The 55880-nt window shown below is 68.3% G+C and carries 56 protein-coding genes and 1 tRNA gene (2 of these 57 only partly in view); 14 read left to right on the top strand and 43 right to left on the bottom strand.

What is annotated here, in order from left to right; all coding sequences use genetic code 11:
* From ACFX59_RS04125 to ACFX59_RS04115, 3 genes are all read right to left on the bottom strand, one after another.
* Positions 1 to 211, bottom strand: the 5' portion of a protein-coding gene (locus tag ACFX59_RS04125; protein WP_309698642.1) for a hypothetical protein. The gene continues 65 nt to the left of window position 1, outside the view; only the first 211 of its 276 coding nucleotides appear in the window; the start codon lies at positions 209 to 211; its stop codon lies beyond the left edge, outside the window.
* Between the two features lie 63 nt (positions 212 to 274).
* The gene (locus ACFX59_RS04120; RefSeq protein WP_387429931.1) at positions 275 to 1054 is read right to left on the bottom strand and encodes a transglutaminase family protein; all 780 of its coding nucleotides are present in this window, start codon (positions 1052 to 1054) and stop codon (positions 275 to 277) included.
* 74 nt (positions 1055 to 1128) lie between these two features.
* Positions 1129 to 1875, bottom strand: a complete 747-nt coding sequence (locus ACFX59_RS04115; protein ID WP_309693618.1) for a Bax inhibitor-1/YccA family protein — start codon at positions 1873 to 1875, stop codon at positions 1129 to 1131.
* 122 nt (positions 1876 to 1997) lie between these two features.
* Between ACFX59_RS04115 and thpR the strand changes: the two genes are divergently transcribed.
* From thpR to ACFX59_RS04100, 3 genes are read left to right on the top strand one after another with little or no spacing between them, the layout of a single operon-like run.
* Positions 1998 to 2549 (top strand): RNA 2',3'-cyclic phosphodiesterase, encoded by a 552-nt coding sequence (gene thpR / locus ACFX59_RS04110; protein WP_354294370.1) that lies wholly within the window; start codon positions 1998 to 2000, stop codon positions 2547 to 2549.
* A 47-nt stretch (positions 2550 to 2596) separates the two neighbouring features.
* Positions 2597 to 3133: a superoxide dismutase family protein gene (locus tag ACFX59_RS04105; RefSeq protein ID WP_307103917.1), complete on the top strand. Its 537-nt coding sequence runs from the start codon at positions 2597 to 2599 to the stop codon at positions 3131 to 3133.
* Between the two features lie 10 nt (positions 3134 to 3143).
* The gene (locus ACFX59_RS04100) at positions 3144 to 3806 is read left to right on the top strand and encodes an HAD-IA family hydrolase (protein ID WP_309693611.1); all 663 of its coding nucleotides are present in this window, start codon (positions 3144 to 3146) and stop codon (positions 3804 to 3806) included.
* A gap of 276 nt (positions 3807 to 4082) precedes the next feature.
* Here the strand turns inward: ACFX59_RS04100 and ACFX59_RS04095 are convergent, their stop codons facing one another.
* From ACFX59_RS04095 to ACFX59_RS03990, 22 genes are all read right to left on the bottom strand, one after another.
* Complete coding sequence (locus ACFX59_RS04095; RefSeq protein WP_387429927.1) at positions 4083 to 4436, bottom strand: HesB/IscA family protein; 354 nt, start codon at positions 4434 to 4436, stop codon at positions 4083 to 4085.
* 2 nt (positions 4437 to 4438) lie between these two features.
* On the bottom strand, positions 4439 to 4897 hold the full coding sequence (locus ACFX59_RS04090) for an SUF system Fe-S cluster assembly protein (RefSeq protein WP_307103911.1): 459 nt from the start codon (positions 4895 to 4897) through the stop codon (positions 4439 to 4441).
* Positions 4894 to 6099 (bottom strand): aminotransferase class V-fold PLP-dependent enzyme, encoded by a 1206-nt coding sequence (locus ACFX59_RS04085; RefSeq protein WP_387429924.1) that lies wholly within the window; start codon positions 6097 to 6099, stop codon positions 4894 to 4896. Before ACFX59_RS04085 ends, ACFX59_RS04090 begins: the two co-directional genes overlap by 4 nt.
* The gene (locus tag ACFX59_RS04080; protein ID WP_387429922.1) at positions 6096 to 7175 is read right to left on the bottom strand and encodes a SufD family Fe-S cluster assembly protein; all 1080 of its coding nucleotides are present in this window, start codon (positions 7173 to 7175) and stop codon (positions 6096 to 6098) included. Before ACFX59_RS04080 ends, ACFX59_RS04085 begins: the two co-directional genes overlap by 4 nt.
* A complete protein-coding gene (gene sufC, locus ACFX59_RS04075) occupies positions 7172 to 7924 on the bottom strand; it encodes a Fe-S cluster assembly ATPase SufC (protein WP_387429919.1) in 753 nt (250 codons plus the stop codon). Before sufC ends, ACFX59_RS04080 begins: the two co-directional genes overlap by 4 nt.
* Positions 7925 to 7926: 2 nt before the next feature.
* A complete protein-coding gene (locus tag ACFX59_RS04070; protein ID WP_387429916.1) occupies positions 7927 to 8337 on the bottom strand; it encodes an endonuclease domain-containing protein in 411 nt (136 codons plus the stop codon).
* 71 nt (positions 8338 to 8408) lie between these two features.
* Complete coding sequence (gene sufB, locus ACFX59_RS04065) at positions 8409 to 9872, bottom strand: Fe-S cluster assembly protein SufB (protein WP_387429913.1); 1464 nt, start codon at positions 9870 to 9872, stop codon at positions 8409 to 8411.
* Complete coding sequence (locus ACFX59_RS04060; protein WP_309698661.1) at positions 9872 to 10327, bottom strand: SUF system Fe-S cluster assembly regulator; 456 nt, start codon at positions 10325 to 10327, stop codon at positions 9872 to 9874. Before ACFX59_RS04060 ends, sufB begins: the two co-directional genes overlap by 1 nt.
* A gap of 227 nt (positions 10328 to 10554) precedes the next feature.
* Entirely contained in the window at positions 10555 to 11601 is a 1047-nt protein-coding gene (locus ACFX59_RS04055; protein ID WP_387429909.1) for a Glu/Leu/Phe/Val dehydrogenase dimerization domain-containing protein, read from the bottom strand.
* A gap of 132 nt (positions 11602 to 11733) precedes the next feature.
* Positions 11734 to 11810, bottom strand: a tRNA-His gene (locus ACFX59_RS04050).
* Between the two features lie 81 nt (positions 11811 to 11891).
* On the bottom strand, positions 11892 to 12614 hold the full coding sequence (locus ACFX59_RS04045; protein ID WP_387429906.1) for a type II secretion system protein N: 723 nt from the start codon (positions 12612 to 12614) through the stop codon (positions 11892 to 11894).
* Positions 12614 to 13084, bottom strand: coding sequence for a type II secretion system protein GspM (gene gspM / locus ACFX59_RS04040; protein ID WP_387429903.1), 471 nt, complete (start codon positions 13082 to 13084; stop codon positions 12614 to 12616). The genes ACFX59_RS04045 and gspM overlap by 1 nt, the downstream gene beginning before the upstream one ends.
* Positions 13081 to 14163: a type II secretion system protein GspL gene (gene gspL, locus ACFX59_RS04035; protein ID WP_387429900.1), complete on the bottom strand. Its 1083-nt coding sequence runs from the start codon at positions 14161 to 14163 to the stop codon at positions 13081 to 13083. Before gspL ends, gspM begins: the two co-directional genes overlap by 4 nt.
* Positions 14163 to 15152, bottom strand: coding sequence for a type II secretion system minor pseudopilin GspK (gene gspK / locus ACFX59_RS04030; protein WP_387429897.1), 990 nt, complete (start codon positions 15150 to 15152; stop codon positions 14163 to 14165). Before gspK ends, gspL begins: the two co-directional genes overlap by 1 nt.
* Positions 15145 to 15858, bottom strand: a complete 714-nt coding sequence (gene gspJ, locus ACFX59_RS04025) for a type II secretion system minor pseudopilin GspJ (protein WP_387429894.1) — start codon at positions 15856 to 15858, stop codon at positions 15145 to 15147. Before gspJ ends, gspK begins: the two co-directional genes overlap by 8 nt.
* On the bottom strand, positions 15822 to 16277 hold the full coding sequence (gspI, locus tag ACFX59_RS04020; protein ID WP_387430272.1) for a type II secretion system minor pseudopilin GspI: 456 nt from the start codon (positions 16275 to 16277) through the stop codon (positions 15822 to 15824). The genes gspJ and gspI overlap by 37 nt, the downstream gene beginning before the upstream one ends.
* Positions 16278 to 16350: 73 nt before the next feature.
* Positions 16351 to 16854, bottom strand: a complete 504-nt coding sequence (locus ACFX59_RS04015; protein WP_387429892.1) for a GspH/FimT family pseudopilin — start codon at positions 16852 to 16854, stop codon at positions 16351 to 16353.
* A 113-nt stretch (positions 16855 to 16967) separates the two neighbouring features.
* A complete protein-coding gene (gene gspG / locus ACFX59_RS04010) occupies positions 16968 to 17423 on the bottom strand; it encodes a type II secretion system major pseudopilin GspG (protein WP_387429890.1) in 456 nt (151 codons plus the stop codon).
* Positions 17424 to 17440: 17 nt separating this feature from the next.
* Positions 17441 to 18664 carry a type II secretion system inner membrane protein GspF gene (gene gspF, locus ACFX59_RS04005; protein ID WP_309693568.1) on the bottom strand — a complete coding sequence of 408 codons (1224 nt, stop codon included), beginning with the start codon at positions 18662 to 18664 and terminating at the stop codon, positions 17441 to 17443.
* A gap of 420 nt (positions 18665 to 19084) precedes the next feature.
* Complete coding sequence (gspE, locus tag ACFX59_RS04000; RefSeq protein ID WP_309737025.1) at positions 19085 to 20653, bottom strand: type II secretion system ATPase GspE; 1569 nt, start codon at positions 20651 to 20653, stop codon at positions 19085 to 19087.
* 28 nt (positions 20654 to 20681) lie between these two features.
* On the bottom strand, positions 20682 to 22904 hold the full coding sequence (gene gspD / locus ACFX59_RS03995; protein WP_387429887.1) for a type II secretion system secretin GspD: 2223 nt from the start codon (positions 22902 to 22904) through the stop codon (positions 20682 to 20684).
* Entirely contained in the window at positions 22901 to 23731 is an 831-nt protein-coding gene (locus ACFX59_RS03990; RefSeq protein ID WP_387429885.1) for a type II secretion system protein N, read from the bottom strand. The genes gspD and ACFX59_RS03990 overlap by 4 nt, the downstream gene beginning before the upstream one ends.
* A gap of 106 nt (positions 23732 to 23837) precedes the next feature.
* On the opposite strand from ACFX59_RS03990, the gene ACFX59_RS03985 reads away from it, so the two are divergent.
* Positions 23838 to 24509 (top strand): prolyl hydroxylase family protein, encoded by a 672-nt coding sequence (locus ACFX59_RS03985; RefSeq protein ID WP_387429882.1) that lies wholly within the window; start codon positions 23838 to 23840, stop codon positions 24507 to 24509.
* A 189-nt stretch (positions 24510 to 24698) separates the two neighbouring features.
* On the opposite strand, the gene ACFX59_RS03980 is transcribed toward ACFX59_RS03985, so the two are convergent.
* The 6 genes from ACFX59_RS03980 to ACFX59_RS03955 form a co-directional block, all read right to left on the bottom strand.
* Positions 24699 to 27527: a TonB-dependent receptor domain-containing protein gene (locus ACFX59_RS03980; RefSeq protein ID WP_387429879.1), complete on the bottom strand. Its 2829-nt coding sequence runs from the start codon at positions 27525 to 27527 to the stop codon at positions 24699 to 24701.
* 110 nt (positions 27528 to 27637) lie between these two features.
* Positions 27638 to 29287, bottom strand: a complete 1650-nt coding sequence (locus tag ACFX59_RS03975; protein ID WP_387429877.1) for a hypothetical protein — start codon at positions 29285 to 29287, stop codon at positions 27638 to 27640.
* 176 nt (positions 29288 to 29463) lie between these two features.
* A complete protein-coding gene (locus ACFX59_RS03970; RefSeq protein ID WP_387429874.1) occupies positions 29464 to 30933 on the bottom strand; it encodes a sensor histidine kinase in 1470 nt (489 codons plus the stop codon).
* 72 nt (positions 30934 to 31005) lie between these two features.
* Positions 31006 to 31392: a DoxX family protein gene (locus ACFX59_RS03965; protein WP_373424693.1), complete on the bottom strand. Its 387-nt coding sequence runs from the start codon at positions 31390 to 31392 to the stop codon at positions 31006 to 31008.
* 57 nt (positions 31393 to 31449) lie between these two features.
* Positions 31450 to 32295 (bottom strand): SDR family oxidoreductase, encoded by an 846-nt coding sequence (locus tag ACFX59_RS03960; protein WP_387429871.1) that lies wholly within the window; start codon positions 32293 to 32295, stop codon positions 31450 to 31452.
* Positions 32296 to 32317: 22 nt separating this feature from the next.
* Positions 32318 to 33103, bottom strand: coding sequence for a DODA-type extradiol aromatic ring-opening family dioxygenase (locus ACFX59_RS03955; RefSeq protein WP_387429868.1), 786 nt, complete (start codon positions 33101 to 33103; stop codon positions 32318 to 32320).
* An 89-nt stretch (positions 33104 to 33192) separates the two neighbouring features.
* Here ACFX59_RS03955 and ACFX59_RS03950 point away from each other — a divergent pair, with 89 nt between their 5' ends.
* The gene (locus ACFX59_RS03950) at positions 33193 to 34101 is read left to right on the top strand and encodes a LysR family transcriptional regulator (RefSeq protein WP_387429865.1); all 909 of its coding nucleotides are present in this window, start codon (positions 33193 to 33195) and stop codon (positions 34099 to 34101) included.
* 6 nt (positions 34102 to 34107) lie between these two features.
* Here the strand turns inward: ACFX59_RS03950 and ACFX59_RS03945 are convergent, their stop codons facing one another.
* Both ACFX59_RS03945 and ACFX59_RS03940 read right to left on the bottom strand, forming a co-directional pair.
* On the bottom strand, positions 34108 to 36444 hold the full coding sequence (locus ACFX59_RS03945; protein ID WP_387429862.1) for an EAL domain-containing protein: 2337 nt from the start codon (positions 36442 to 36444) through the stop codon (positions 34108 to 34110).
* Between the two features lie 185 nt (positions 36445 to 36629).
* Positions 36630 to 37010, bottom strand: coding sequence for a helix-turn-helix domain-containing protein (locus ACFX59_RS03940; protein WP_309698701.1), 381 nt, complete (start codon positions 37008 to 37010; stop codon positions 36630 to 36632).
* Positions 37011 to 37102: 92 nt separating this feature from the next.
* Here ACFX59_RS03940 and ACFX59_RS03935 point away from each other — a divergent pair, with 92 nt between their 5' ends.
* Positions 37103 to 38164: an SDR family oxidoreductase gene (locus tag ACFX59_RS03935; protein ID WP_387429858.1), complete on the top strand. Its 1062-nt coding sequence runs from the start codon at positions 37103 to 37105 to the stop codon at positions 38162 to 38164.
* A 76-nt stretch (positions 38165 to 38240) separates the two neighbouring features.
* On the top strand, positions 38241 to 39179 hold the full coding sequence (locus ACFX59_RS03930) for a LysR family transcriptional regulator (RefSeq protein ID WP_309693523.1): 939 nt from the start codon (positions 38241 to 38243) through the stop codon (positions 39177 to 39179).
* On the opposite strand, the gene ACFX59_RS03925 is transcribed toward ACFX59_RS03930, so the two are convergent.
* Complete coding sequence (locus ACFX59_RS03925; protein ID WP_387429854.1) at positions 39087 to 40358, bottom strand: cation:dicarboxylate symporter family transporter; 1272 nt, start codon at positions 40356 to 40358, stop codon at positions 39087 to 39089. The genes ACFX59_RS03930 and ACFX59_RS03925 overlap by 93 nt on opposite strands.
* A 199-nt stretch (positions 40359 to 40557) precedes the next feature.
* Here ACFX59_RS03925 and ACFX59_RS03920 point away from each other — a divergent pair, with 199 nt between their 5' ends.
* The 4 genes from ACFX59_RS03920 (at position 40558) to ACFX59_RS03905 (ending at position 45057) form a co-directional block, all read left to right on the top strand.
* The gene (locus tag ACFX59_RS03920; RefSeq protein WP_387429852.1) at positions 40558 to 41370 is read left to right on the top strand and encodes a substrate-binding domain-containing protein; all 813 of its coding nucleotides are present in this window, start codon (positions 40558 to 40560) and stop codon (positions 41368 to 41370) included.
* The gene (locus ACFX59_RS03915; protein ID WP_387429849.1) at positions 41367 to 42707 is read left to right on the top strand and encodes an MFS transporter; all 1341 of its coding nucleotides are present in this window, start codon (positions 41367 to 41369) and stop codon (positions 42705 to 42707) included. The genes ACFX59_RS03920 and ACFX59_RS03915 overlap by 4 nt, the downstream gene beginning before the upstream one ends.
* Positions 42708 to 42811: 104 nt before the next feature.
* Positions 42812 to 44377 (top strand): OprO/OprP family phosphate-selective porin, encoded by a 1566-nt coding sequence (locus ACFX59_RS03910; protein ID WP_387429846.1) that lies wholly within the window; start codon positions 42812 to 42814, stop codon positions 44375 to 44377.
* An 80-nt stretch (positions 44378 to 44457) separates the two neighbouring features.
* On the top strand, positions 44458 to 45057 hold the full coding sequence (locus tag ACFX59_RS03905) for a phosphatase PAP2 family protein (RefSeq protein WP_387429843.1): 600 nt from the start codon (positions 44458 to 44460) through the stop codon (positions 45055 to 45057).
* 58 nt (positions 45058 to 45115) lie between these two features.
* Here ACFX59_RS03905 and ACFX59_RS03900 read toward each other — a convergent pair whose 3' ends face one another.
* The 3 genes from ACFX59_RS03900 to ACFX59_RS03890 all read right to left on the bottom strand — a co-directional run bounded on the left by ACFX59_RS03900 (position 45116) and on the right by ACFX59_RS03890 (position 46070).
* The gene (locus tag ACFX59_RS03900) at positions 45116 to 45484 is read right to left on the bottom strand and encodes a DUF4440 domain-containing protein (protein WP_387429840.1); all 369 of its coding nucleotides are present in this window, start codon (positions 45482 to 45484) and stop codon (positions 45116 to 45118) included.
* Positions 45485 to 45536: 52 nt separating this feature from the next.
* Complete coding sequence (locus ACFX59_RS03895; protein ID WP_387429837.1) at positions 45537 to 45701, bottom strand: hypothetical protein; 165 nt, start codon at positions 45699 to 45701, stop codon at positions 45537 to 45539.
* Between the two features lie 123 nt (positions 45702 to 45824).
* Positions 45825 to 46070: a hypothetical protein gene (locus tag ACFX59_RS03890; protein WP_387429835.1), complete on the bottom strand. Its 246-nt coding sequence runs from the start codon at positions 46068 to 46070 to the stop codon at positions 45825 to 45827.
* Positions 46071 to 46184: 114 nt separating this feature from the next.
* Between ACFX59_RS03890 and ACFX59_RS03885 the strand changes: the two genes are divergently transcribed.
* Together ACFX59_RS03885 and ACFX59_RS03880 are read left to right on the top strand one after the other, a co-directional pair.
* Entirely contained in the window at positions 46185 to 46583 is a 399-nt protein-coding gene (locus ACFX59_RS03885) for a hypothetical protein (protein ID WP_387429832.1), read from the top strand.
* Complete coding sequence (locus ACFX59_RS03880) at positions 46580 to 46846, top strand: hypothetical protein (RefSeq protein WP_387429829.1); 267 nt, start codon at positions 46580 to 46582, stop codon at positions 46844 to 46846. The genes ACFX59_RS03885 and ACFX59_RS03880 overlap by 4 nt, the downstream gene beginning before the upstream one ends.
* A gap of 557 nt (positions 46847 to 47403) precedes the next feature.
* Here the strand turns inward: ACFX59_RS03880 and ACFX59_RS03875 are convergent.
* Genes ACFX59_RS03875 through ACFX59_RS03865 form a run of 3 tightly spaced genes read right to left on the bottom strand, consistent with a single transcriptional unit; the run spans position 47404 to position 53334 of the window.
* The gene (locus ACFX59_RS03875; RefSeq protein ID WP_387429827.1) at positions 47404 to 48924 is read right to left on the bottom strand and encodes an efflux transporter outer membrane subunit; all 1521 of its coding nucleotides are present in this window, start codon (positions 48922 to 48924) and stop codon (positions 47404 to 47406) included.
* Between the two features lie 3 nt (positions 48925 to 48927).
* Positions 48928 to 52131 carry an efflux RND transporter permease subunit gene (locus tag ACFX59_RS03870; protein WP_354296539.1) on the bottom strand — a complete coding sequence of 1068 codons (3204 nt, stop codon included), beginning with the start codon at positions 52129 to 52131 and terminating at the stop codon, positions 48928 to 48930.
* Positions 52132 to 52137: 6 nt separating this feature from the next.
* The gene (locus tag ACFX59_RS03865; protein ID WP_307103829.1) at positions 52138 to 53334 is read right to left on the bottom strand and encodes an efflux RND transporter periplasmic adaptor subunit; all 1197 of its coding nucleotides are present in this window, start codon (positions 53332 to 53334) and stop codon (positions 52138 to 52140) included.
* A 101-nt stretch (positions 53335 to 53435) separates the two neighbouring features.
* Here ACFX59_RS03865 and ACFX59_RS03860 point away from each other — a divergent pair, with 101 nt between their 5' ends.
* Positions 53436 to 54029 (top strand): TetR/AcrR family transcriptional regulator, encoded by a 594-nt coding sequence (locus ACFX59_RS03860; RefSeq protein WP_307103827.1) that lies wholly within the window; start codon positions 53436 to 53438, stop codon positions 54027 to 54029.
* 39 nt (positions 54030 to 54068) lie between these two features.
* On the opposite strand, the gene ACFX59_RS03855 is transcribed toward ACFX59_RS03860, so the two are convergent.
* From ACFX59_RS03855 to ACFX59_RS03845, 3 genes are all read right to left on the bottom strand, one after another.
* Complete coding sequence (locus ACFX59_RS03855) at positions 54069 to 54875, bottom strand: transporter (RefSeq protein ID WP_387429821.1); 807 nt, start codon at positions 54873 to 54875, stop codon at positions 54069 to 54071.
* Between the two features lie 535 nt (positions 54876 to 55410).
* Positions 55411 to 55761: a hypothetical protein gene (locus ACFX59_RS03850; RefSeq protein WP_387429818.1), complete on the bottom strand. Its 351-nt coding sequence runs from the start codon at positions 55759 to 55761 to the stop codon at positions 55411 to 55413.
* 1 nt (position 55762) lies between these two features.
* A protein-coding gene (locus ACFX59_RS03845; protein ID WP_058752077.1) for a hypothetical protein crosses the window boundary here: on the bottom strand, positions 55763 to 55880 show its 3' portion. The gene runs 347 nt beyond the window's last position; 118 of the gene's 465 nt are visible here — the last part of the coding sequence; the start codon falls outside the window, past its right edge — the gene reads right to left on this strand; its stop codon occupies positions 55763 to 55765.

The raw sequence follows: 55880 nt of genomic DNA, 5'->3' as shown, positions 1-55880 counted from the left end.
AGGGCGGATCGCTGGCATCCATCGATTCGTCGAGGCTCTCGTCGAGCTGGGCGTCGACATCCTCGGGGTTCTTGGCCAGATTCCCGGTGATGTCGGGGTCCTGTCCCGCATCCTGCTCGGGCGGGCGCGGACGGTTGCCCTGCTCGGCCTGGTCGCCGCCCGGCGCGACGGAAACGCTGTCGAGCGCGCGATCGTCGATGCTGTCGTTCATGGCAATTCCCCATCTGATTGGACAGGATCAACGAGCCATGACGCACAGCGTTCCTGCCCGTGCTCAGTCCAGACGGCGCACCTTAACCTGTTGATCGCAAAGCCAGGCTTCGCCGAACACGGTCATGAAGGCGATATCGGTCGCATCGCGCCCCACACAGACCCGGACGATCTCGTCCGCGCGCGCCATGCCGGTCGCGTCGACCAGATGCCATGCATCGCCCAGCCACAATTCGGCGACCGCATGGAAATCGGGCGGATCGACGCCCGGCGCATAGGCCGAGACGCAGCGCGCCGGAATCTCCGCCGCACGGGCCAGCGCGACCAGCAGATGGGCATAATCGCGACACACGCCGGTTCGCGACGCGAAGGTGTCGAGCGCGGTCGTCACCCCCTGCGAACTGCCCGAGCGATAGGTCATCCGCGTCGCCACCCATTCGGCCAGTGCCGCCGCCATCGCGCCGCCCGACAGCCCGGCGAAGCGTTGCCGCACGAACCCCTCCAGCTTGTCGGATTCGCAATAACGGCTGGGCAGCAGATAAGGGATCAGATCACCGCCCAGCGCCCGTGCGGGCGTCGCGGGCAGGGCATCGAGCGGCACCATCAGCCGCTCGACCGCCACCACCGCTTCATAGCGCGCACGCAGAGCATGATCGACCCGGACCCAGCAACGCTGGCCGATCCCGTCATCGCCGGGCACTGCCGTCACGCCATGGTCGGACCAGATGGTCAGCGCCTGATGCTCCAGCCGCTGGTCGGGCATCGCCGCCGCCTCGATCTGCAACAGGATGTCGGCGGGGTCGGTCACGGTATAGTCGAGCGACACTTCGATCGACAGGCGCATGCCGTCATCCTTTCACGAAAAAGGCCCGGCGGACGATCCGCCGGGCCCCATGGGACTTGCCCTGTTTCCAGACGTCAGTCGCGGCTCGAACCGGTCAGACGCAGGATGAACATGAACATGTTGATGAAGTCGAGATACAGGCTCAGCGCCGACATGATGACCACGCGGTCCTGCATCGACGTGCCGCGCACCTCATAATAGAGCGACTTGGTACGCTGCGTGTCATAGGCGGTCAGGCCCGCGAACAGCAGGACGCCGACGAAGCTGATGACCAGGCCCATTGTGCCCGACTGCAGGAAGATGTTGATCACGCTCGCGACGATCAGACCGACCAGACCGATGATCAGGAAGGTGCCGAACGCCGACAGGTCGCGCTTCGTGGTGTAGCCATAGAGGCTCAGCGCCGCGAAACCCGCCGCGGTGGCGAAGAACGCACCCGCGATCGACGAACCGCTATAGACCAGGAAGATGGTCGACAGCGACAGGCCCATGACGACCGCGAACGCCCAGAAGAGCAGCTGCATCGTCGAGGTCTTCATGCGCGTCTGGCCCATGCTCAGCGCAAAGACGAAGCCCAGCGGCGCGAACATGATGACGTAGCGCAGCGCGCCGCCATTGAGGAAGACCTGCGCGGCCATGCTGTCGCGCCCGCCCCATGCGAAGAGCAGCGCGACGATACCCGTCAGCAGCACGCCCGACGACATGTAGTTGTAAACGGACAGCATGTACGAACGCAGACCCGCGTCATAGGCGGTCGAGCCCGTGGTGGCGGTGGTTCCGAACGGCGCGGCGCTCGGCCGTGGATCAGACCAGTTTGCCATGGTGAACTATTGCTCCTTTGACCGGCCATATGCCGGTTGATGGAAATATCGCTCTCTCGGGGACGCTTTTCAAGCCAAAGCGGTTCCCGTTTCATGCGTGCGTACGATAGAAACATTTTGTCATGCTCCGCCTGTTCGTCGCCCTCCGCCCGCCCCGCGCCATTCGCGACCTGCTGACCGACGCCATGGACGGCGTGCCCCATGCCCGGTGGCAGGACGACGACCAGCTCCACCTGACTTTGCGCTTCATCGGCGAGGTCGATCGTCCGGTGGCCGAGGATGTCGCGGCGATGCTGGCGCAGGTCCATGCGCCCGCGCCCGTCGTCCGGATCGCGGGCGTCGGCGCCTTCGAGAAGCGCGAGCGCGCCGACACGCTGTGGGCCGATGTGACGCCGCACGACGCGCTGGCGCATCTGCACCGCAAGGTGGACCAGGCCTGTGTCCGCGCCGGACTGCCGCCCGAGCACCGCGCCTATCGCCCGCACATCACGCTGGCCCGGATGCCACGCAGCGCCGGGGCCGCGCCCGAGGTCGGCGCATGGCGCGCCGCGCATGCCGGGCTTGCCAGCGCGCCCTTCATGATGGAGCATCTGGTCCTGTATCGAAGCGAGCTGGGGCATGGCGGCGCATCCTATGAACCCGTGATGCGTTGGCCGCTCGACATCGACCGGTAAGGACCGGCGCGCACATCCGTTTTTCGTTCGATCAGGGAGCCTCCGACATGAAATATCTCGCGCTGACGACCGCCGCCCTGCTGGGCCTGGGCCTGGCGGGTTGCGACCAGGCCAAGGTGGAAACCGGCGCCCCGACGCCCGGCGGTGCCAGCGCGACCGCCTCGCTCCAGACCGGGGCCGGTGTGGCAGCGGGCCGCGCGACCGCGACCGAGGTGGCGGGGGGCCTGCGGATCACGCTCGATGCCGAGAACGTCCCAGCCGGGATGCACGGGGTCCATATCCATACGGTCGGCCGCTGCGACGCGCCCGACTTCACCAGCGCGGGCGGCCACTGGAACCCCACCCAGCGCCAGCATGGCAGCCTGAACCCGCAGGGCCCGCATGAGGGCGACATGCCCAACATGACGGTCGGCAACGACGGACGCGGCACGCTGGGCATCGTGTTGCCGGGCGCGACCATGGCCGGGCTGCTCGACGCGGACGGCTCGGCGATCGTCATCCATGCCGCCGCCGACGATCTGAAGACCGACCCCAGCGGCAATAGCGGCGGGCGGATCGCCTGCGGCGTGTTCCAGGCGAACTGATCCGCCGACCATGACCACGCCCCTGCCGACCCGCGCCTTTGGCGGCTTCCTGTTCGACATGGACGGGACGATCCTGAGTTCGATCGCCTCGGCCGAACGCGCCTGGAGCGCCTGGGCGACGCGGCAGGGGCTGGACGTGGCGACGTTCCTGCCGACCATCCACGGCGTCCAGTCGGTCGAGACGATCCGGCGGCTCAACCTGCCCGGCGTCGATCCGGTGGCGGAGGCGCATGCGCTGACCGAGGCGGAGATGCTCGACCTGGATGACATCGTGCCGATCGCAGGCGCGGCAGCCTTTCTGGCGGTGCTGCCGCCGGATCGCTGGGCGATCGTGACCTCGGCACCCAAAAGGCTGGCCGAGGTGCGGCTGAAGGCGGCGGGGCTGCCGCTACCGGGCGTGTTCGTGACGGCCGAGGATGCCGAGCGGAGCAAACCCGCCCCCGATGGCTTCCTGCTGGGCGCGAAGAAGCTGGGGATCGCGCCGCAGGACTGTCTGGCGTTCGAGGATGCCCCGGCCGGGATCGCGGCGGCCGAGGCGGCGGGGATGACGGTGGTGGTGATTACCGAGACGCATCGGGGGGCGATGGACACCGCCCATGCGATGGTGACGGACTATCGTGACCTGGCGGTGGAATGGGACGGCGCCAGCCTGAAGCTCGAACACCGGGTCTGATCCCACCTGTTCCCCGGCGAAGGCCGGGGTCCAGTTGCGGTGCGTTGCCGGAGGCACGGAAATTTGCCTCCCACGCGGAGACATTCCACCATCTCGAACGAATAGAACTGGGCCCCGGCCTTCGCCGGGGAACGGCCTGTCGGAAGGCGCCCCCTTCCCAACCCCCGTTCAGCCTGAGCGAAGTCGAAGGCCACGGGATTCACTTGGCCAAGATCACATGTCTGGACGTGCACTTCGACGTCGCTCAGTGCGAACGGCGGTCGGGTGCCCCTCCCCTCAAACCGTGAAGCTCTCCCCGCACCCGCACGCGCCCTTGGCGTTCGGATTCTGGAACACGAACCCGGCGGTGAAGTCGTCCTCGACCCAGTCCATGGTCGATCCGATCAGATACAGGATCGATCCGCCATCGACATAGAGCGTGCCGCCCGGCGTATCGATCTTCTCGTCAAACGCCTTCGCCTCGGTGACGTAATCCACCGAATAGGCCAGGCCCGAACAGCCCCGGCGCGGCGTCGACAGCTTGACCCCGATCGCCCCATCCGGCGCACGCGCCATCAGGTCGGCGATGCGCGCCTCGGCCGAGGGCGTCAGGTTCAGCGCGGCGGGACGCGGGCGGAGTGTGGTCGCCATGGTCAGAGCATCCCCAGTTCGAGCTTGGCGTCGTCCGACATCTTCTGCGGGTCCCAGGGCGGATCCCAGATCAGGTTCACGTCGGCGGTCGCGATCCCCGGCACCGCCGAGACGCGCAGTTCGACCTCGCCCGGCATCGACTCCGCGACCGGGCAATGCGGGGTGGTCAGCGTCATGGTGACGACCGCATGGCCGCCCTCGGTCACCTCGACGCCGTAGATCAGCCCCAGGTCATAGATATTGACCGGAATTTCGGGGTCGTAGATTTCCTTCAGCGCGTCGATGATCCCGTCATACAGCGCGCCGCCCGGCTGGGTCGGATCGTCGGCGGTCGGCTTTTGCGAAAGGAAGCCCGACAGATAGTCGCGCTGCCGCTCGGCCGGTGCCTCGACCACGTCCTGCACGCGCGCCTTGGGCGGCTGCTCGACGCTTTCGACCTCTTCGATCTTGAAACTGCTCATCCGAAAATCCTCGTGACCCGCCGGACGCCATCCACCAGCGCCGCGACGTCATCGGGTCCGTTATACACGCCGAAACTCGCCCGCGCGGTGGCGGGCAGGCCTAGCGCCTCCATCAAGGGCTGGGCGCAATGATGGCCCGCGCGGATCGCCACCCGGCTCTCGTCCAATATGGTGCCGATGTCGTGGGGATGAACCCCCTCGACCGCGAAACTGACGATTCCGGCAGAGTCCTCAGGCCCCAGCAGCCGCACCGAGTTGATCGCCGAAAGCCCCTCGCGCGCCTGCGCGACCAGGGCGGCCTCATGCGCATGGATCGCGTCCAGCCCGATGGCCGACACATAGTCGATCGCGGCATGAAGCCCCAGCGCCCCGACGATATGCGGCGTCCCCGCCTCGAACCGGCCGGGCGGCGGGGCATAGGTGGTCTTCTCGAAGCTGACCCGGTCGATCATCGATCCGCCACCCTGATAAGGCGGCATTGCGTCGAGCAGTTCGGGCCGCGCCCACAGCACGCCGATGCCGGTCGGACCATAGAGCTTGTGGCCCGAGAAAACGTAGAAGTCGCAGTCGAGCGCCTTCACGTCGACCGCGATGCGCGGCACCGCCTGGCACCCATCGAGCAGGATCTTCGCGCCCACGCCATGTGCCAGGTCGGCCGCACGACGCCCGTCGAGAACCGATCCCAGTACGTTCGACACATGGCCCAGCGCCACCAGCTTATGCGCCGGGGTCAGCATCCGCTCCATCGCGTCCAGATCGATGCGGTGATCCGCCGTCAGCGGCAACACGTCGATCGCGACGCCCAGCCGCTCGGCGACCATCTGCCACGGCACGATGTTGGAGTGATGCTCCAGCATCGACAACAGGATGCGGTCACCCGCCTTCAACTGGGTCGCGGCCCAGCATTGCGCGACGAGGTTGATCCCCTCGGTCGCGCCGCGCGTGAAGACAATCTCGTTCGGCGACCCCGCGCCGATGAACCGCGCGGTCGCTTCGCGCGCGGCTTCATAGGCGAGTGTCATGTCGGCCGAACGCTGATAGACGCCGCGATGCACGGTGGCATAGCTGGTGTCATAGGCGCGGGTGATCGCGTCGATCACCACTTGCGGCTTCTGTGCGGTCGCAGCGGTGTCGAGATAGGCCCAGCCGTCCGGGATGGCAGGGAAATCCGCCACCCGGTCGAGAGGCGCGGCGCTCGTCAAAGCGCCGCCTCCAGCCAAGCATCTGCGTCCGCCGCAAAGGCCTCGCGCACCACCTCATTGCCGATACGATCGATCGCATCCGCCACGAAGGCCCGCGTCAGCAGCGCCTGTGCTCGCGGCTTGGGAATGCCGCGGCTCTGCATATAGAACAGCGCCTTGGCATCGAGTTCGCCCACGGTCGCGCCATGCGCGCACTTCACGTCGTCAGCGAAGATCTCCAGTTCGGGCTTCAGGTTCACCGTCGCGGTCCGCTGGAGCAGCAGGCCGCGAAGCGACTGTTCGCCATCGGTCTTCTGCGCATCGCGCGCCACTTCGACCCGCGCGGCAAGGCTCGCCTGGCTGCGATCGGCGGCGACCGCCCGCCACAACTGGTGGCTCTGGCCGTTCAGCGCGGCATGGCGCAGCGACACCGCGCACTCCTGCTTCAACTCGCCCCGGGTCAGCAGCGCGCCCCCGAACTCGGCATAGGCCCCGTCGCCGGTCTGGGTGATCCCGCCATCGATGCGCGCGCCCATATTGCCCGCCGCCAGGAAGGTCGCGGTCAGGCTCGCGCCCTCGCCCAGCTCGGCTTCCTCACGAAGCGACACGAAGCCGTCGTCCTGCAACAACCGCACCGCGCGCATCAGCCGCGCCGATGCGGCGAGCTTCAGCCGCGTCAGCCGGTTGGTCCAGCCGCGCCCGATATAGGTCTCATAGACCTGCGCCGCCGCATCCTCGGCCAGCACGATCTCGGCGGGCAGATGATTGGCCGCGCCGCTGGCGACATGGACGATCTGCACGGGCTCCGCGACCGCGTCGCCCTCCAGCCGCAGCGACCAGCCACGGCCCAGAGCCTGCCGCCCCAGCGGATGGTCGCTCGCGTCGATCTGGGTCAGCTGAACCGGGCCAAGGCTGCTGGCGCTTTCATCCAGCACCCCGTCGACGAACAGCAACCGCGCGCCCGGCAGATCGAGGAAGCGATCCGCCCCCGCGGCCGGCGCCGCCCGCTCGCTCTCCGCCGCGCGGCGCAGCGCGTCGATATCGGCCCAGCGCCACGCCTCTTCGCGCGTCGAGGGGAGTTCCAGCGTGGTGGTCACGCCGCCGCTCCCTCGACGCCCGCATAGCCCTCACGCTCCAGTTCGAGCGCGAGTTCGGGGCCGCCCGAGCGCACGATGCGGCCATCGGCCAGCACATGCACCCGGTCGGGCTGCACATAGTCGAGCAGCCGCTGATAATGGGTGATCAGCAGTACCGCCTTGTCGGGCGCGCGCATGATCCGGTTGATGCCGTCACCGACGATGCGCAGCGCGTCGATGTCGAGGCCGGAGTCCGTCTCATCGAGGATTGCGAACTTGGGGTTCAGGATGCCCATCTGGACCATCTCGTTGCGCTTCTTCTCACCGCCCGAGAAGCCGACATTGACCGGACGCTTGAGCATGTCCTGGTTCAACCCCAGCCCATCGGCCTGCGCGCGGGCAAGCTTCAGGAACTCGCCGCCCGACAGCGGCTTCTCGTCGCGCTGCCCGCGCTGGGCGTTCAGGCTTTCGCGCAGGAACTGGACGTTGGACACGCCGGGAATCTCGACCGGATATTGGAAGCCCAGGAACAGCCCGGCGGCGGCGCGCTCGTTCGGCTCCAGCTCGAGCAGGTCGACGCCGTCGAACGTCACCGAACCCTGGGTCACTTCGTACCCCGGACGCCCGCCCAGCACATAGCCGAGCGTCGACTTGCCCGCGCCATTGGGGCCCATGATCGCGTGGACTTCGCCCGCATTCACCTCGAGCGTCAGGCCCTTGAGGATCGGCTTGCCGTCAATCTCGGCGTGGAGGTTTTCAATTTTCAGCATAGTCATATCCCTGTCAGCCCCTCCCCTTCAGGGGAGGGGTTGGGGTGGGGCGTCCGCCGCGCGGGCATCGCTTGAAGCGTGCCGAGCAGGTGCGCCAAAACACCCTCGATATTGTGCATCACATCGGTGTTGCCGATGCGAACGACCCTAAAACCCAATTCCGCCAGCGCCGCATCGCGCCGGTTATCCCGCCGCGCATCGGCATGCGTATCGCCATCGACCTCGACGATCAGGCCGGTCGCCGGGCAGAGGAAGTCCGCAATGTAGGTGCCGACCACCGCCTGACGCCGGAACTTGAAGCCGCCCAGTTGCGACCGGGACAAATGCGCCCAGAGCCGCTTTTCGGGTTCGGTCGGTTCGCGACGCATGTGGCGCGCGTGGCTCGACAAACGGTCGATGACCCGCGCGGACACGCCCCACCCCCGGCCCCTCCCCTGAAGGGGAGGGGTGTCGAGGCGTCGGGCATCGTCGCGCGACGTCAGTCTCACCCGACCGACCCTTCCAGCGAAATCCCCAACAGCTTCTGCGCCTCGACCGCGAACTCCATCGGGAGCTGTTGCAGCACCTCGCGCGCAAAGCCGTTGACGATCAGCGCGACTGCCGCTTCCTGATCCAACCCACGGCTCATCGCGTAGAAGAGCTGGTCCTCGCTGATCTTGCTGGTCGTCGCCTCATGCTCGATCTGCGCGCTGGGGTTCTTCACCTCGATGTACGGCACGGTGTGCGCACCGCACTGGTCGCCCAGCAACAGGCTGTCGCACTGGGTGAAGTTGCGGACATTCTCGGCGGTCGCCGCCACGCGGACGAGGCCGCGATAGGTGTTGTCCGAGCGCCCGGCCGAAATCCCCTTCGACACGATGGTAGACCGCGTGTTCTTGCCCAGATGGATCATCTTGGTGCCGGTATCGGCCTGCTGGCGGTTGTTCGTCACCGCGACCGAGTAGAACTCGCCCACCGAACCGTCGCCCGCCAGCACGCAGGACGGGTATTTCCACGTCACCGCCGAACCGGTCTCGACCTGCGTCCACGACACCTTGCTGTTCTTGCCCTGGCACAGCGCACGCTTGGTGACGAAGTTGTAGATGCCGCCGACGCCATTCTCGTCGCCCGGATACCAGTTCTGGACGGTCGAATATTTGATCTCGGCATCGTCCAGTGCGACCAGCTCGACCACCGCCGCGTGAAGCTGGTTCTCGTCGCGCATCGGCGCGGTGCAGCCTTCGAGATAGGAGACATAGGCCCCCTTGTCCGCGACGATCAGCGTGCGCTCGAACTGGCCGGTATTCTCCGCGTTGATGCGGAAATAGGTCGACAGCTCCATCGGGCAACGGACGCCCTCGGGGATGTAGACGAAGGTGCCGTCGGAGAAGACCGCCGAGTTGAGCGTCGCGAAATAATTATCGCGCTGCGGCACGACCTTGCCCAGCCACTTCTTCACCAGCTCGGGATATTCGCGGATCGCCTCGGAGATCGAGCGGAAGATGACACCCGCCGCTTCCAGCTCCTTGCGGAAGGTGGTCGCGACCGAGACGCTGTCGAACACCGCGTCCACCGCGACCTTACGCGCGCCCTCGACGCCCGCCAGCACTTCCTGCTCGGCGATCGGGATGCCCAGCTTTTCGTAAGTCCGCCGAATTTCCGGATCGAGCTCATCCAGCGACGCGATCGTCTTCTTCTGCTTCGGCTCCGCGTAATAATACGCGTCCTGATAGTCGATCGGCGGGATGTTCAGCTTGGCCCAGTCGGGCGTCTCCAGCGTTTGCCACAGGCGGAACGCCTTCAGCCGCCAGTCGAGCATCCATTCGGGTTCGCCCTTCTTGGCCGAGATATAGCGGACCGTATCCTCGCTCAGCCCCTTGGGCGCGAAGTCCTGCTCGATCTCGGTGGCGAAGCCCCACTCATATTTCTTGTTGGCGGCGGCGAGCGCCTCTGCATTCTTCGTGGCCATCAGGCGAATACCCCCGGACGCGGAGAAGCGTCCATCACTTGCGATTCAACAGGATCGGCGGCGAGCGTCGCGAGCGTCACCCCGGAAAAGGCGGCGCGTACCGCCTGATTGACGACATGCCAATGTGGCCGGACGCGACATTGCATTTCCAGGCCGCATTCATGCGCGGCGCCCTCGACGCACGCGGTCAGCGCGATCGGGCCGTCCACCGCCTCGACGATATCGGCCAGGCTGATCGCATCCGCGTCGCGCGCCAGGCGGATGCCGCCGCCGGTGCCGCGCGTGCTCTCGATCAGCCCGGCGGTGGCCAGACGGCTGACCAGCTTCTGCGCGGTGGGCAGCGGCACGCCCGTCTGCCCGGCCAGCAGGGTCGCATTGCTCCGCCCGCCGGCACCCTCGCGCGCGGCGGCGGTCATCATCACGACCGCATAATCGGCTAGGCTGGAAAGGCGCATGATCTCCAATCGGATGGATTTGGTCCGATTGGCAAATGGGCGCGAGGCGACGGTTCGTCAACCGGGTTTCGCGTGTGGGAATTTCGATGGGTGTGATCAACTCTTCCTCCCCTGCAAGGGGAGGGGGACCACCGCGAAGCGGTGGTGGAGGGGTGTCGCCGCTGATGGGGACACCCCTCCGTCAGTCCTTCGGACTGCCACCTCCCCTTACAGGGGAGGAATTAAAGTCAGCGGCCGATCAGGCCCTGCGCGATCTCGTCCGCCACGTCCGAGGCGGGATGGCCCGTCTCGGCCGAGCGCTGCCACACCTGTTCCAGACGCTCGGGGATCTTGGCGATGCGCGCCATGACCTCGGCCTCGTCGCCCTGGCCCAGATATTCCAGACCGACATTGATGATGCCGCCCGCGTTGATGACGTAATCGGGGGCATAGAGGATGCCCGCTTCCGCCACGCGCGCGCCGTCCTCGCGGGTCGCCAGCTGGTTGTTGGCACCGCCCGCGACGACCTTGGCCTTCAGCCGCTGGATCGAATCGGCGGTCAGCACCGCGCCCAGCGCATTGGGGCTGACCAGATCGACATCGGCGAACAGGATCTCGTCGGCCGGGGCGACGCTGGCGCCCAGTTCCGCCGCCATCGCTTCCGCGCGCGCCTGGTCGACGTCGGCGATGGTCAGCACCGCGCCGTCCTTGGCCAACAGCTTGGCCAGACCGCCGCCGACCGAGCCGACGCCCTGGATCGCGACGCGCACGCCCTTCATGTCGGTCGCGCCCAGCCCGCGCGCGGCGGCCGCCTTGACGCCCAGATAGACGCCGTGCGCGGTGTAGGGGCCGGGATCGCCGCCCGCCGCGCCGCTCGCGACCGGCAGGCCGGAGACATAGCGGGTCTGGGTCGCGATGACCTTCATCCGCTCTTCCGACATGCCGACATCCTCGGCGGTGACGTAACGGCCGCCCAGCGATTCGACCGCGCGGCCGAATGCCTCGAGCTGTGCGGTGGTGATGACGTCGCCCGGCTTGGCCGCCAGGACCACGCCCTTGCCGCCGCCCAGCGCAAGGCCGGCCATCGCATTCTTGTAGCTCATGCCGCGCGACAGGCGCAGCGCGTCGGTGATGGCGAGCGCGGGCGTGGCATAGTGCCAGAAGCGCGCACCGCCCGCCGCCGGGCCCAGATGGGTGGAATGCACCGCGATGACCGCCTGCAACCCCGATGCGGGATCGGTGAACAGATGCACGCCTTCATGCGCGTCGAAATCGGGAAAGCCCCAGTTCGTCATGCTCGTCCTTCGGTCCGACTAAAGCGGTACCGGACCGAGGCTTCTGACCCGGCCACCCAGATCGGCGAGGATATTGGGGGGACACGGGCCTGAAAGGGGCCGGTGCCGTGGCCAGCGAGTGGCCGGAAAGAATGGGGCGACCGACGGGACTTGAACCCGCAACTTCCGGCATCACAAGCCGGCGCTCTAACCAATTGAACTACGGTCGCCGCGAAGGCTTGCGCCCCTAAACGGGATCACCCGGTCTCGTCAAGCGCCCAAAACCGTCCCCGTCAAAAATTACCTCTCCGTCAAAAACGCCCCTGCGCGGAAAGCCGGTATCCGCCGCCCGATCCGGCGACGAAGCCCAGCTGCTCCAGCCGCGCCGCCGCCGCCGGGTCGCCCGGCGTCAGGACCAGGTCGGCGGTATAGCGGCCATCGGGGCGGATGCGCAGGTTCACCGCCTCGCTTCCCCCCTGTCCCGTCATCGGCAGCAGCAGCGCCCCCGCCTCGCACCGGGCATTGCCCGTCATCACCGGCGGCAGCGGCAGGCCCCCCGCCTCGCCCGCAACGGTCGCCCGCACGCGCCCGCCCGCTTCCTCGCACACCCCGTCGCGGAACCGCACGGTCACCTCCTCCAGCGCCAGCGTCGTGACGGGCAGCGGCGCGAAAAGCGTGGCGGCAGGCAGGCTGGCGGTCACGCCGTCAATCCCCATCGCATGGCGGCTGATCGTCGCGGCGCCCAGGATCGGACGCCCATCGGCCCCCGCCCCCTCGAACGCCAGCTTCGCCCGCCCGACCAACAGCGCTAGCGGCGACAGCGACACGCGCAGGTCGCCCAGCGCCACGTCGCCGAACCGCGCCTCCAGCATGCTGCCGCCCCAGATCGTCCCGCCGACCCGCCGCGCGCTCAACCCCTGATCGGCCAGCCCCGTGGCCCCCAGCGCCAGCCGCATCGGCAGGAAGACGATCAGCGCCACGACCAGCATCGCGGCGAACAGCACCGGCGGACGGGTGGCGAGCCGCAACCGCATCACGACACCCGCGCGCGCAGGACGAGCGCGACGCCCAGCGTCCGGTCGCCATTGTCGGTCAGCGTCGCCTGCTCGACCAGCACCCCGCCGCGCTCCAGCCGCGCCAGCCAGGGGGTCAGCGCGGCGGCGCGTGCCGAGGCGATCTGCGCGCGCACCCGGCCGGGGCCGTCCTCGGTCAGGCCGGACAGGGTGAAGCCCGCCTGCTCGGCCGACAGGCGGATGGTGTCGGCCAGCGTCCCCGATAGCGCGGGGCGGCGGCGGCGCTGGCGCAGTTCGTCGGCGATGGCCTGCGCCTCGCCCAGCCGGATCACCGCATCGGCATGGCGCTCACGCGCGCCAGACAGGCCATCGCCCAGCGGACGCAGGATGCCGCCCCAAAGGAGCGTGACGACCATCAGCGCGGCCATGACCAGCAACAACCGCTTCTCGCGGGTCGAGCGGCCCTCGAACCAGAGCTTGAGCGAGGTCATCGTCCGCGCACCGTGAATTCTCCCGTGATCCGCCCGCCCGCCGCGACGAAGGTGCTCGCCTGGACGGTGAAGCCCTGCGCCTCGATCGCGCGCTTCAGGTCGGTAGCCAGCGCCTCGCGGTCGACCGCCACGCCCAGCCTTATGTCGCCGCTCGGCTGGAAATCCATCGCGGTCAGCTCGGAGCCGGGCACGCCGCGCACCGCCGAGAAGACCGCCGCCGCCGTCCGGCTGAACCCCTGGCCCGGCCCGCGCACCGCCGACAGCCGCTCGGCCAGTTGGCGATCGGCATCGACCAGCGTTTCCCCGCGCGGCAATGCGGTGCGCGCGACCTGCTCGATCCTGGCCTCGGTCGCGTCGGCGGCGAAGCTGTATTTGGTCCAGCGCACCAGATCGATCGCCAGCGTCACCGCGACGATCGCCAGCCCAAGCCAGCCGAGCCGCCGCACCAGCCGCCAGTCGATCGCGAAGGACCGGCGCCGCGCGAACGGCCCCTGCCGCAGGTCGAGCGCGGGCGTCGCCGCCGCCGCGCCCAGCATGTCTGCCAGCGTGTCGGCATCCAGATCGGCCAGCGGATCGTCGCCCGTCACGATCTCGGTAAAGCCGGGCTCGTCGGCAAAGCCCGAGGCGCGTCCGCGCACCACCCCCTGCCCGGCAAGGCTGCCCCGCACATAGCCCTGGTCGGGGCGCGGCAGCAGGAGTGGCGCGGGCACCACCGCCACCGGATCGACGCCCATCCCCGCCAGCCGATTGAGCCAGCCCGCCATCGCGCCACGATTGACGATGCCGATGGCCCGGCTGCCCGCGTCATCCTCGCCCACCGCGACATGCAGCTCGTCCATCGGCGCGGCGCTGACCTCGGCGGCCAGCAGCCGTGCGGCGGCGGCGGCCTGCGCGGTCGAGCGGGCGGGGATCTCGGCCCAGTGGAGCGACACCGCATCGGCGGGCGCGACCGCGATCACCTCGCCATCGCCCTGCGGCAGGCCCTCGCCCGCCGCCGCGACGCGCGCATCCTCGATCCGCATCCAGCGATAGTCGCCGCCCTCGCCCGGCGGCAGGAACAGGAGGTTGGTCGCACTCATCACTCTTCCCCCCATATCCGCGCCACCAGTTGCGGCGGCACCCGCCTGGCATCGACCAGCGCGCGCTCCTGCACCGCCACGCCGCCCAGCGTCACGTCGATGCGCAGGGCGAACCAGCGGGTCGTCACCGCCACGCCCCCCGCGCCCGTCGCCCCCGGCACCTGCGCCCAAAAGGCACTCGCGTCCGCATAGCCTTGCGGCGGGCGGCGCAAAAGGGCCTGGGCGATGGCACCGGGCGAAATCGTATCGACCTGCGCCATCGCCACCAGCGGCGCCTGTTCGGGGGCCAGCGTGTTGATATTGACCATGGTCGGGCTGGCATCGGGCAGCGTGCACAGCCAAGGTCGCAGCCGGGCATAGAGTTCGGGCGTGACGCCGTTGACCATCCGCATCTCGCTGACATCGGCCATCAGCGTGCCGCCGGTCCGGTAAGGCGGATCGCGGCTCAGATAGAGCGCATCCTCCGCCCCGCCGCCTTGCGGGTTCTGGTCGCTGTCGATCCAGTCGGCGGTGGCGGCCGCGACCTGTTCGGCCACCTGCCCCGGCACGCCGATCAGCCGCATCAGCTTGGCGAAATGCGCCGTCTCGACGGCATTGCCGATCAGCACGCCGGGCTGGCCGGGCGCGCGCTGTGCCAGCCCGTTGAGGTTGAAGCAGTTCCCGCCATCGGTGACGCGCGCGGTCGCAATCGCCCCGCCCGCGACATCGCCCAGCGGCAGCGCGAAGGGCCGGTCGCTCCACCCGCCGAGCAGCGACACCCGCCCCTGCGACCGCTGGAGCAGATCGCCGATGCGGATGATCGCCAGTGCCTCGGCCGCATAGGCAAAGCCGCGCGCCTGCTCGATCGCGACCGCATTGCCGCCCAGCCGGGTCGACAGACGCAGCTTTTCCAGCGCGGTCGCGGCCATGACCGCGATCACCGCGACCAGGATCAGCACGGTGAGCAACGCCGCGCCGCGCTCGCCGGAGGGGGGCGGCCGCCTAGCCATTGGGCGTCGGTGCAGGCGTCGGTGTGGGGGTAGGCGCCGGAGCCGCCGCAGCGTCGCCGATATAGCCGGTGCCGACCAGGAACAGCTGGCGAAAGATCAGGCCGTCGTCGCGCACGATCGTCACCTCGGCCGCCTGCGGCAGGGCGATGCCGGGCTGCCCCTGCCACTGGTCGAGCCATGCGCCGTTGAAGCGATAGCGCAGGTGCAGTTCGCGGACATGGTCCATCAGCGCGGCGGGCTCCATCGGGGCGGCCCCGTCGAGCAGCGGCCACGCCACCCGCTCCAGCACATCGCCGTTCAGGCGGTAAGCGACCTTTTGCAAGGACGGGCGCTGCGCACCGTCCAGGTTGCTCCACCCGGCGCGGACCAGCCGCATCGCATCGGGCCCGGCGACCATCGCGGGGGTCAGCACCGCACCCTCGTCGCGGGTCGGTCGGTCGACTGCCTGGGCCAGGTCGGCGGACAGGATCGCGGTCGTCCGACTGACCGCTGCCATCGCGTCCAGCTTCTGCCCCGTGACCGCCTGGGTCCGCACGCTCAGCGACAGGATCGCCACGGCGGCGGCGGCCAGCATCGAGAAGACGAGCAGCGCCACCATGACCTCGACCAGGGTGAAGCCGTTGGTTTCCCCTCCATTCCGGCCTTCGGCGGGGTCGGCCGAGACGACCATCACGACGTCACCACCCCGACCGGCGGCGCGGGCCATGGCGGGCGGACCATCGTCATCCGGCCCACGACGCTTCCCGCGCCATTGGTCACCGCGACATCGATCCGCACCACGCGCACATCGCCCGTACCGCTGACGATCCGCGTCCATTTCCAGCTGCGCCCGCCATTTACTTCCGCCCCCGACGTCCGGCCGAGCGCGGGCGCTTGCGGGTCCGTGACGGCGGCGATCGCGATGTTGCGCGCGACCATCTGCGCGACCAGCGTTTCGTCGAGGATCGAGGCACCCCGGATCGTCGCACTCTCCAGCCGGACGATCGCCATCGCCGCCAGGCTGAACACCGCCAGCGCGACCATGATCTCGATCAGGGTGAAGCCGCCCTCTCCTCCTCCCCTGCAAGGGGAGGTGGCAGGCCGAACGCCTGACGGAGGGGTGTAACCGCCAGCGAGGGAGTGGATCGCGAGCGGCGACACCCCATCGTCCCGGCTGCGCCGTGCCACCTCCCCTTGCAGGGGAGGAATTGGAGCCACCTCACCCATCGACCCGCACCGTGCCGTCCGCGCCGATCCGCACGATGCTGCTGGCCCGGTCGCGGGTCAGGCGCAGTTCGACCGGACGGTCGGCCAAGCCCGTCACGTCGAAGGTGATCCGCACCCGCCCGCTGCTGTCGGGGATCGCGGCCTGTGTCCCGTCCTCCCATTGCGCGACACGCAGCGGCTTGGCGGTCATCGGGCTCCACGCGCCGTCCGCGCGCCGGTCGAAGCCATAGCCGCCGCGCGTGACCCAGATGCTGACCGGCGACGCCTCGACCACCGCCACGTCATGCGCGGCGCGGACGCGCGCGGCGAAGCGCAACGCCTCGTCGGTCAGGCGGCCGCGCCGGTCGGGCAGCGACCAGACCGCGATGGCGGAGGCCAGGCCGATGACGGTGATGACGATCATCAGTTCGACCAGGGTGAAGCCGTTTGCCCCCTGCGGCGATGTTTCGGCATGGCCTTCGACTTCGCTCAGGCTGAACGGCGGCTTGGTCAGCACCGAGCCTGTCCCATCGTCCGTTCGCGCTGAGCGAAGTCGAAGCGCACGGGCCGAACGCCGCCCAGGCAGGCCCCACCCGCCGCCGTCCCCGGCATCCAGGCGGGGCCGCGTCATCACTTATCCCAGTTGCCGATATCCGCGTTGATCCCCTCGCCGCCTTCCTTGCCGTCGGCGCCGTAAGTCCAGACATCCACCTCGCCATGCTGGCCGGGCGCGGCATAGAGATAGGGGCGGCCCCAGGGATCGTCGGGCAGCTTCTTCAGATAGCCGCCCTTCTGATAGCGCGACGGATCGGCGAGACCGGCGGGCATCGACACCAGCGCCTGCAAGCCCTGCGCGGTCGTCGGGAAGGTCAGGTTCTGGAGCTTGTACATCTCCAGCCCGCCCTCGATCTGCGCGATGTCGGCCTTGGCCTTCTGCACCCGCGCGGTGTCGCCCGAGGGCAGCACGTTCAGCGCCACGATCGTCGCCAGCAGGCCGATGATGACGATGACGACCATCAGCTCGACAAGGGTGAAGCCGTCCTCGCGGCGCTTGCGGCGGGTCGGCCGTTGGGTGGGGTTACGCATCGACTTGTCCTCTCGACTCATTGTCCCGCCAGCGTGTTGAGCTGGAGGATCGGCAGCAGGATGGATAACACGATCGTCGCGACCACGCCGCCCATCACGACGATGATCGCGGGTTCGAGCAGCGAGAGCGCGGTGGCGGTGAAGCGGTCGAACTCGCGCTCCAGATAGTCGGCGGCGCGCTCCAGCATCTCGTCCAGCCGCCCCGCCGCCTCGCCGCTGGCGGCCAGATAGGTCAGCAGCGGCGGAAACACCCCGGCCCGCCGCATCGCCGCGGAGAGACTCCCGCCGCCCCGGATCGCATCGACGATCGCGTCGGAGGCGACCCGCAGCCGCCGGTTGTGGATCGTGCCCGCCGTCAGGGTCAGCCCTTCGAGCAGTGGCAGGCGGCTGGCGACCATCGTCCCCAATGTGCGCGCCATCCGCGCGGCGTGCAGGTCGCGCAGCAACCGGCCGAGCAGCGGCAGCCTGAGCAGCCAGCTGTCGAAGGACAGCCGGATCGACGGCACCTTCAACGCGCGCCAGAATGCGACGCCGCCCAGCACCGCGACGCCCGCCATCAGCCACCACCATCCGACCAGCAGGTCCGACACACCGATCACCATGCGGGTCAGGAAGGGCAGCTCCTGCCCGACCGTGTCGAACTGCTCGACCACTTGCGGCACGACGAACATCATCAGCGCGGTGACGACGCCCATCGCCACCACCGCCAGGATCGTCGGATAGGCGAGCGCGGTGATCAGCTTGCCCCGAATCTCCGCCTGCCGCTCCAGAAGGGCCGCGAGCCGTTCCAGGATCGTCGGCAAGGTGCCCGAACTCTCCCCCGCCGCGACCATCGCGCGGTAGAGCGGGGGGAAGCTCTTGGGCTCGCGCGCCATGGCATCGGCCAGGCGACGCCCCTCGGTCACGCCCTGATGCACCGTCGCGACGATGGCGCGGACCCGTTCCTGCTCGGTCTGGCGGGTGATGGTGCGCAAGGACTCCTCCAGCGGCGAGACGCGGTTGAGCGTGGCGAGCTGGCGGGTGAAGAGGGTCAGCTGCTTGACCGACATACGCGCGCGGCCGAGCTTCAGCCCGAACAGCGGGCGGCGCTCGGCGGTGTCGCCGCTGCCCGGCTTGACCGAGACGACATAGAGCCGCTGCTTCTCCAGCGCGGCACGCGCGGCGTCGGCGGTCTCGGCGGGGATGAAACCGCGCTTCTCGGCGCCCTTGGTGTCGATGGCGACATAGTCGAACCCGGCCATGTCAGCGCCTTACCCCATCCACGGGCACCACCCCGGCGAAGGCCGGGGTCCAGTCGCGATGCCGGTGCAGACGCGGGGTTTCGGATGGAAATCCTATCTCACGCGGAGACGCGGAGACGCGGAGAGAAGATTGGTTCGCGCAGAGGCGCAGAGGACGCAGAGACAAATCGTGCGCGGCAGCGCACAGCTCTTTCAAGCAGCCAAAGCTGGAGGGCCGCTGCCGCGGCGAGAACGACATCTCTGCGTCCTCTGCGCCTCTGCGCGAACACACCTTTCTTCTTCGCGGCTTCGCGCCTTCGCGTGAACACAGCTTTCCTCTCCGCGTCTCCGCGTCTCCGCGTGAACGCGAATGCACGACGCACGGCAACTGGACTCCGGCCTTCGCCGGGGCGGTACGGGAAAGGGAACGAGCCGCCACCCTCACCCCGCGTCGGAATCGCGGCGGGATACGCGGATGGCTTCCTCCGCCGTCGTCACGCCGTCCAGAACCAGCGTCCGCGCGGCGCTGGCCAGGGGCTGTTGCCGGGCGAAGGCGTGCGCGGCGATCGCCTGTTCGTCGCCGCCTTCGTTGATCAGCCGCCGGATGGTGTCGTCGACCCGCACCGCCTCATAGACGCCGGTCCGGCCCTTATAGCCGCTGCCGTTGCACTGGGGACAGCCGACCGCTTCGTACACCGTCGCCTGCGGGTCGATGCCGAGCAGCGGCGCGACCGTATCCCGGGCCGCGACCGGGCGCTTGCAGGCGGGGCAGAGTCGCCGCACCAGCCGCTGCGCGATGACGGCGCGCAGCGTCGAGGCGAGCAGGAACGGCTCGACCTTCATGTCGCGCATCCGGGTGATCGCGCCGACCGCATCGTTGGTGTGGACCGTCGACAGCACCAGATGCCCGGTCAGCGACGCCTGCACCGCGATCTCAGCGGTTTCGCGGTCGCGGATTTCGCCGACCATCACCACATCGGGGTCCTGGCGCAGGATCGCGCGCAGGCCCGCCGCGAAGGTCAGTCCGACCTTGGCGTTGACCTGGGTCTGCCCCACCCCTTCCACCGCATATTCGACCGGGTCCTCGACGGTCAGGATGTTGCGGCTGCCATCGTTCAGCAGGCGCAGCGCGGCGTACAGGCTGGTCGTCTTGCCCGAACCCGTGGGGCCGGTGACCAGGATGATGCCGTTGGGCTCGCTCAGCGCCTCGCGCAGCAGCGCATACATGGCCGGGTTCATCCCCAGCGCATCGAGGTCGATCCCGGCATTCTCCTTGTCGAGGATACGCAGCACCACCCGCTCGCCCGCACGGCTGGGCAGGGTCGAGACGCGCACGTCGAGCAGCTTGCCGCCCAGCGTCAGCGCCATGCGCCCGTCCTGCGGCACGCGGCGTTCGGCGATGTCGAGCCGCGCCATGACCTTGATGCGGCTGACCACCACGGGCGCGACATGCGGCGGCATGCGCAGCGTCTCGCGCAGCACGCCGTCGATCCGCATCCGGACGACCAGGCCGGTCTCATAGGGCTCGATATGGATGTCCGACACGCCGTTGCGCGCGGCGTCGGCGATGATGCCGTTGATCAGCCGGATGGCGGGCGCATCGTCGGCGGTGTCGAGCAGGTCCTCGGCGGTGGGAATCCCGTCGGCCAGCATGTCCAGTTCGTCGCCCATGCCGACGGCCGCGATCGCGGTCGCCTGTCCGTCCATCGCATAGGCGTCGGACAGCAGCCGGTCGAAGGCGGGCCCCTCGACGCGGGCGATGGCGAAGGGGCGGCCGATATGGCGGCGCAGCTCGATCAGCGCGCGCGGGTCCGCGCCTTCGCGTAACGCGACGGTCAGCGGGTCGGCGCTCTGGACTACCGTGCCGAACTTGCGCGCGAAGGCATAGGGGATGGTCAGCGGGGCGACCAGCTCCAGCGCTTCGTCGGGCGCGGGGAGCGGGAGAGCGGGTGGCCCTCCCCCATCCCCTCCCGCCTGTGCGAGCGGCGTACCCAGTGGCAGAGGGACCATATCACCCGTGGGGAGGGATTCCGGCGTGTCAGTCACGGCGCTTGATCGGTTCGACCGGCTTGGCGACGGGGACCGCGATGCGCGGGTCCTCGATATTGCCGGGCATCGGCGCGTGCGGGATCGGCGGTGCGGCGTTCATGTAATCGCGGACCAGCTCATCGATCGACGGCTCGACGCCGGGCTGGGCATAGCCCTGGAGCTGGCGGAGATAGCCGTAACGCTGTTCGGTGACGCGGCGGCTGTCCTCGGGCGTGCGCAGGATGGTCGGGCGGATGAAGACCATCAAATTGGTCTTGGACCGGCTGCGCGCCTTGGACCGGAACAGCGCGCCCAGGCCCGGAATGTCGCCCAGGAACGGGATCTTCTCGATCGTCCGCCGCTCATTGTCGTCGAGCAGCCCGCCAATGACCGTGATCTGGCCGTCATCGGGGGTGAAGACATTCTCGAACGCGCGCTTGTTGAGGATCAGTTCGCTGTTGTTGCTCGACACCGGACCCGCGATCGAGCTGACCTCCAGGCGGACATAGAGTTTCAGCGAGCCGCCCGCATTGACCTGCGGCTTCACGTCCAGCTGAATGCCGACATTCTGCCGCTGCACGGTGCGGAAGGTGTTGTTGAAATCATTGGACAGCGCCTGGCCGGTCGTGACCGGAATCTCCTGCCCGACCAGGCTGTGCGCCTGTTGATTGTCCAGCGTGATGATGTGCGGGACCTGCAACAGGTTGGAGGTGGTGTCGCTCTTCACCGCATTGATGATCGCGCCGAACACCGTGTTGCCGACCTTCCCGCCCCAGCCGGCAAAGCCGCCGGTGGTGCCCAGGATCGACTGCACCGCCGACTGGGTCAGCTGGCTATAGGCCTGGTTGGGAACGTTGGTCGTGGTTCGCGTGCCGTCGGGTGCGACCACCGTGGTCGTGGTGCCGCCGATCGTGTTCGCCCCGACCGCGCCTGCGATCTGGAGGATGTTGGGCGCGGTGTTGCCATAGGTCGACGCGGCGAACGCGCCGCCCGTCAGGCTGCCCAGCAGGAACTGCGCGCCCAGCCGCCGTGCGGTCTGGTCGGAGACCTCGGCGATGATCGCCTCGATCAGCACCTGTTCGCGGCGCACGTCCAGCTGGCGGATCACCTCGCCGATCTGGCGCTGGATATCGGCGGGCCCGGCGATCACGATGGCATTGGCGCCGACGAAGCGGGTGACGACCGCCGCAGTCCGCCCTCCTTGCGTGCTGATCGCCGGTTGCTGGCCGCTCTGGCCGCCCGCACCGGGGGCGCTGGCCGCCTGGGGCTGGGCGACCGGCTGGACGCGCTGCGCGATGGCGGTGCCCGCCGCCGATCCCGACTGGCTGTTGGTCTGGGTGAAGCTGCCGCGCGACAGGGTGGTTTCCTGCACCGGATCGGGCGTCTGGCCGACCAGCTGCTGGAGCACCGGCAGAAGCTGCTCGGCATCGGCATTTTGCAGGAAGACGACGCGGATCTCGGTGCCGCTCTTGGCCTTGTTGTCCAGGTCCAGCGCGATCTGGGCGAAGCGCGCGACGCTCGACGGATCGCCGCGCAGCGCGATCGAATTGGAGCTGTCGATCGCGACCACCGACACGCCGGTCGATCCTTGCGCCGGGGCGCCGCCCTGCCCGCCGCCGCCATTGCCCGCCAGCGTCTGGAGCGCGGTCGCGATCTCGCGCGCGCCCGCATTCCGCAGCGCGATGACGCGGGTCGAGGCATTGTCGGCATCGATCCGCCGGACCACCTCGCGGATGCGGCGGATATTGTCGGCGAAGTCGACCACGACCAGGCTGTTGCCCGCGCGATTGGCGGTCACCGACCCTTGCGCGCTGACCAGCGGGCGCACCGTCTCCAGCGCGCTCGGCGCGTCGATCGCGCGCAGGCGGATGATCTCGGTGACATAGGAATTGCGGTTCGCGCCCGACGATCCGATCCGGCTGGGCTGCGAGGCGGCATTGTCGATCGGCTGCACCCGGAACGCCCCGCCCGCGCTGGGCACCGCGACCAATCCGTTGGAGCGCAGCGTCGACAGGAATATCTCGAAATATTCGGACTTGGACAGCGGCCGGTCGGTCACGACCGTCACCTTGCCGTTGACCCGGCTGTCGATGATGAAGGTCCGCCCCGTCACCTTGGCCGCATCGGCGATGAAGGCGCGGATATCGGCGTCGCGGACGTTGAGCGTGGTCTGCGCCTGCACCCCCGCCGCCAGGGCGAGCGCCAGAACCGAACCGAGGACGAGCTTCTTCATGGCCGTGGTGCCGCAATCTGGAGGGAGAGCGGCAGCGTCTGATCGCCCCGCTCGACCGTGATGGAAAGAGAGCCGCCCTGTGCGAAATCGCTCGCCAGGCGGTCAAGGTCGCCGGGGCCGGTCACGGGGCGGCCGCCGAGCGCGGTGACGATATCGCCCTCGCGCAGCCCCGCCGCGCGGAACGCCGTGCCCGCGCCCATCGGCCGGACGACGAGGCCGGAGACGCGCCCGCCGTCGAGCCGGGGGATGAAGCCGATATCGCTGCGCAGTTGCGCGATGGCGATGCCGCCCTGCCCGGCGGCCGGGGGAGCGGCGATGCCGGGCACGGGCGCGCCGGGCGCGGCGGGGGGCGCTTCCGACTGGTCGAGATACAAGTCTTCGGTCGCGCCGCCGCGATCGATGGTGATGTGATCGAACGCCACCGACTTCAGCGTGACGCCCGGCTGGATCTCCTCGCCGACCGAGACCGGGCGCTGGACGCCATCGGGCCCCGCCACGATCGCCGAGCCGCGCCCCGACGCCTCGTCGATGCGCGTGCCGAACAGGGTGAGTTGCAGGCTGGTCACCGCCGAGGGCGCGGCCTGCTGTCCCTGCAGGCGGAAGAACGGGTCGAAGCCGTCGAGGATCGCGGCGGTCGATCCGACGACGCTGGGCGCGACCGGCCGCCACTCGCCCAGCGGCGAGACCGGCGTGACGAGCACCCATAGCAGCCGCGCGCCCTGAACGGCGAGGACCGCCATCAGCGCCAGTTCGGCCACCGAATAGACATTCACGACCGGCAGCCGCCGCAACCATCGGCGCCCGCGCGCGTCGAGCCTCAACCGCATGAAATCAGACCCCATCCGCTTTTCCGGGCACTAGGCATGGCATGTTACATGTTTGCGTCAAAGCCCCGAAACATGTTCGTCATATGGGTTTCACATGGACATTGCGATGAACCCTATCCCGACCGACCCGCCAGAACTGGGCAACGGCCTTGATCCGACACCGATTATCGCCCGACTGGCCACCACGCCGGGGGTGCAGCGGTTGCCCAGCCCCAAGCTGACGCTGTTCGTGAAGCGCGACGTCCTGCCGCTCGAACTCTGCCAGGCGCTGATGACGCGAATCGACGATGTGCGCCGTCCCTCGACCATTGCCGATGCCAATGGCGACGCCAGCTATCGGACCAGCGAGACGGGCGACCTGCCCGGCGACGACCCGGCGGTGATCGAGACCGAACGCCGCATCGCGGTGCTGACCGGGCTGTCGGCCGCGTTCGGCGAACCGATCCAGGGCCAACGCTATGCCGTCGGGCAGGAGTTCAAGCAGCATACCGATTATTTCGAGCCGTCCGGCCTCGACTATCACCGCTATTGCGCGCTGTCGGGCAACCGGACCTGGACGGTGATGCTGTACCTGAACACGCCCGAGGCCGGCGGCGCGACCCGGTTCAAGGCGGTGGACAAGATGATCCAGCCCGAACCCGGCAAGCTGGTCGCGTGGAGCAACCGCCGCGCGGACGGCTCACCCAATCCGGCCACGCTGCATCAGGCGATGAAGGTGCGCGCGGGGGTGAAATACGTCATCACCAAATGGTATCGGGAGCTGCCGTGGCGGGGGTAGAGACGGACGTCCGTTCGCGGAGCAGCGAATCCCTTGGCCTTCGACTACGCTCAGGCTGAACGGAGGGGGGATAATTGCATTCCCATCCGCCGTTCAGGCTGAGCGAAGTCGAAGCCCACGCCCCACCCTGTCCGCCGAACCAAGAAGGCCGCCGCCCGGATCGCTCTGGACGACGGCCACTTGCCGGGATCAGAAGGTCGTGCTGATCCCCAGCGAGAAGATCCGGCCCAGATTATATCGGTTCAGATAGACGAACCGGCCATTCCCGAAATCCTGCCGCTCGTTATAGCGCGTGCGGGTCAGGTTGCGGGCCTCGGCCTTCAGCTCGAACTTGCCGCCCGCCAGCTCGAAGCCCTGCCGCGCCACGAGGTCGAGGCGGATGCCCGGCACCTCGATGATGTCGGGCTGGAAACCGTCGCCCGACAGGTTGGACGGCCCACGATTGGTCACGCGGTTGCTGGCATAGTTGAACAGCAGCGTGACCTGCGACAGCGCGGCGGTATCCTCCATGCCGAGTTGCAGGTTGACCAGATGGTCCGACTGGCCGGTCAGCGACGCGCCGTCGCGGAACAGCAGCCGCGCCGGACCGAAGCCCGAGGCGCAGCCCGCCAGCCCCGGCGATCCTTGCGCCGCCGCCGGGTTGGGCACGCAGGTCGCGTCCGCGCGGATCTTCGACTTGGTATAGGTATAGTTGGCGATCGCGACGAGGCGGCGGGTGGCGAAGAAGTCTCCGCCCAGCCCGGCGAGCGGCACATATTTCTGCAACTCGAACTCGCCGCCATACAGGTTGGCCGAGGGCAGATAGGTGAAGCCCGTCTGCAACCGATCGTCCGCGCCGGTATAGAAGCCGACCTGCTCGATCGGGTTCTTGATCCGCTTGTAGAAGCCCGCGACCGTGAAACGCTGGTCGCGCGCATAGAACCATTCGTAGCGCGCCTCGAGATTCCACAGCTCGCTGTCGCGCAGGTTCGGGTTGCCGAAGAACAGGCGGTCCGAATCGGGATCGCGGAACTGCTGCGGCGCGAGTTCGCGGAATTGCGGGCGCGAGATGGTCTTGGCGCCGCTCGCACGCAGCTGCATGTCGGGCGCGAAGTTCCAGGTCAGCGTGCCAGCGGGGAGGAAATAATCGTTCTTCAGCCGCGTCGTCGCGCTCTGCACCGGCGTCACCGTCTCGACCGCCGTCTCGTAGCGGACACCCGCCACCGCGCGCAGCCCGTCGGCCACCTCGGCCTCGGCCTGGACGTATCCGGCATGGACGTCGAGCTTGGCATCATAGGCATAGGCGCCCAGCTGCTGCGGCGAGCCGAGCTGGAGCGTACACGCCCCCTGCCCGCGCAGCGGACAGGCATTGTTGATGACATCGGGGCTCAGCAGATAGTCGGGGCGATAGAGATTATACGGGAAACCCGGTGCGGTCCCTGCGCCGTCGCTGGTCTGGTAGTTGAACTGGATACGGCTCGAATAGCGGTCCGTGCCCTGATAGAAATAGCCGCTGCTCAGCGTGATCGGCCGCTCGCCGTCGATCCTGTAGGAAAGATCGGCCTGGCCGGTCCACAGATTCTCGTTGAGTTCCGAGAAGATGATCGAGGCGAAGGGGGTGAAGCGCTGCGTCACCTGATAGGCGCCGTTGCACTGGAACCCGCCCGCGCCATTGCCGCCGTCATAGCTGATCGGCAGGCCCGTGGTGGTGCGGTTCGAGCAGAGATAGTCGAACTGGCGTTCATAGGGCGCATTGCGCTTGGAATTGGCGAAGGCGCCGCGCGCATCGAACTTCAGCGCGTCGGTCAGCTTGAACTCGCCGACCAGCTGGCTTTCGATCAGCTGACGCTCGAACCAGTTGGTGTTCTGCTGGAAGCGAAGCCCGCTGGCATTGTTATAGACCTCCGCCGCCGAGCCGCGCCCCTGTTTCAGCGTGTCGTGGATATAGACGTTGGTCCAGCGCACCGTGTTGTCGCCGAACTCGTAACCCAGCCCGACCAGCGCATTGGCGACGATGCGGTTGTCGGTCAGCAGGGTGCGGAAATCGTTGCGGATCGTGCCGTCGGTCGACACCGAATCCTGCTGGATCGCCGAGCGGGTGCGGAAGGTGTTGGACAGGCTGAGCGACGAGATCACGCCCAGCCGGTCGCCGCCGATGTCGAACACCGACCCAGCCGAAATCTCGCCCGACAAATTGGCGGGCAGATGGTTGTTGCGTTGGAGCAGCGTGGTCGAGGCATTGGAGAGCTGCGCCACCTGCGCGGCGGGCACGATGCCCGATCCGCGCCCCGCCTGCACGTCACGCACGAACTGCGGCACGGCGCGCGTCCCGTCGTCATAGCCCAGCCAGTCGGCCTTGCCGCCGGCATAGGTATAGCCCAGCTCGCTGGTGGTCACATCGTCGGCCGCGACCGTGAACCCGCCCGAGATGAAGTTCTTCGCCGGGATCGCCTTGGTCGTCAGGTTGATGACGCCGCCGCCGAACTCGCCGGGATAGTTGACCGAATAGGTCTTCTGGACCAGCGCCGAGCCGACGATGGTGGTCGGAAAGATGTCGAGCGGGACCGAACGGCGCAGCGGCTCGGGGCTGGGCAGCGGCGATCCGTTGAGCAGCGACGAGGAGTAACGGTCGCCGAGGCCCCGGACATAGACGAAGCCGCCGCCGACGACCGACAGGCCGGTGACGCGGGTCAGCGCGCCCGCAATGTCGCCCTCGCCGGTGCGCGCGATGTCGGCGGCGGACAGGACCGAGACGATCTGCGGCGTGGCGCGGATCGTGTTGGGGATATTGCGGCCGACGACGACGATCTCGTTGCTGGCCGAGGCGTCGACGCCGGGGGCCGAGATCTCGACCGGCTCGTCCGCCGACTGGCCGTCCTGCCCGGTCGGGGTCTGGCTCTGCGGGGTCGCCTGCCCGTCGGGGCTGGTCGCGGTGGTGCTGGTCGGCGCGGGCGCGCCCGCCGTCTGCGCGAGCAGGGCGGGCGCGACGAGCTGGGACGTCAGCAGAAGGAGGGAGGCATAAGCGAGGCGTCGCTGCATGGCCGGGTCATCCGATCAGATATATGGAGGAAAGCCGGGGCGGCGATGATCCGCCACCCCGGCTTGCCGAGAGCGCCCGGTCGAGCCCTGGGCGCATGGTCAGCGGGGCCTTAGCGGCCGTTGCAGCTGAAATAGACCGAGGTGAAGACGGGCGGACCGGCTTCCTGCGGGCCGCCATTGTCGGTCGGGCCGACACCGGCGGCGCGGATCGTCGTGCGGTCCGAACCCGAACCCGCACCGGCCACGATGTTGACGCAGGCGACGCCGGAATTGGTCGACTTCACGATGCCGTTGATGAAGGTCATGTCGGCCCCGCCGCGCAGACGGATCGCGGCGGGCGCGAGCGCGGTCTGGAGGAAGGTGAAGTTGGCATAGCGGCCGAAGGTGCGCGGCAGCAGTTCCTCGGCGTTGTTCGAGTCGATCTCGGTCGAGAAGCTGTCGGCGGTCGCGCCGATCGTGCGCTGCGCCGCGATCAGGAACTGCATGAAGCCGCGATAGCCATTGTCGATGTCGAAGCCGTCATCGTCGGCGCCGGTGATCGCGATATATTTCAGGTTCGACGTGCCGCCGAAGATCTCGATGCCGTCATCGGCCGAATTGTGGCTCTGGATATGGTCCAGAACCGTGCCCGAGCCGGTGCCACCCAGCGTCAGCCCCTGAAGCTCGTTGCCGTCCGAGATGGCGATGCCCGAATAGCGGATCTGGACATAGGACATCTGGCCCGACGAGTCGGCCTGGTTCGCGCCGCCATAGAAGCGGCCGGTCACGCCCTCGATCGCCAGCTGGCAGGTGGTCGACGAACCGGAGGCGGTGTTCGGGCCGGTGCCCGACACGCAGACCGCGGTCGGCGCGCGGCCGAGCAGGATGATGCCGCCCCACTGGCCCTGGGTCGCGTCGGACACGCCGTTGCTGACCAGATTCTGCTGCGAGGTGAAGATGATCGGCGCGTCGCGGGTGCCGACCGCCGAAATCTTCGAGCCGCGATTGACCAGCAGCAGGTCGTTGGTCGCCTCGGTCGAGTCCGCCGCGATCACCACGCCGGGCGCGATGGTCAGCGTGACGCCCGAACCACCGCTGGAACCCAGGTCGCTGCCGACCTCGGTCTGGCCGCGCAGGCGATAGACGACGCCCGCGATCTTGGGCAGCGACAGGTCGGCGGAGATGGTCTGCGGCAGGCGGCAGAAGCGCAGGCTGGGCGAGGACGAACTGTTGGTGCCGTCATCGATCGTGCCGGTCGGGCAGACCGAGGTGGCGGCGGCATAGGTGCCGATCGACGGCACCGCCGTGCACCGCGCGCCCGAGCCGCCGAACTCCGCCGAGGTCGAGTTGCAGGTCCAGCCCTGGAAGGCGGTGTCGGACGGGCCGTTGAGCGCGCCGACATAGTTGGTCGAGGCGAAGAAGCCGTTGATGATCGACGGATCGGCGGCGGTGGTCAGCGAGGTGCTGCTGACAGGATAGATGCCGTTCAGCGTGGCCCCGGTGCCGTTGACGTTGTTGTTGCTGCCCGCATTGACGATCGCGAGCTGTTCGTCGGCGGTGACCGAGACGCCGTTGACCGCCGTCACGGCGGCGAATTGCGCGGCGGTGATGTTGGCGGTGGGCGTCGGGGTCGGCGAGGCGCTCGGCGTCGGGGTGGGCTGCACGATCACCACGCTGCCCGCGCCCGGCGACGCCACGCTGTCCGCGCCGCCGCACGCGGCCAGCGCGGCGCAGGCCGCGCTCGTCATGAGAAGAAGGCCGAACCGCTTGATGCTCGCCATCGCCGAAACACTCCCGATCTTGTCATTGCTCTATCGGGCGAAGAGCCGCCCGCCGACCGATCCGGGACACGTCCCCCCATCGATCATGACACGGGCGTTAGGCGCGACAGATGACGCCAAGATGCAGTTTTCGAGAATCTTTTATGACATATCCGCGTCGGTGATGTGACAGCCGGTCAGACGGCGTCCGCCCCCAACGACTCCTCGACATCGAGCGTGCTGGAGACGGGAATGGCGATCGTGCAATGGACCCCTTCGGCCCCCAGCTCATAGGTGGTCCTGGCGCCCAGCTGATAGGGCAGCGCGCGTTCGATCAGCTCGCGGCCCTGCCCCCTGCCGGGCCAGGTGCCCGCCGGCGCCATGTCGACCCCGCTTTCGCGCCAGTCGATATGCAGCCACGGCTTGCCCTCGGTCCCGCCGGGGCGCAGCGACCAGCGGATCGCCAAATGGCCGCCCGACTGACGCAGCGCGCCATATTTGACGGCATTGGTCGCCAGTTCGTGCAGCGCCATGGCCAGCGTATGGACGGTCGAGGAGCGGAGCCGCACACCCGCCGGGCCCTCCAGCGTGACGCGATCCGCGCCGCCGTCCATCGCCATCAGTTCGGTGCGGATCAGGTCGTCGAACGCGACGCGGTCATGCTCCCCCAGTCGCGACAGCATCGCCTGCACCCGCGACAGCGCCGCCAGCCGATCGTCGAAATGGGCGCGGAATTCGGGCAGGTCGCGGCTGGTGCGCGTGCTGTGGTCCGCGATCGACCGGACGATCCCCATCAGGTTGCTGGTCCGATGCTGCAACTCGGCGATCAGCACGCGTTGCAGCGCCTCGCTCTTGCGCAGTTCCTGGTCGGCCCGTCGCCGCTCGGTCAGGTCGGTGGTGACGACGAGGAAGCGATTCCCGTGCCCGCCGCTGTCGGGCAGCAGCGATATGATGCTGCTCGCCCACACTTCCGTTCCGTCGGGGCGGCAATAGCGTTTGTCGAGGCTGCTCGGCATTCCGGTTTCGGCCGCGTTGGCAATCGCCTTCAGGCTGGGCGCGAGATAGTCGGGATGGGTGACCTCGGCGACGTTCAGCGCCAGCACGTCCTCGCGCGGTCGGCCCAATATCCGGCACAATTCCTCGTTCACCCGGACGAAACACCCGTCCGAGGTGATGACCGACAGCCCGACCGGCGCGGTGGCGAAGATCGCCGCGAGCTGTCCCTCGGTCTCGGCCAGCTTGATCTGCACGACCTCCTCGCGAAGCCGCACGATCTCCGCCTGCGAGCGTTTCCATTCGGTGATGTCGCGGGTCGTGGTGGCGATGCCGTCGCCCAGTTTCACCACCGTCTGGAAGAACCAGCCGTCGAACTGCTCATGCGCGTAATAGCGTTCATCCTGTTCGGCCACGCCGGTTTCGGTGACGCGGCAGAAGGTGTCGAAGATGCCCTCCTGCACGACGCCCGGATTGCGCTCGAGCAGGCTCTCGCCCCGTACCTCGCCATATTTGCTTTCCGAGGTGTGGTTGTTGAGCACCCAGCGGAAATCGACGATCCGCCCCGCTTCGTCACGGATCGCCTCGAACACCTGGATCATGTCGGTCGAGGCGTCCATGGTCGCCTGGAGCAGTTCGGGGCTCACCTGCAATCTGGGCATGGGCTGGGGCATCGGTCCCTCGCGATCTGGCATATCCCCGCCATCATGCCCTGTCCGCGCCAAAAGGGGAAATGGCGTCCCCCGCTATGACGGCTGGCGGCGGCGGGCATCGATGCTCCACGCGCCGCCGCCGACAAAGGCCAGGTAGAAGAAGACGAAGCAATAGAGGATCGCCTCGCTGCCGCCATTGACGCCGGGCCAGATGCTGGAGGGAAGGTGCGCGGTGAAATAGGCGACCGCCATCTCGCCCGAGGCGATGAAGGCCGCGATCCGCGTGAACAGGCCGAGGGTCAGCAGGATACCGAGCCCGATCTCCAGCACCGCCGCGACGACGAGCAGGGTCGGCAGCGGATCGGGCACGCCGGGCTGGGGGATTGGGAAATGGAACAGCTTCATCACCCCATGCTCCATGAAGAGCAGCGCGGCGACGATGCGCAGGAGGCTGAGGATGCGGGGAGCCCAGACGGACATGGCGCAATCTTTCATAATGGGCCGGAGCGCCTGTGCACGACGCCCCGGCAGGGAAGGTCAGGCGATGGCGGCTTTCACCGTCTCGGCCAGCGGGGTGGTCGGGCGGCCGATCAGGCGCGACAGCTGGCGCCCGTCATCGAACAGCGCGCCTTGCGAGGCGGCGACATCCCACCCCGCGATCGCGTGCGCCAGTCCTTCGGGCAGTCCAAAGCCGGTCAGCGCGGCGGCATAATCGGCGGCGGGCATGTCCCGGTACGCGATATCCCGGCGGGTCTGGTGCGAGAGTTCCGCCGCCAGGTCCGGCAAGGTCCAGGCGGTGTCGCCCGCCAGTTCATAGGTCCGGCCCGCCTGCGCCGCATCGGTCAGCACGATGGCCGCCGCCTCGGCATAATCGGCACGCGCGGCGGAGGAGATCTTCGCGTCGCCCGCGCTGCCGATCAGCGCCCCGGCCGCCAGCGTGCCGGGGAGCGAGCCGGTGTAATTCTCGCTATACCAGCCGTTGCGCAGGATCGTCGCGGGGATGCCCGCCTCGGCCAGCGCGGCCTCGGTCGCCAGATGCTCGGCCGCCAGGTCGAGCGGCGAGCGGTCGGCGTGGAGAAGGCTGGTATAGACGATCCGCCCCACCCCGGCCTGGACCGCCGCCGCGATCACGGCGCGATGCTGCGCCACCCGCTGACCCACCTCGCTCGACGAGATCAGCAGCAGCGTGTCGACACCCGCGAGCGCCGGGGCGAGCCGGTCGGCCTGCGCATAGTCGAAGGCCCGCGCCTCCACGCCCAGATCGGCGGCCTTGTCGGGAGAGCGGGCGAGCGCGACGATCGGCTCGGCGGTGCCGATGGCCTTCAGGTGCCGGATGACGAGGCGGCCGAGCTGGCCGGTGGCGCCGGTAACGGCAATGGTCATGACATTCGCTCCTTGTGCGTGATCAATGGAATCGGAAGGCGGAGATCGCCGCACCCGCGACAGTCTCCGAATAGATGCGCTCGCCCGCGCCCTCGGCCGCCCCGGCGGCGACCATCAGCGGCAGGAGATGCTCGGCCTGGGGATGGGCCAGCCGTGCGGCCGGGGCGGTTTCCCAGCGGATCAGCGCCTCGGCCCGCGCCGCGCCGGTTTGCGTCGCCGCATGGGTCAGCCAGGCGTCGAAGGCCGCACTCGGCTCGGCGGCGCGCGGGCTGCCGAACAGGCGCAGATTGTGAAAGCTCATGCCCGACGCCAGGATCAGCACGCCCTCGTCGCGCAAGGCCGCCAGCGCCCGGCCCGCCGCGACATGCCGTTCGGGATCGAGCCCGCGATCCACCGACATCACGACGACCGGAATCTCCGCCTCGGGCCACGCCACCTTCATCGGTACGAAGACGCCGTGATCGAGGCCACGGCTCGGATCGACCGAAGCGACCAGCCCCGCCTCGCGCAGCAACGTGGCAGCCCGTGCCGCCACCGCCGGAGCACCCGGCGCGTCGTAGCGCAGCGCATAGGTGTGCGCCGGAAAACCATAATAGTCATAGATCAGCGCGGGCCGCTCGGCGCCGGTGAAGGCGAAGCCGTCGGTCTCCCAATGCCCCGACACGACCAACACCGCGCGCGGCCGCTCGGGCAACGTGCCCGGCAATGCCCGCAGGAACGCGCCCATCCCGGTCCAGATGCCGCGCGGGTCGTCCATGAAGAAGCAGGGACCGCCGCCATGGGGAATGAAGAGGCTGGGTTGACGCATGGGACATCCTTTCGCCGACCGATATGGAATGGCCCCGCATCCGTGATAATCGACGTTCTGATAGAATGACCTTCAACCAGGAGTATCAAATGGCGGACCGACTGACCGGCATGGAGGTGTTCGTCCGCGCGATCCGGCTGGGCGGACTGTCCGCCGCCGGGCGGGCGATGGGCATGTCGCCGACCATGGCGGCACGGCATCTCGACGCGCTGGAGGCGCGGCTCGGCACCCTGCTGGTCCAGCGTTCGACGCGGCGGCTGGCGCTGACCGATGCGGGGGCGGCCTATCTCGACCGCGCCGAGCGGGTGCTGGCCGAAATCGCCGAAGCCGATGCCGATGCCTCGGCCCAATCGCGCGCGGTCGAGGGGCTGCTCCGCGTCAGCGCGCCCGCGACCTTCGGCGTGATGCATGTCGCCGGGCTGGCCGCCGAATTCCATCGTCGCCATCCCGGCGTCACGATCGAGCTGGGGCTGGACGACCGCTATGTCGACCTGCTGGAGGAGCGATGGGACATGGCGATCCGCATCGGTCGGCTGAGCGACAGTGCGCTGGTCGCGCGCCGCCTGGCGCCCGTCCGCCTCGCCATCTGCGCCGCCCCCGCCTATCTGGCCGAACGGGGCCTGCCGCGCACCCTGGACGATCTGCGCGACCATGACTGCCTGGGCTATACGCTGATGTCCCAGCCGGGCGCGACGATGTGGGGCTTTGGCCGCGACGGCAGCCGCCTGGTGCCCGTCCGGGGATCGCTGCACGCCAATAACGGCGAGGCGCTGGTCCGCGCGGCGATCGCGGGACAGGGACTGGTCTATGGCCCCCGTTTCATCGCCGCCGACGCGATCCGCCGGGGCGAACTGGTCGAGGTGACGCTCGATGCCGATTACATGGCGCTGGGCGCGGTCCATTCGGTGACGCACAGCCGCCGCCGCCTGTCCGCCCGCGTCCGCGCCTGGATCGACTTCCTGGTCGAGCGCATACCCGGCATGGCGCAGGACTGGTGATCCGCGCTAGGCGGCGTGTCCGGCGGCCTCCGCCCGTCCGTCCGTGACGATCAGGCCGGGACGGCCCAGCAAATAGCCTTGCGCTTCGTTGCACCCCTCGGCCCGGAGGAAGTCGAGCTGCGAGGCGGTTTCCACGCCTTCGGCCAGGATCGGGATCGACAGGCTTTCGCCCAGCGCCAGCACCGCGCGGATGATCGCCGCCGATTGCGGGGCGAAGTCCAGTTCGCTCATGAACGAGCGGTCGAGCTTGATCTTGTCGAAGGGAAAGGACCGCAGCGTCGACAGCGACGAATAGCCGGTGCCGAAATCGTCCATCGCGATCGACACGCCGAGCGCCTTCAACTGGCGCAGGACATGCGTGGTCCGCTCGGGGTCGGCGATCATCGCGGACTCGGTGATCTCCAGTTCCAGCCGCGCGGGCGACATACCGGTTTCGATCAGGATCTGATGGACCAGCCGGGGCAGGTCGACATGGCCGAGCTGGACCGGCGACAGGTTCACCGCGATCTTCCAGGGGACCGGCCAGGCCGCCGCCTCCCGGCAGGCGCGCCGCAGGACCCATTCGCCGATCGGCAGGATCAGCCCGGTCTGCTCGGCGATCGCGATGAACTCGAACGGCGATACGCTGGTGCCGTCGGGCTTGGTCCAGCGCAGCAGCGCCTCATAGCCGGTGGTCTCGCCCGTCTCGACCGAGGCCTGGACCTGCCAGTGGATCGCGAATTGTTCCTGGTCCAGCGCGTCGCGCAGCTCGGTGGCGATGCGCCGACGGGCCCGGACCGCCTGATCCATATCCTCTTCGTAAAAGCAGAAGTCGGTCGCGATGCTCGACTTGGCGCGGTACATGGCCAGATCGGCATTGTTGATCAGCGCCGATATCTCGTCGGCGTCCTGCGGCCACAGCGCGACGCCCACGCTCATGCCGCAGCTCAGCGACGAGCGGTCATAGTCGACCGGCCGGGTGATGGCGCCGCGCAGGCGGTCGATCAGGTCGATCGCATCCTCATGATCCTCGATGGGGGTCAGCGCCACAAACTCGTCCCCGCCCAGCCGGGCCAGGAACTCACCGGGGCGCGCCATCTGCTTCATCCGCGTCCCGATGGTGGTCAGCAGATGGTCGCCCGCCGCATGGCCGTGCGTGTCGTTGACGTCCTTGAACCGGTCGAGATCGATCGACAGCAGCGCCAGGCGGCGTCCCGGTCCGTCGGCCGCGGTCTGACGATGCGACCATTCCAGGAACGAGGCGCGGTTGGGCAGGCCGGTCAGGCCGTCGTTGCGCGCCAGATGCGCGATGCGCCGCTCCTGCGCCAGCCGCTGGCGCACGTCGCGAAGCGCATAGATCATGTACGAGCTGCCATGGTCGCGGTCGACCCGCAAGGCGATCTCGATCGGTATGGCGGAGCCGTCGGCGGCCTCGATATTGCGCTGGGTCAGCACGCCCGGCTGGATCGATGCGATGTCCGAGACCCAGCGGCCGAGCGACTGGCCCGGCACCTCGCCGCCGTCGATGCCCAGCAGATCGGCGAATGCGTGGTTCGCCTCGATGATGACGCCGTCGCTCTCGACGATCATGGCATCGACGCTGCCCTCCATCACCTGTTCCAGCCGACGCTGCGAGGCGACACGGGCCGATATGTCGAGGACATAGGTGGCAAAGCCGGTGCCGAGCACCAGCATCCCCACCACCGCGACCGCCCAGGCCATGATCATCGTCGCGCCCTGGCTGTCGGGCTGGCCGAGCCCCGGTTCGACCGGGACGATCGCCAGCGCCGCCATGCCGGTGAAGTGGAGCAGGACGATGCTCGTCACCATCAGCGTGGTCGCGGGCCACAGCGTGTCCCGCTTGCCCGTCGACAGCGCGCGGCCGAACGCCAGCGCGCCGAACAGGACCGAGAACAGGACCGAGGCCGCCACATAGGCGCTCGACCATGACACCAGCCCGCGCGCGGCGAAGGCCGTCATGCCGGTATAGTGCATGGCGGTGACCGCCAGTCCGAACAGCGCACCGCCCAGCATCGGCGCGAAGGCCCCGCGCCGCACCGCCACGTCCAGCGCGATCGAGCTGCCGACGATCGCGATCAGCAGCGACACTCCGGTCAGCAACGGGTCGTAGACCACCGTCACGCCCGGCTGATAGGCGATCATGGCGATGAAATGGGTGCACCAGATCGTCGCGCCGGTGGATACGCCCCCCATGAACGTCCAGGCCAGCCGGGTGCCGGGGTCGGCGGCGCGCAGACGCTGAAGGAGCCTTATCGTGATCGCCGAGCCGGTCAGGCAGAATATCGCGGCGAGCAACACCAGTCGCAGATCATGATCATGCGTCAGACAGGTCAGAAAGCGCATCGGTCCCTCCAGGACGCACGCGCTATAATCATATGTTAAATTTGGCTACAAATTTAGAGGTTAACATGCCTGGTTAACGGCACATGCGGCCCGGCCAACCGGCTGGGTCACCACGATATTGCGTTGGATCGACGCAGGCCCCTCCCCATCAGGCGAGGCGTGCCGCGATCCCATGTCCCCATGGTCTAGGCGCGGCGGGAATGCGGGCGCGGCGCCAGCTGGTCCAGCGCGTCGGCATTGTCGCGCCCCCAGCCATAGAGGAGTTCGACCGGCTCAACGAAGCGTCGGCCGAGATCGGTCAGGCGATATTCGACCTCGGGCGGCATGGCGCTGCGCACATGGCGGCTGATGAGGCCGCTTCCCTCCATGTCGCGCACCGTCTGGGTCAGCATCTTCTTCGAGATGCCCGGCAGGCTGCGCTGGAGCACCCCGGTGCGGGCGACGCCGCCATGACGCGCGTGCAGCGTGTGGAGCACCATGCTGGTCCATTTGGTGGCGAACAGCTCCAGCACGCGGCGGGGCGCGCAATCCTCGCGCCATTCCTCGTCGGGTGTTCCGGGCTGCATATGGTTACCTTTCCGTGCCTGGGGGCCCAGATGGTGCCGTCTGGAAGCCGCGCAAGGCCATGCCTAGCTGGGGCAGCGACAAGGAGGCGTGGATGACGAAGACGGCATTGGTAGTAGGCGCAAGCGGGATCGTCGGCGGTGCGACCGCGACGCTGCTCGTGGAACGGGGCTGGACGGTCTATGGTCTCGCACGGCGTCCCGTGGCGCAACCGGGCGTGGCGCCGGTCGCGGCCGACCTGCAGGATGCGGAGGCGACCGCCGCCGCGCTGCGCGACGTGAACCCCGATGCGGTGTTCATCACGACATGGCTGCGCCAGGACAGCGAGGCGGAGAATATCCGGGTCAATGCGGCAATGGTCCGCAACCTTCTGTCCGGCCTCGCCAGACCGACCGGCCCGCGCCACGTCGCGCTGGTCACCGGGCTGAAACATTATCTCGGCCCGTTCGAGGCCTATGGGAAGGGCACACTGCCCCAGACTCCGTTTCGCGAGGAGCAGGGTCGGCTCGACGTCGAGAATTTCTATTATGCCCAGGAGGACGAGGTCTTCGCGGCGGCCGCGCGCGACGGCTTCACCTGGAGCGTCCATCGGCCGCACACCGTGATCGGGCGCGCGGTCGGCAATGCGATGAACATGGGCACGACGCTGGCTGTCTATGCGACGCTGTGCCGCGAGACGGGGCGGCCGATGGTCTTTCCCGGATCGGCGGCGCAATGGTCGGGGCTGACCGACATGACCGATGCGGGGCAGCTGGCGCGTCACCTGCTCTGGGCGACCGAGACCGAGGCGGCGCACGACCAGGCGTTCAACGTGGTGAACGGCGACGTCTTTCGCTGGCAATGGATGTGGAGCCGCATCGCCGACTGGTTCGGGGTCGAGGCCGCCCCGTTCGACGGCACCGTCCGGCCGCTGGAGCAGCAGATGGCCAACTCCGCCGAGACATGGCGCGACATCGCCGAACGCGAGAAGCTGGTCGAGGCGGACATCGCGCGGCTCGCCTCGCCCTGGCATAGCGACGCCGATCTCGGCCGCCCGATCGAGGTGGTGACGGATATGAGCAAGAGCCGACGGCTGGGCTTCACCTGTTATCAGCCGACCGACGACGCCTTCTTCGCGCTCTTCGCCCAGCTGCGCCGCGAGCGGCTGATCCCGTGAGGAGGGACGGCGGGGGCGGAGGCAGGGGCGCGGGGGCCGACTGGCCTAGTCGCCGCCGCCCCTGCTATCGTCGGCCATGGCCTCTCTGAATTTCGAGCTTCTGGACATAAGGGTGTTCGTGGCGATCGCGGACGGCAGGAGCTTCCTGCATGCCGCCCGCCAGCTGAACCTGTCGCAACCCGCGATCAGCCGCCGGGTCCAGAAGCTGGAGGCCACCATCGGCACCCCCCTGCTGGAGCGGACCACGCGGACGGTCCGCCTGACCCCGGCGGGGCAGGAGATCGTGCCGCTGCTCCGTCGGCTTCTGGGCGAGCTGGACGAATCGATGCTCGGCATGATGGCGCTGGGCGAGCGGCAGGCGGGGCGGCTGACCGTCGCCAGCATCCCCAGCGCGACGGTGCGGTTCCTGCCTGACGTGCTGGAGGCGCTGGGCCGCGACTATCGCAATGTGCGGGTGCGCGTGCTCGACCTGACCGCCACCGAATGCGCCGAGGCGGTACGGACCGGCGAGGCGGAGTTCGCCATTACCCTGCCCGTCTCGGCGGACAGCGACCTGACCTATGAGCCGCTGACCGACGACCCTTATGGGCTGGTCTGTCGCGCCGACGATCCGCTGGCCGAACTCGTCGATCCGGCGTGGAGCGACCTGGCCGGGCTGCGGCTGGTCACGGTGCATCCGGGCAGCGGCAACCGCACCGCGCTCGACGCCGGGCTGGCCCGCGCGGGGATCGAGCTGCGCTGGTTCTATGAGGTGACGCGGCTCACCTCGGCGCTGGCGCTGGTGCAGGCGGGGCTGGGCCCCTCGGTCCTGCCCCGCCTGGCGTGCGAGGGGCCGGATGCGCGCGACCTGTTGTGGCGGCCGTTGCGCGGGGCGACGGTGACGCGCACCATCGGCGTGCTGCGGCGCGGCTCCGCCACCCTGTCACCCGCCGCCGGTCGGCTGATGGGGCTGCTCACCGACGCCTGGGCCAATCGGCAGGCCCAGCCGCGCCCCGCCCCAGCGCGCGACGAGTAGCGACGCCGAGACATTGGCGGTGGCGCTGGTCAGCGCGCGGAGTTCGGACAGGAAGCGGTCGACCGCGATCAGCATGGCCGCCGCCCCGACCGGAATATCGGGCAACAGCGACAGGGTAAGGAGCAGGGCCGAAAAGCCGCTGCCCGTCACCCCCGCCGCCGCCTTCGACGTGACCAGCATGACGCCCAGATAGACCGCCACTCGCGTCGGGGTCAGCGCGATCCCCAGCGCCTCGCCCAGGAACAGCGTCGCGACGACCAGATAGACCGCCGTCCCCGCCAGGTTGAGCGAATAGCCCAGCGGCACGGTCAGGCCCGCCACGCTGCGCGGGCAGCCCAGCGCTTCCAGCTTCTGGATCAGGCGCGGCAACACCACCTCGGTCGAGGAGGTGCCGAGGACGATCAGGATCTCGTCGCGGAACACCCGCAGCAACGCGCCGCCGCCCAGGCCGGTGGTCAGCCATACCATCACCGCCAGCCCGGCGATCAACAGGGCGCAGGCCAGCGCCAGCGTCGCGACCAGCAGCCCCAGCGAGCCGATGAAGCCGACACCATACGTCCCGACCGTGTACGCGATCGCGCCGAACGCCCCCACCGGCGCGGCGCGGATCAGAAAGCCGAAGATCGCGAATTGCAGCCGGGTCAACGCCTCGACCGCGCGGACGATCGGCGCGCCCGCCTCGCCGATGCGCAGCAAGCCGAAACCGACCAGCCCGGCGACGAACAGCACGGGCAGGACGTCCCCGGCGGTAAAGGCGGAAAACAGCGTGTCGGGCACGATGCGGACCAGGAAATCTCCCGCCCCCGTGATATGGTGCCCGGCCAGCTGGCGCTCCACCTCGGCCATCGCCTCGCCATAAGGCGGCAGCGGCAGGCCGCGTCCCGGCTGCATCAGCGCCGCGACGCCCAATCCGATGGCGAGCGCGGCGACCGTGATGCCTAGAAAGACGATCAGGCTGCGCAGCACCGTAGCACCGGTGTCGCGCGCGGCGCCGTGCCGCACGATCCCCTCGACGATGGTGCAGAACAGCACCGGCGGCACCATCATCCGCATCGCCTTGACGAAGGCGATGCCCAGCGGCCCCAGATCGCGCCCGAAGGCCGGGGCCAGGACGCCGATCACGGTCCCCGCAAATATGCCGATCAGCATCTGGACATAGAGGTGCCGCAAGGCGCGCAAGGTCGACCCACTCCCGATATATGCGCAAAACGCATCAAGCGGACCGATCATTGCATTTGATCGAAGCACCGCTCCTGATGCCTAGTGCCGGGTAAGGCATGATGGCTCAAGCCTCTGCCGCGCAACAAGAACCCGCAACCGAGCGGGCCCGACCGAGAGAGGTATGATGAAAGCGCCATTTGCAAGGTTAGGAACCGTGATGCCCCGGCGCGGCGCGCTGGGCCTCGCGCTGCTGCTGGGCCTGGGCACGCTGGGCCAGCCCGCCGCCGCGCGCGAGACCAAAGCCGCCACGGTCCGCGAACTCCATGTCGTGACCTCGGGAGGCTTCACCGCCGCCTTCCAGGCGCTGGCGGCGAAATATGAGCGCGACACCGGCGTCCATATCGTCACCGAGCACGGCCCCTCGATGGGCGACACGCCCCAGGCGATCCCCAACCGGCTGGCGCGGCACGAGGATGCCGATGTCGTGATCCTCGCGCGCAGCGGGCTCGACAAGCTGGCGCAGGCCGGGACCGTGACCAGCGGGACCGTCACCGACCTGGGCCTGTCCCGGATCGCGATGGCGGTGAAGGCGGGCGCCCCCGCCCCCGACATCGCCACCCCCGACGCGCTGCGCGCGACCCTGGTCCACGCCAGATCGGTCGCCTGGTCGGACAGCGCCTCGGGCGTGTATATCCAGTCGACGCTGCTCGACCGGCTGGGCGTCGCCGATCAGGTCCGGCCGAAGGGCCGGATGATCCCCGCCACCCCGGTCGGCCGGATCGTCGCCGAGGGCCAGGCCGAGATCGGCTTTCAGCAGCTGAGCGAATTGAAGCCGGTCAAGGGCATCCGCATCGTCGGCCTGATCCCCGAATCGCTGCAAAAGGTGACGCCCTTCTCCGCCGGGGTCGTCGCCTATTCGCCGCATCAGGCGGAGGCGCGCGCGCTGATCGCCTATCTCGCCTCCCCCAAAGCCTATCCGATCATCCGCGAAAGCGGATTGGAACCCGCGTCGCAAAAGGCCAATCCATGACCTCCGCCTCCACCCACGCATCCCTCCCCTTCCCCGCCGCCGCCCCCGCTGCGGCCGAGCCGATATCGCCCGAGCGTCGCCGTTCGGCATTCAAGTCGATCTTCATCGTTGCCAGCGGCAACTTCCTGGAGATGTTCGACTTCATGGTGTTCGGCTATTACGCCACCTATATCTCCAAGGCGTTCTTCCCCACGGGCAGCGACTTCGCCTCGCTGATGCTGACGCTGATGACCTTCGGCGCGGGCTTTCTGATGCGGCCGGTCGGCGCGCTGGTGCTGGGCGCCTATATAGACCGGCATGGGCGTCGCCAGGGCCTGCTCCTGACGCTGGGCCTGATGGCGCTCGGCACGCTCGCCATCGCGATCACCCCCACCTATGCGCAGATCGGCGTGGCCGCCCCGGTCATCATCCTGATCGGCCGACTGGTCCAGGGCCTGTCGGCGGGCGTCGAGGTCGGCGGCGTGTCGGTCTATCTCAACGAGATCGCGCCGCCGAACCGCAAGGGCTTCTTCTGTTCGTGGCAGTCGGCCAGCCAGCAGGCGGCGGTGGTCTTCGCCGCGCTGATCGGCCTGATCGTGTCGACCAGCCTCGATCCCGTCACGATGCAGGCCTGGGGCTGGCGCATTCCGTTCATCATCGGCTGCGTGATGATCCCCTTCCTGTTCGTCATCCGCCGCCACATGGAGGAGACCGAGGTCTTCCTGAAGCGCAAGGAGCATCCGCCGCTGTCGCAGATCATGCGGACCATCGGCGGCAACTGGGGCGTGGTGCTGCAGGGGGCACTGATGGCGGTGATGACGACCGTCTTCTTCTACATGATCACCGCCTATACCCCGACCTTCGGCAACAAGGTGCTGTCGCTGACGCCGGGGGCCGCGCTGTTCGTCACGGCGTGCGTCGGCGTGACCAACTTCGTCCTGCTCCCCGTCATGGGCGCGCTGTCCGACCGGATCGGGCGCAAGCCCTTGCTGATCACCGCGACGCTGCTCGGCGCGCTGCTCGCCTATCCGCTGATGGGCTGGCTGGTCGCCGCGCCCAGCTTCGGGCGGCTGCTGACGGTCGAGTTGCTGCTCGCGGCCATCTATGCCACCTATAACGGCGCGTTCATCGTCTATCTGACCGAGGCGATCCCGGCGCATGTCCGCACCGTCGGCTTCAGCCTGGCCTATAGCCTGGCCACCGCGATCTTCGGCGGCTTCACCCCCGCGATCAGCACCGCGCTGATCGGCGCGACTGGCGACAAGGCGATCCCCGGCGCGTGGTGCGCCGCCGCCGCGCTGCTCTCGATGCTCGCCCTGCTGATCGGATCGCGCCTGAGCCGCCGCACCGCCCCCTGAACCCCTCGGCCGCCGCACGCCCCCCGGCGGCGCGGCGGCCCCCGTTCGCGATCATCGAGGCGGCGGCCACGGAGCCTCTCGCCCACCCCGAGAGGATGTCCGTCATGCACCGAGCCGCCATGCTCGCCATGGGCCTGTGCGCGCCCGTGCCCGTCGCCGCGCAGGCCGCCCCCGCGCAAGCCCCCGACGCCCCGGCGCAAGCCACAGACAATGTCGCCCGCCTGACCCGCCTGGTCGAGCAGCAACAGGCGCAGATCGCGCGGCTGGAGGCCCGGCTGGCCGCGATCGAGGCCCAGGAGCCCAGGGCGGTCGCCGCCGCAGCCAACCCGGCGCCGGGCCCCGCGCCTCTGGGTCAGCCCCTGCCCTCCGACGCCCATCCGGCCGCGCCGCCGCAACTCGCCTCGCCATCGCCGCCCCGACCCCAGATCCGCCAGCCCGCGCCGCTGGGCCAGTCGCTCCCCTCCGACGCGCATCCCCCCTCACTCGACGCACGGCTGGCGCGGATCGAGCAGGCGCAGAAACAGGGGGTCCAGGTCGACTGGTCGAAGGGGACGCCCGAATTCACCAGCGCCGACGGCAAATTCTCGTTCCGCCCGCGCGGCCGTATCCTGGTGGACGCGGCCACCACCGGCGGCAGCAGCCTGCCCGCGCGCAACGTCACCGGGACCACCGCCCGCTCGCTGCGCGTCGGTTTCGAGGGATCGATCGGCCGCCACTTGTCCTATCTGCTGGAGGGGGATTTCGCCGACAATGACGTGGCGATCAAATCCGCCTATCTCGCCTGGACGACGCGCTTCCTGGGCCAGCAGACCGAATTCGCGCTGGGCAACCGCCTGAACGATCGCGGGCTGGACGGGTCGAGCGGCACCATCTCCGTCCCCTTTCTGGAGCGCAACTTCGTCGGCCAGGGGATCATCCCGGTGCGCGGCTTCTTCGGGCTGGGCGCGGCGGCGCGCGTCTATGGCGATGGCTGGCATGTCGGGGTCCAGCTGTCGGGCGACGACATCAATAATCCGGGAACCGAGAGCGACGGCCTGACCATCGGCGCGCGGGCGCACTGGAACCCGGTCAAGACCGCCGACTGGCTGGTCCATCTGGGCGCCTGGGGCTTTCGCGAGCGCATCGCCGCCGATGCCAGCCGCCCGACGCGCAGCATCGCGGTCGGCGGCTTCTTCAACGACAATCTGCGGATCGCGCCGGGCACCTTCACCGGCGCGCGGTCGGGCATCGGCTATGGCCTGGAACTGGGGACGTTCCACAAATCGCTCTGGGCTTATGGCGAATATGGCCGACGGCGGATCGAAAGCCGCACGGGCACCGCGACCGACCAGTCGGCCTGGGCGGTGCAGGCGGGATGGTTCCTGACCGGCGAGACCCCGCCCTATCTGACGCGCGGCGGCGTATGGAGCCGCCCCAAGGTGCTGCGCCCCTTCACCTCGGGCGGGCGCGGCGCGATCGAGCTGGCCACCCGCTATGAGGAACTGGATTACAGCGACAACCCCACTGCCGGGCGCGGCACCGCGCTGACGCTGGGGGTCAACTGGTATCTCAACAATTTCGTCCGGCTCCAGCTGAACGCGATCGACTGGACGGTCGCCAATCCGGCGCAGAATGCCGGGGCGTCGGATCACGGACGAACCCTGATCGGGCGGGCGCAGATCGCCTTCTGACCATTCCCGGCGTTGCTCGCCCATCGGCCCGATCGGCGGGCATGCGGAGCCAAAGGACTGATCCATGTGTTGGATCGACCATGGGCGCGAAACACGAAGTCACGGCGGTCGAACAGGCCGACCGCCGGATCACGACGAAGGTCAACGGCAAGCGTGATGCGTGGCCCATGCGGGTGATCGGCACGGCCAGCGAGATCGGGGATCAGCCGCAGATGCGGACGATCTGCGCCGCGACGGTCCTGCTGGGTCTCGCCCGGCGCGACCGGCACCTCGCCGAGACCGGGCTCCGGATGCTGGCCGCCCACACCATCGCCACCTGGGGCAAGAGCGGGATCAAGGCCGTGATCGACCGGAGGCGCCCGAAGGACGGCGACGACCCTCGGCTATGTCCCGGCGACAGCGACCGTCACGAGGAAAATTCCTTTCCCTCCGGTCACAGCGCAGGCGCGGTGGCGGTCGGCGAGGCGCTGGCGCGGGCCTATCCCGACCATGCGGTCGGCGCGCGTGGCACGGCCTTGTCGGTGGCCGTCGTGCAGGTGCCGCGCGGCACGCATTATGCCGGGGATGTCGTCGCCGGGATCGCCATCGGCCTGATCGCCGAGCGGGCGAGCGACGCCGCAATCGGTCTGGCGCGACGATGGCTTGCGGCCGATCCGGACCGGCCACCTATCCGGGAATGACGGCGGGACCCGTCCGATCGCAGGAGCGAACCCGCGATCGGACGGGCCGGTATCGCCGTTACGCGTCGGCCAGCGGCTTGTTCAGTTTCGGGGTCTGCTGGTGCTGAACGACGCGCCAGACCTCATGTTCGAGCCGCCGGATGACCGAGGTGCAATAGGCCTCATAGGCTTCGTCGCCCCGGCTGGCCGCGACGTGATAGCCGATGACGATCAATCCCTCCTGCGGACGCGACACCTGCCGCTCGGTCAGCTCGGCGCTGTCCCAGACGGGCGTGTCCGCCACCGCCGACACCGCCGCCTCGCCAGCCAGCACGAAGGGCGGCCGGGGCAGCACCATCACGACCTCGGCATCGACCTTTTCCCGGTAATTGTCCGGGCCCTGGGTCCACAGGCTTTCCTCGAAGCTCCAGAGGCGTTCATCATCCATGTTGGGGACTCCCGATTGTAAAGCAAAGGGCACGTGCGCCGGACAGCTTCGGTCAGGCGAAGTCACCGAGCGCGGCGGCCTCGTCATCCGTGCGGTCCGGCAACGGTTTCTCGTCCGGTGGAGTCCGGTCCGGACGAACGGGCGATCCGTCCTCCCCCGCCTTCTCGACGGGCGGGACGGCATGCGGCGCAGGCGAGGATTGGGGGTGATCGGACATGACGGCTCCACGGACGCGGCCGACATGATCCCGTCGGCCCCGTCACAGAACGCCCCCGCACGCTATCGGAGCCGTCCGCCAATCAGGAAAATCGCCGGGGAGCCGCCGCCCCGGGCCGGGCCGTCAGCTTTTCGCCGTCACCGGCACCGAAACCCGCGCGGTCGCGGCCGGACCATGCTCCACCGGCGACGGGTCCGACCCGATATGCCGCATGGCGTAGAGACGCCGCAGGATGAGCGCCAGATCGTCTTCGGTCAGTTCGGACGCCGGATCGATCAGCACGCCTGCGGGCAAGCCCTCCACCCATGCCGCCAGGCGGTTGCACGCTGCGCCGAGATCGGCATCGGAGCTGTCGTCGAAAGCGGCCATGCGATCAGCCTAATCCTTTCACCGCCGCCCGCAAGCATCATCGCCCCGGACCGTCCGGAACGACCCTTGCCGGTGTTCGTCTGTATCCTGTCCCTTTTAGTCGAGGCAGCGAGCGTGACCAGCACCAGACCGGCCCGGCGCGTCGTCGTCGCCGACGCCGACGCCTCCAGCGGCGACGGAGGCCGGGGACGCGATGTCGTGACCACGCCGGACGGCCGCTACATCGTCGTACGAGGCCGGTTGTGGCGAAAGGCCAACCCCGCTCTGGCCCCCGACGAGCGGCAGGCGCTGGTCGACGCGCTGATGCACGCCCGGCGCGCGATACGGGCGGCGATGGCGCAGGAGGACGAGGCCGGGCTCCGCCACGCACGGGCGCAGGTCCAGGCCGCCAAGGTCGCGCTGGGCGAGCGCGGGCCGGTATGGTGGGACGATGGGACGCCCGATCTCAACCGCCACCTGATCCGCAACACCGGCTATGCCGAATGGTATGCCGAAGGGGCGCCGCAGCGATGAACGTCTTCCTGGATTTCGAGGCATCCTCGCTCTCGGACAAGAGCCACCCGATCGAAGTGGCCTGGGTGTTCGAGGACGGCCGTTCGCAAAGCCATCTGATCGCGCCCGCGCCGGGCTGGACCGACTGGAACGCCGCCGCCGAGCGGATCCATGGCTTGTCGCGCGAGACGCTGGTCCGCGACGGCGCGGCGCATGATTTCGTCGCGCGGCAGATGGTCGAGCAGTTGTCCGGCCATGCGCTGTTCGCCAGCGCACCGTCCTGAGACGGCAAATGGCTGAGCGCGCTGCTGCGCGCGGCGGGCTTCCCCCGCCACACGCTGCGCCTGCAGGACACCGACATCGCCCTGCGCGATGCGGCGATCCGGATCCTGCGCGACAGCGTGCCCCCCGATCGACTCGAGGCGCAGGTCAAGCACCTCGTCGCATGGGCCAACGCGACCAAGGACACCACACCCGCCCACCGCGCCCTTGCCGACGCGGTCGAGGAACGGGCGATCTGGCAAAGGGTGCAGGAGCGAGCGCAGGCGATTGTGGCGGCATCGCCCCGCGCGCCAATTCTTCCCCTTGCGGGAGAGGAATGAAGACACCGCCCTTCCCTCGCCCCTCGCAGAGGGGAGAGGGTTGCGCAGACTTGGCCTTTGCGAGAGCAAAGGCTTAGTCGGAGCTGGGTGAGGGGTGGCGCTCGCTCTGCGAGCGCGCGAGCCTTTGGGCTCGCTCCACCCCTCACCCAAGCTGCGCTAGCCAGCAGGCTGGCAAGCTTCGCTAACCCTCTCCCCTTTCCAGGGGAGAGGGAAGAAGCAGTGCCGAACGGCAATCCGCCTTAATTCAGCCCGCCGCCCAGCGAGCGATACAGTTCTACCATGTTGCTCGCCCGGTTGAGGCGCGTGGTGACGAGCAGCTGCTGCGCCGAATAGGCGGTACGCTGGGAATCGAGCGTCGTCAGGAAGGATTCGACCCCCGTCCGGTAACGCGCGTCCGAAATCCTCAGCGCGACATTGGCCGCCTCCACGCGGGCGGTCTGCGCCGCGATCTGTTCGTCGATGGTGCCGCGCTGCGCCAGGGCATCCGCCACCTCGCGAAAGGCGGTCTGGACGGTTTTCTCATAGGTCGAGACGGCGGCCTGTTGCTGCGCCCGCGCGACGTCCAGATTGCCGCGGAGCCGTCCCCCGTCGAACAGCGGCAGCGAGACCGACGGTGCGCCCGTATAGGTGAAGCTGCCCCCCGCGAAGAGACCGCTGAGCGCGGTGCTGATCGTGCCCAACGTCGCGGTCAGCGAGATGCGGGGGAACATCGCCGCGCGCGCCGCGCCGATATTGGCGTTTTGCGCGATCAACTGATGCTCGGCCTGCAACACGTCGGGGCGGCGCAGCAATATGTCCGACGACAGGCCGGTGGGCAGCACCTGCAACGCCGCGTTCGCATCGCCCAGCCCCTGCGGCAGCAGCTCACCGGCCACGGGCGCGCCGACCAGCAGGTCGAGCGCGTTCTTGTCCTGCGCCACCCGCGTCTTGAGCACCGCGATGTCATTGCGCGCGCCCTGATAGGTCGTCTCGGCCTGCCGCGCCTCCAGCTCCGAGGCGACGCCGATACGGAATTGCGCCCGCGTCAGTTCCAGCGACTGCTCGAAGGATTTCAGCGACTCCTGCGAGATGCGCAGCTGATCCTGATCCGACGCATAGGTCAGCCAAGCCGTCGCGATCTCGGCGATCAGGCTGATGCGTGTCGAGCGCTGGGCTTCCTCGGTCGCGAAATACTGTTCCAGCGCCGCCCGGTTGAGGTTGCGGACACGACCGAACAGATCGAGTTCGAAGGCGGAGAAACCGGCATTGACCGAATAGAATTCCAGGTTGGACGAGGATGTCCCCACCCCGGCGCCCAGTCCGGTGCCGCCGGAACCCGCGCCGGTTCCGGTACCCGTGCCCGTGCCTGACCCTGTGCCCGTGCCGGTTCCACCACCGGCCGCCCCGCCCAGCGCGCCCGAGGCGCCCTGGATGTTGTTGGTATAGGTCCCCGAGGCGGACAGGGTCGTCGACGGCACCAGATCGGCACGCTGGACGCGATATTGCGCCCTGGCCTGGAGCACGTTGGCGGCGGCGATCCGCAGGTCGCGATTATTCTCCAGCCCCAGCGCGATGGTCCGGCGCAGCCGGTCGTCGGTGAAGAAGTCCCGCCACCCGATCCGGGTGACGTCGGGCGCGTCGGATGCCGCCGCCGGATAGATGCCGTCCTGGGGGAGCGTCGCCGGGACGGCTCCCACGGGGCGCACATATTTGGGGGCGAGATTGCACCCGGCCAGCGTCGTGGCCGCCAGCAGGGCCAGCGCGAATTTGGAATGGATCACGATTCAAACTCCCTGCGGCACGGTCGGCGGGTTCTGCTCGCCATCATGGGGCCTGCCGCCTTCGTGCGGCTGCGCATCGCCCGGCGGCATTTCGCCCTTCTTGCGATCGAACAGCCGCATGACGACGACGAAGAACATCGGCACGAAGAAGATCGCCAGGACCGTCGCCGACAGCATGCCGCCGACCACCGCGCGACCGATGGCGTTCTGACCACCCGCGCCCGCGCCGTCGGCGATCGCCAGCGGGAACACGCCGAAGATGAAGGCCAGGCTGGTCATCAGGATCGGACGCAGGCGCAGCTTAGCGGCTTCGATCGCCGCGTCGAACGCATTCAGCCCCTCCCGCATCTTCTCCTCGGCGAACTCCACGATCAGGATCGCGTTCTTCGCCGACACGCCGATCGTGGTGATCAGGCCGACCTGCAGATAGATGTCGTTGTTCAGGCCGGTGATCAGCGCGGCCAGCAGCGCACCGACCACGCCCAGCGGCACGACCAGCATGACCGAGATCGGCACCGACCAGCTTTCATACAGCGCGGCAAGGCACAGGAAGACGATCAACAGCGACAGCCCGTAGAGCGCAGGCGCCTGGCCGCCGGACAACTGCTCCTCATAGCTGAGGCCCGTCCAGTCGAGCCGGGTGCCCGGCGGCAGCTTGGCCTGCATCTCCTCCATCGCCTTGATCGCGGCGCCCGACGACACGCCCGGCGCGGCCTGGCCCAGGATTTCCATCGAGGGCTGGCCGTTATAGCGGGTGAGCTGCATCGGCCCCTGATGCCATGCGACGGTGGAGAAGGCGGTGAACGGCGCCATCGTACCCGTGGCCCCGCGCACATAGAGGTCGCCGATATCCTCGGGCGCCATGCGATAGGCGGAATCGGCCTGGATATAGACGCGCTTCACGCGGCCCCGGTCGATGAAGTCGTTCACATAGGCACCACCCCAGGCCGTGGCGATCGTGTTGTTGACGGTCGACAGGTCGAGACCCAGCGCGCCCGCCTTGTCCTGGTCGACATTGACCTTGAGCTGCGGCGCATCGTCGAGCGCGTTGGGGCGCACGCCGACCAGCAGCTTGTTCTGCGACGCCATGCCCAGCAGCTGGTTGCGCGCCGCCAGCAGTCGCTCATGGCCGATCCCCCCTTCGTCAACGAGCTGCATGTCGAAGCCGGTGGCATTGCCCAGTTCCTGGACCGCAGGCGGGATGACCGCGAAGATCAGGCCGTCGCTGTAACGCGAGAAGGCCCCCATCGCACGGCCAATGATCGCCTGCGCCTTGTTCTCGGCGCCGGGGCGGTCCTTCCATTCCTTCATCGGGATGAAGGCGATGCCGCTATTCTGGCCCTGTCCCGCAAAGCTGAACCCGTTGATCGTGTAGACACCGCGAATAGCGCTGCCCGCATCGCTCAGGAAATGGTCGCGAACAAGGTCGAGCCCCTTCTGGGTCCGGGCGCTGGTCGCCCCCGGAGGCCCCTGGACCAACGCGATCATCACGCCCTGATCCTCGTCGGGAAGGAAGCCGCTCGGCAACCGCATGAAGAGGAAAGCCATGCCCGCGACGATCAGTGCATAGGCGATCAGCGAACGTCCCCAGCGCCGCGCGGTCGAGCGTGCGCCCTTTTCATAGCGATCGCGACCCCGGTCGAACCGGTCGTTGAACCAGCGGAAGAACCGCGCCAGCGGGCCGTTCCCCTGCCCCTTGTTCGGGTCGTGCGGCTTCAGGATCGTGGCGCACAGCGCGGGCGTCAGGATCAGCGCGACCGCGACCGACAGCGCCATCGCCGACACGATCGTGATCGAGAACTGGCGATAGATCACGCCCGTCGATCCGCCGAAGAACGCCATCGGCAGGAACACGGCGGACAGCACCGCCGCGATGCCGATCAGCGCGCCGGTGATCTCGTCCATCGACTTTCGCGCCGCCTCCTTGGGCGACAGATGCTCGGTGGTGATCAGGCGTTCGACATTCTCGACGACGACGATCGCGTCGTCGACCAGCAGGCCGATGGCCAGCACCATGCCGAACAGGGTCAGCGTGTTGATCGAATAGCCGAACGCCGCCAGCACCCCGAACGTGCCCATCAGCACGACCGGCACCGCGATCGTCGGGATCAGCGTGGCGCGGAAATTCTGGAGGAAGAGGAACATCACGAGGAAGACGAGCACGACCGCCTCGACCAGCGTCTCGATCACCTGCTCGATCGACAGCCGCACGAAGGGCGACGTGTCATAGGGGTAGATGACCTTGACGTCGGGCGGGAACTGCTTGGCCAGTTCGTTCACCCGCTCCTTGACCGCCGCGACGGTGTCGAGCGCATTGGCGCCGGGCGCCAGCTTGATGCCGATGCCCGACGCGGGCTTGCCGTTCCACTGCGACGAGAAGGCGTAGTTTTCCGCGCCGATCTCGACACGCGCGACGTCGCCCAGCCGGACGATCGAACCGTCGGTGTTGCTCTTCAGGCGGATCTTCGCAAACTGCTCAGGGGTGGTCAGCCGCGACGAGACCGACACGGTCGCGTTGAGCATCTGTTCCTTGGGCGCGGGCTGCGCACCGATCTGGCCCGCCGAGACCTGCGCGTTCTGCGCCGTAACCGCATTGGTCACGTCCGCCATGGTCAGCGCATAATTGTTCAGCTTGATCGGATCGACCCAGATGCGCATCGCATATTGCGATCCCAGGATCATCGTATCGCCGACGCCCGTGACGCGCGACAGCGGATCGGCGATCCGCGAGGCGACGATATCGGACAGGTCGTCCGCGTTGTGCTTGCCGTTTTCCGAATAGAGGCTGACAAACAGCAGGAAGTTCTGCGTCGCCTTGGCGACGATGATGCCCTGGCGCTGGACCTCCTGCGGCAGAAGCGGGGTCGCCGCCTGCAGCTTGTTCTGGACCTGCACCTGCGCGATGTCGGGATCGGTCCCCTGCTCGAAGGTCAGCGTGATCGTCACGCTGCCCGCCGAGGACGAGGAGGACGAGAAGTAGCGAAGGTGATCGATCCCCTTCATCTGCTGCTCGATGATCTGGGTGGTCGTGTTCTCCAGCGTCTGGGCGTCGGCGCCCGGATAATTGGCCGTGATCGACACCGCGGGCGGCGCGATCGCCGGGAACTGGGAGATGGGCAGCGTGCGCAGCGACAGGAAGCCGGCGATGACGACCATCACCGCCAGCACATAGGCGAAGATCGGGCGATCGATGAAATAGCGTGCCATGGCCGTTTACTTCGCCTGTGCCTGTGCCTGGCCCGCTGGCGACGGCGCGCCGGCGGGCTTGGCATTGGGATTCCATGGCTTGCCCTGGACGGGCATGCCCGGCCGCAGCAGCATGCCGCCTTCGACGATGATCTTGTCCCCGGCCTTCAGCCCGCTGTTGACCAGCCAGTTGTCGCCGATCGAGCGGCCGGTCTGGAGCGTCCGCACCTCGACCTTGTTGCCCGCGCCGATCACCATCACCGTCGCCTGCCCCTTTTCGTCGCGGCTGACGGCACGCTGCGGCACCAGGAAGGCGTTCGACCGCGTTCCCTCGACCAGCGACGCGCGCACGAACATGCCGGGCAGCAACAGGCCGTTGGGGTTGGGGAACAGCGCGCGGATCACCTGCGAGCCCGTCGTCGGGTCGACGGTGACGTCGGCGAAGCGCAGCGTGCCCTGGGGACCATATTCGCTGCCGTCCTCCAGCGTCAGCTTGACGCGGGCATTGCCGTCGCGGGTCAGCTGGCCGCTCATGATCTGCTGCCGCAGCTTCAGCAGTTCGGCGCTCGGCTCCTGGATATCGACATAGATCGGGTCGAGCCGCTGGATGGTGGCCAGCGCATTGGCCTGCGATGCGGACACCAGCGCGCCGGTGGTGAACACCGAACGGCCGATCCGCCCGGTGATCGGCGCCCGGATGGTGGTGCGGGCCAGGTCGATCTCCGCGGTGCGCAGCGCGGCCTGTTGCGCGGCGACATCGGCCTGCGCCTGCGCCGCGCTCGTCTGGGCGTTCTCGAACTCCTGGCGCGCGATCGCGTTGATCTTGACCAGCTCGCCATAGCGGCGGGCCAGCGCGGCGCTGGACGCGATCCCTGCGCGTGCACGGGTCAGCGCGGCGCGCGCGCTGGCCACCTGAGCCTGATAGGGCGCCGGATCGATACGGTAGAGCGGCTGGCCCTGACGGACCATGTCGCCCTCGACGAACAGCCTCTGGGTGATCAGGCCGTTGACCTGGGGACGGACATCCGAGGTTTCGAATGCGGTGGTTCGACCGGGCAATTCGGTCGTCAGGGTGACAGGCTGCTCGCTCGCCACCACATAACCGACCGGTGCCGGTCCCTGGGCAGCCTGCTGCTGCTGTTGCTTGCTACCGGCACCGCAAGCGGCCAGTGCGAGCAAGGCTCCGGATGCCAACACACGACCCATCAGCCGATTGGAGGACATATCATTTCCCGCTTGCTAAATTGTATGAGAGCGATCACTCACAAACGGTGTCGTTAGACCCGCCGGTCGAGTGCGTCAACATCCTTAAGAGAGGTCCCAACGTGTTGAATACCCAGTGCCCACCTCCCACCCGTGCCGAATTGCGCCGGCACAATATCAAGGAGGTGGCGCGTCGCCTGTTCGTCGAAAATGGCTTTCACGCCACGGGAATCGCCGCGATCGCCAAGGAATCGGGCGTCGCAGTTCAACAGCTGTACCGCGACTTTCCGTCGAAGGAGGACATCATCGCGGCCATCGTGGCAGCCGACTGCGAACGGTTCGCCGACCAGAAGACGCTGAACAGGGCGCTGGCGACGAAGGACCGCGACGGGATCATCGCGTGGCTGGTGGGGACACCGTCCCGCAAGGACGAAGCCGGAGACCGGCTGTTCCTCGAGATCGCGGCGGAAGCGGCGCGGAACGATCGGATCAAGGCCATCTTCCTCGATGTTCGCGAGCGCGCGTCGGAGAATATCAGCCGCGCCTTTGCGGGCCTGATGGGTAGCGACTCGGTCAAGAGCGAGCATTACACGCTGGCCCAGGCCTTCATGGTCATTTCGCTGGGCTCCGTCTGCGCCAGGACGCTCCATCAGGAGAATGTAAAGCCCGCCAGTGACAAGCTCATTGCGTGCCTGATCGATGGCGCGCGCCCCTGACATCGGCGCAGCACGGGCCACGGCCTTTGCCCGCGCCGCTCAAAAGAGGATCGCGCCGCCGGTTACGAGGCGCAAGCCCGGCGCGGCTTGGTTCAGGCCAGCCGATGCCAGAATGTCGAGCTGCACGACCTTGGTCGGGCGCCACGCGGCCGACAGGGCGGCCAGCGCCAGCGTCTCGTGCCCATCGGGTTCGTCGTCGCGCTCCAGCGACAGTTCCGCGGTCGCGGTGACCCGCTCGGTGAACTTGTAGCGCAGGCCCGCAATCTCGCTATAGGCCAAATGTCGTCCCATGCCGGACTGGTTCGCCGCGGCATCGGCCTCGGCCGTCACGGCGATCGCGACCTTCTTGGTCAGCTCATATTGGACGGGGACGATGATACCCGTCGACCAGCTGCCCGCACCGACCGGATAACGCCCCGTCGCGGCCGTCACGAACGCCTGCACGCCCGCCGAGAAGGGCTTTTGCTTGTCCCCCGCCAGATGCTGGCGGATCGCGAAGGTCACGTCGCCGGTGCCCGTGACGGTATCCACCGTGCCCGCCGCCTTGTCGCGTGTCCGATTCCGGCCATAGCCGACCCAGTCGAGCTGCACCTCGCTATTCTTCCCGATGCCCAGACGGGCCAGAAAGTCCGCCGTGACGATACGATCCTCGCGCTGATCCGCTTGGTCGTCACGCTGCCAGTCCAGCGCCGACAGCTCGACATGGATGCGCCCCGGCTCGGTCGTGCAGCTCGATCCGCCGAGGTTCGGCCTGGTGGGGCAGAAGCGCGGTTCGTCTTCGGCAAGGGCGGGAGCCCCCATCGTCAGGACCGCCGCACTCAGCGCCCAGCCTATCACCCTCACCATCGACGCCCCCGCTAACTATCTGATCGGAAAGCATTGCACCGGCTTAGCTATAGGTTGCAACGCCAAAGCCCTTCCGGGCGAGCGGCCGCGTCGCGCCCCACGGGATTTCCCGGCGGCTCGATGGCGGTCAGCCTCTGTCGCGCTGGCAAGGGTATCGTCGGCCAGTTGGCGAAAGCGTTCACGATCGGCCGATGAGAACCGGATCCGGAATGGCTATCGATGTGAGCGGTGATCCCCGGTTTCAACGCCTTGGTTGAAATCAGCGAGATATGGCGGAGAGGGAGGGACACTGAACATTTTCCTAAATTCGTTCATTGTCAATATATTGGGCGGTCGCACAGGAGGCCGATTGTAGGACTTTTTGTAGCAACACACCGCACCGACATTTGCGTATTCGGGCACTTCGCATGACAGCTGGCCTTCTGTCTTATCTACGATCCTCACACCGCCAGATCGAAAGCTGACAGGGGCAAAAGGTCGGGTTGCCGCCTTAACCTTATACGATGTTCACGGTGAGAATCGTTGATAGATCGGTCTACAGGCAGCCTCTAACGCGAGGAACGATGCCGCCCTTGCTTCCACCCCCGCCCCATAGCGTGACGTCAGTACCGCCTCCATTTCGGGGCGACAGTCTTGCAAGCGTGAACTGCGTTTTGACGTAGACTGAACCGCCAGCCGGGAAGGCCCCGGCGTTCATGTCATGATGCCAAAGCGCGCTGACGACACAGAGGGTCAGTTCATCCGGGGTTTTCGTCGAGGTGCCTGCCCAAAACGGCTGCTCCCGCATGATCGCGAGAAGCCCCTCTTTGTTCGGATCAATCGGCGGCGCGTCGTACTTCGAGGCAGACTGCGATGCCAACGCGGCGGCTAAGAGGATGGCAATCATGTTAGAGGCCCGCCCCCGCCCGTGAGACCAGCGGCGCGTACTGCAACTCGCAGAAGCTGTCGCCGTCCAAGATGATGACGATCCGATTGTTGGACGGCTTATCGGCCCACATCAGTCGT

This window comes from Sphingomonas sp. NCPPB 2930, from assembly GCF_042867205.1.
Taxonomy (GTDB): Bacteria; Pseudomonadota; Alphaproteobacteria; order Sphingomonadales; family Sphingomonadaceae; genus Sphingomonas.
This window is presented reverse-complemented; position numbering and strand designations above follow the sequence as displayed.

Bases quoted from the DNA above. Each gene is read 5' to 3' on its own strand.
- ACFX59_RS04120 (WP_387429931.1), bottom strand. From the start codon at position 1,054: ATGCGCCTGTCGATCGAAGTGTCGCTCGACTATACCGTGACCGACCCC.
- ACFX59_RS04115 (WP_309693618.1), bottom strand. From the start codon at position 1,875: ATGGCAAACTGGTCTGATCCACGGCCGAGCGCCGCGCCGTTCGGAACC.
- thpR (WP_354294370.1), top strand. From the start codon at position 1,998: ATGCTCCGCCTGTTCGTCGCCCTCCGCCCGCCCCGCGCCATTCGCGAC.
- ACFX59_RS04105 (WP_307103917.1), top strand. From the start codon at position 2,597: ATGAAATATCTCGCGCTGACGACCGCCGCCCTGCTGGGCCTGGGCCTG.
- ACFX59_RS04100 (WP_309693611.1), top strand. From the start codon at position 3,144: ATGACCACGCCCCTGCCGACCCGCGCCTTTGGCGGCTTCCTGTTCGAC.
- ACFX59_RS04095 (WP_387429927.1), bottom strand. From the start codon at position 4,436: ATGGCGACCACACTCCGCCCGCGTCCCGCCGCGCTGAACCTGACGCCC.
- ACFX59_RS04090 (WP_307103911.1), bottom strand. From the start codon at position 4,897: ATGAGCAGTTTCAAGATCGAAGAGGTCGAAAGCGTCGAGCAGCCGCCC.
- sufC (WP_387429919.1), bottom strand. From the start codon at position 7,924: ATGCTGAAAATTGAAAACCTCCACGCCGAGATTGACGGCAAGCCGATC.
- sufB (WP_387429913.1), bottom strand. From the start codon at position 9,872: ATGGCCACGAAGAATGCAGAGGCGCTCGCCGCCGCCAACAAGAAATAT.
- ACFX59_RS04060 (WP_309698661.1), bottom strand. From the start codon at position 10,327: ATGCGCCTTTCCAGCCTAGCCGATTATGCGGTCGTGATGATGACCGCC.
- ACFX59_RS04055 (WP_387429909.1), bottom strand. From the start codon at position 11,601: ATGACGAACTGGGGCTTTCCCGATTTCGACGCGCATGAAGGCGTGCAT.
- ACFX59_RS04045 (WP_387429906.1), bottom strand. From the start codon at position 12,614: ATGCGGTTGCGGCTCGCCACCCGTCCGCCGGTGCTGTTCGCCGCGATG.
- gspM (WP_387429903.1), bottom strand. From the start codon at position 13,084: ATGACCTCGCTCAAGCTCTGGTTCGAGGGCCGCTCGACCCGCGAGAAG.
- gspL (WP_387429900.1), bottom strand. From the start codon at position 14,163: ATGAGTGCGACCAACCTCCTGTTCCTGCCGCCGGGCGAGGGCGGCGAC.
- gspK (WP_387429897.1), bottom strand. From the start codon at position 15,152: ATGGCTAGGCGGCCGCCCCCCTCCGGCGAGCGCGGCGCGGCGTTGCTC.
- gspJ (WP_387429894.1), bottom strand. From the start codon at position 15,858: ATGGCCCGCGCCGCCGGTCGGGGTGGTGACGTCGTGATGGTCGTCTCG.
- gspG (WP_387429890.1), bottom strand. From the start codon at position 17,423: ATGCGTAACCCCACCCAACGGCCGACCCGCCGCAAGCGCCGCGAGGAC.
- gspF (WP_309693568.1), bottom strand. From the start codon at position 18,664: ATGGCCGGGTTCGACTATGTCGCCATCGACACCAAGGGCGCCGAGAAG.
- gspE (WP_309737025.1), bottom strand. From the start codon at position 20,653: ATGGTCCCTCTGCCACTGGGTACGCCGCTCGCACAGGCGGGAGGGGAT.
- gspD (WP_387429887.1), bottom strand. From the start codon at position 22,904: ATGAAGAAGCTCGTCCTCGGTTCGGTTCTGGCGCTCGCCCTGGCGGCG.
- ACFX59_RS03990 (WP_387429885.1), bottom strand. From the start codon at position 23,731: ATGCGGTTGAGGCTCGACGCGCGCGGGCGCCGATGGTTGCGGCGGCTG.
- ACFX59_RS03985 (WP_387429882.1), top strand. From the start codon at position 23,838: ATGAACCCTATCCCGACCGACCCGCCAGAACTGGGCAACGGCCTTGAT.
- ACFX59_RS03980 (WP_387429879.1), bottom strand. From the start codon at position 27,527: ATGCAGCGACGCCTCGCTTATGCCTCCCTCCTTCTGCTGACGTCCCAG.
- ACFX59_RS03975 (WP_387429877.1), bottom strand. From the start codon at position 29,287: ATGGCGAGCATCAAGCGGTTCGGCCTTCTTCTCATGACGAGCGCGGCC.
- ACFX59_RS03970 (WP_387429874.1), bottom strand. From the start codon at position 30,933: ATGCCCCAGCCCATGCCCAGATTGCAGGTGAGCCCCGAACTGCTCCAG.
- ACFX59_RS03965 (WP_373424693.1), bottom strand. From the start codon at position 31,392: ATGTCCGTCTGGGCTCCCCGCATCCTCAGCCTCCTGCGCATCGTCGCC.
- ACFX59_RS03960 (WP_387429871.1), bottom strand. From the start codon at position 32,295: ATGACCATTGCCGTTACCGGCGCCACCGGCCAGCTCGGCCGCCTCGTC.
- ACFX59_RS03955 (WP_387429868.1), bottom strand. From the start codon at position 33,103: ATGCGTCAACCCAGCCTCTTCATTCCCCATGGCGGCGGTCCCTGCTTC.
- ACFX59_RS03950 (WP_387429865.1), top strand. From the start codon at position 33,193: ATGGCGGACCGACTGACCGGCATGGAGGTGTTCGTCCGCGCGATCCGG.
- ACFX59_RS03945 (WP_387429862.1), bottom strand. From the start codon at position 36,444: ATGCGCTTTCTGACCTGTCTGACGCATGATCATGATCTGCGACTGGTG.
- ACFX59_RS03940 (WP_309698701.1), bottom strand. From the start codon at position 37,010: ATGCAGCCCGGAACACCCGACGAGGAATGGCGCGAGGATTGCGCGCCC.
- ACFX59_RS03935 (WP_387429858.1), top strand. From the start codon at position 37,103: ATGACGAAGACGGCATTGGTAGTAGGCGCAAGCGGGATCGTCGGCGGT.
- ACFX59_RS03930 (WP_309693523.1), top strand. From the start codon at position 38,241: ATGGCCTCTCTGAATTTCGAGCTTCTGGACATAAGGGTGTTCGTGGCG.
- ACFX59_RS03920 (WP_387429852.1), top strand. From the start codon at position 40,558: ATGCCCCGGCGCGGCGCGCTGGGCCTCGCGCTGCTGCTGGGCCTGGGC.
- ACFX59_RS03915 (WP_387429849.1), top strand. From the start codon at position 41,367: ATGACCTCCGCCTCCACCCACGCATCCCTCCCCTTCCCCGCCGCCGCC.
- ACFX59_RS03910 (WP_387429846.1), top strand. From the start codon at position 42,812: ATGCACCGAGCCGCCATGCTCGCCATGGGCCTGTGCGCGCCCGTGCCC.
- ACFX59_RS03905 (WP_387429843.1), top strand. From the start codon at position 44,458: ATGGGCGCGAAACACGAAGTCACGGCGGTCGAACAGGCCGACCGCCGG.
- ACFX59_RS03900 (WP_387429840.1), bottom strand. From the start codon at position 45,484: ATGGATGATGAACGCCTCTGGAGCTTCGAGGAAAGCCTGTGGACCCAG.
- ACFX59_RS03895 (WP_387429837.1), bottom strand. From the start codon at position 45,701: ATGTCCGATCACCCCCAATCCTCGCCTGCGCCGCATGCCGTCCCGCCC.
- ACFX59_RS03890 (WP_387429835.1), bottom strand. From the start codon at position 46,070: ATGGCCGCTTTCGACGACAGCTCCGATGCCGATCTCGGCGCAGCGTGC.
- ACFX59_RS03880 (WP_387429829.1), top strand. From the start codon at position 46,580: ATGAACGTCTTCCTGGATTTCGAGGCATCCTCGCTCTCGGACAAGAGC.
- ACFX59_RS03870 (WP_354296539.1), bottom strand. From the start codon at position 52,131: ATGGCACGCTATTTCATCGATCGCCCGATCTTCGCCTATGTGCTGGCG.
- ACFX59_RS03865 (WP_307103829.1), bottom strand. From the start codon at position 53,334: ATGTCCTCCAATCGGCTGATGGGTCGTGTGTTGGCATCCGGAGCCTTG.
- ACFX59_RS03855 (WP_387429821.1), bottom strand. From the start codon at position 54,875: ATGGTGAGGGTGATAGGCTGGGCGCTGAGTGCGGCGGTCCTGACGATG.
- ACFX59_RS03850 (WP_387429818.1), bottom strand. From the start codon at position 55,761: ATGATTGCCATCCTCTTAGCCGCCGCGTTGGCATCGCAGTCTGCCTCG.